We start from the raw sequence: 56796 nt of genomic DNA on the forward strand, positions 1-56796 counted from the left end.
GATCGTTTGGCGGATGCCGTGTGCCATGGATCGCATTGGCCGCAGCCTCAGGAGCAATGACGATGTCTGGCATTTTCATCTCCCCCCGTACTCTAGGTAGTTGAAATCCTTCTACAACATGGAATCTCGACCGCCGGCCAAATTACCCTTCAGAATAGGAGAACTCTCGTCAAGCAGGTTTCAACATGTCACTGGACACGGCCGCATCGGCGGAATTCATCAAAAACGCAGTGCTGGAATCGTACTTCAGTCTTAATCTGACGGAACTTTCATTCACTGAGCGACAGCTTATTTCAGACAAAATCGATCTGGTTGCCTCAAGCATTGCGGGCGTTGATGGTCTTCTGGACGAGATTGTTGATAGGACACGAACGCGCCCGCTTCGGTCGAAGTTGCTTACCTTAATATTAGGTTTCCGCCATAAAGCTATCATTCTGGGTTTGGGAAACATCAACAGAAGGCTTTCAGTGGCGTCGAGAACTCCAGCGCTACCAATTTCCCTAGTTCAGGCAAGGGATGCGGTAATCCGCGCCGATCGGCTCATCCAGGACATTATCTCCCAATCAAAATTATCTTTTCATTGATACCCTGCTGCTAAATCAACTGTCGGACACCCGGCGGTGGGGCGCAGTTTTGCAGGATTACGAAGCTTTCTTTGAGACGTATGAAGGGGAAAATACTCAAGAGGCGCGCGATGCCTACGGGTTTTTCCGTTTCAGAGCTGAAGCGGGTCTTGACGTCATTAGTGAACTCGGACCGCACGACACTGAACTCGCCCTCGCAAATGCCGCTCGTGAGTTAGTTTGCGCCGAGATAATTGGTTACAGGTTACAGGCGCTTCAGCGATATCCGATTTTGGAGGATGCGATCTTCATCATGGATGTCGATCACGCGGAACCAAATCTCACTCCTGGTGGGTCAGTTTCATCTCGTAGGGACTGGATGGATCGCGAAGACACGCTCGTCCGCGCTTTTTTAGCTGATCGTTATCGACCGCTGGCACAACTTATCGACGACGTCGAAGTTTGATCTTGCACCAGATGAAAGAACCTAGTTGATGAGGTTCACCGCAGCGGTCCGGATAGCATCAATCAGCCTCCTGAATGAAGCGTCATCCCCTGCACCCTTCCAACGGTTCGCGAAGCGACACACAACCTGCAAGTTGCCCTGTTCGTAGTGCCCGTCACTATTGATCCGATCAAGCGAGCAGAATAATTCGGGATCGCCGCCATTCTCCGGGTAATCCAGTTTCAGCCCCGTCAATGCACAATAGCCTTCCTGTATCGCGATCAGATCGGAGATATAGTTGGAAAGGGCCATACGATCAAGAAAGCGAACCTCTTTGTTCTTGAGGGTACGCTCGACTTTTTGTCCGTTCGACGTCTGTGCCGTCTTGAATGCAGTGTCGGCCATACGCTTTTCGGGCATGAGCTCTAAAGCGAGCTCGTATGCTGCCCTTTCCTGACCGACAATATAAGTTACCTCAGCTTGCTTTGTTTTCGCAGCGTCGAATTTACGTTTCCATTCTTCTTGTGCATGCCATAGCTCCAGAGGATCTCCCGCGATTAGAGCGAGAGCATACGCTGCATTGTCTGCGCTCAGCGGTCGAAGTGTTGACTGTGTAGTAAGGAAGTCCTTGGCCTTCGGATGCAGGGTGTGCCACAGCAATGGCTGTCCGTTTCGACTGACATTTTTCCACGGGTCACATGGCTTATGGCAGACTACCACGTGGCGGCGCGCTCCGACGGGTTCTACAACGTCACGGATGAAGTATGCAGGGCTTGCCCGAGATGTGGTCCACCATATCCGGTCACCATCCTTGTGTATCCAGACGTCACCGCTAGTCTCGCTGACCGTTGTCATCAGTCCGTACCATGTGCTGGCAACCGTGCGTGTTGCAAGAACACCCCGCACGGTCTTGTTCTTCATGCCATCTTGGATGTACCCCTCTTTATCGCCAGCTTCCCAAAGCCGCTGAGCTTCCACCCGATTTAATGTCGCGACAGTCGCGTGCTCCCTACAATACGGCCAAAGAAAATTCTCCTCTCCGAATACGGCAGCAATAACTTTCACGACAGATCAATCCCCCTGGCTTTTAACAGGGGTTTACCCACTGCAAGTTGCTAACAAGTGAATGGAGATAGAGGGCATTCATATTAAAACTGCTTTCATTCGTCCAGCGCAACGGACATTGACTGCCACCGGAGGCTGCGGCAGCCTGACGTAAAATCCTGAAGGTAATTCGACCATACGATGATCCGTCGTCCAGGCGCAGCCAGCTGTGGACAATCAGAACAGAGGGAGAACCCAAATGGCTTCCAGTTCTCTTTTCGGGCACAATGATACAAACCTTGTCCGCACCCTTGGGCAAGCCGCCCGCAGAACCTCATGAGCGCCTAACCGTTCTTCCGAGGGCGTCCGCCCTTGGCACCGTTGGCACGGCTTGCCTCCACCTTTGCCGGTGAACGGGATTGACCGCCTCGGCGCTGCACATCCATGAACTTTGCCGTACCGAATATGCCGTTCATCAACCCGGCGATGGTAAAATCCACGTCCAGGCTTTCCCAATGCAGACCGGTCTGGCCGAGAAGCTCCACCTCGGCCAACTGCGCAACGGTTGCATTCTCCAGTCCCTGCATCGATCGGGCAGGCACCATGAACGCAGCGCCGTTGGTAAAATCCACGACAATGCGGCCGGATGCCTCATCGAAACGGGCCGATGCTGGGATGGGTGCGCGGACGCGTTCTGCCTCTCCCCTCGCGGTAGCTTCTCGGTAGTGACGATCTTCAAAGACAACTTCACCCATGGATGCTCTCCCATTTTTCGATGAACAGGCGCTTGTTCGCCTGAACAATGGCAAGGGCCGCGCTCAAATCCCGCTTCCTCAATCCCCGGTTTGATATCACCGTAAGATCGATGATATTGATACGGGCTTCCCCATCTCCATAGACGTGGGTGTGCGCCGGTTCGTGGTCATCCGTGAAAATGACAAATCGCATTCCTGCTTCGCGGAGAACGGTGACCATGCTCTATAATAACCTAACAACTTGGGTTTTTAAAGAGCCGTGAGGCGTTCGACTGAAGCTTTCGAGCGCGAAAGGCACCGACGCATTTGAGTAAGTGGCATCTCTTATAACGCCGGTTATCTGAGATATCGCCTATACTGGAGATTTTTTCGGCAGGCCCAAGGAGACCGATTGCTTTTCCCTTTTGAGAGAGCAAATGGCACCTTTGCAAGAAGCCGTGTAACCCCAATTTTCCTGTCGCTGCGGATGTGGAAGATCAATGCAATAGATCGACGACCAACCAACAAGCGCTGTGCCAGGTGATGCCCGCGTCGAAGGACGCCTCGCGGTATTTTGTGAGTTTTGTGTCATCTGCAGGAAGCTTGAGGGTTACCCCTCGCTTTGATAGCTTCATCACCATGAGTGATCATACAGTGAAAAGCTAGGCGATCTGGCAAGCGTTGACTACCGTGAACGCTCCGCTACCGATCCACGTCGATGCTGACACCTTGCTGGCGTGCCTGAATCTTTCAACGACCGACCGTCGTTGGTGGCCACACGTATGAGCCTTCTTCAGAGAAGTCGGCGTCGAAGTCATCATGGACATGGTTGTAGCAGGCTCGACTACATTCGATAGTCTATCAAAGGCGATTTCATTCTGGACCTCGAAGAGGACTACGAAAATGCGCGATGGATACGCGAGATGGTTGCGATCCCATAAGCTAGCTGTCGACAGGCCCACCTCTTGCCAGGAATTGGCCCGCAGGTTCCTTGTCTTCATGAGAGATAAATCGAATCTCGAAAAAACCGTCGTTGTCACGGATTTTCTGCAGCTTACCGGACTTAGCTTCATCCAAGACTTCACGGATGCGCCTTTCGGCATCCGCCCTGTTCCATTCCTGCAGATGCCCAGTCAACATTCGGCTCCTCCAATGGGCCTAAACTATACCCCGGCATTCCGACCCTGGAAAGCACGATCCTAGTAGAATTAAGGACCCTGCAATCAGAACAGATACACAACATGTGTTGTACATATCAAGAATATCGGTCTGCACCCAATTGAAAGCGAGCAGCACTGCGGGTACCGCCTTTCACTGGTAGTCTTGCGGCAGCAACCTCTCAAACTGTCGCGCCAAGAACTTCCTGTGCTGTTGGAGATGACGCTCGACCCCGATTTTGGATCTGCCTTGTGGTCAAACTCTGGAAACCGTCTGGAAAACAGCGGTTACGGGAGCACCGAAAGAGCAAAACGTCGGCTATGGTTAACGAAATCCAGTACCGGCATAAGTTGTAGCACACCCATCCGCGTCGATGCCTATAACTTGTCGCGAACGAAAGACGCTGCGGTATCGAGTTCTTGAATATTGAGCGCGGGAAATTTTCGCAGATTTCTTTGGTGGCAAGGAAAATTCGATGTGAAAGAATTTACGACGGCGCGACTAGCGACGCTCGCGCCACCTGGGAAAAATCGTAAATCCGAAACGCCTATATAGATAACTCTTGCTCTCCCCGCGCGACCAAAACCGGGATAGGAAGCCCGGCGTTCCGGCGCTCGAACGAATACAAGCCGAGTGTGCTGTACCGACCCTTATCAAGGGCTCCCAGCCACCCTCTAAACGGGTACCGCGGGATGCGAACCACGAGCTTCGCGAACATTTCCTAATGTCATCTAGCAAAGAAGACCACTCATGAACGACAAGAAAATTCACAGCGAGTTCTTGAATTTTTCAAGGAAATCAACGAATAAACGAGTTCTTGAATTTTCCTACGACCTCAAGCAAGTCAAGCAGCGCGACGAAATTCAGACCATCGTCCCTGGGTTGTATTCTTCGCATGACGCCATGTTCCAATAGATCGTCTCGGGGTCTTTGAAAGCTTGAACAAAGGCCGACGAACGTCTTATATGAGACCTACCGGTGCCAATTGATTGGTGCCGAAAATCAAAACGGGCCGCTCCGCAAAAGCGACCCGTTTTTAGATGTCGCAACTCAATCGCATTTGGTTGCGGCTTATGGTTTTCAACTAAGGAGAAAAAAACCATGCAATATATGTAGCCGCACACCCACCAAAAATCAAACGGGAAACCGGTTGCCATCTCCGTATGACGCGTAAATCGTTAACGGCAGGTCGCGATCCTGTGTCTCACGCTCGCCGGATGTAGATCTCCGAGACAACCACATGTCCTGGAGATCGGCAGGACCAAAGACTAACGCGCTGGTATAGCATGAGGGAGGATTGGCCTTCCTGTGTCGAACCACGCCTGCCAGTCGGGTCTGCACCAAACGGCGCTCAGTTTTTGTTTTTCACCCAATAAGCCGCCGCCTTCGCGCGCGGCAACGGAGAAGTGTGCCATGCCCAAGCCTAAAGAAGCCATATCCGCGTTCCTCACCGATCTACTCGACATTGAGCGTCTCCCCTTCTCCGAACTTGAGGTCGTTCCCGTAGAAGAGGAGATCGCGAGAATGCTCTGCAAGGTTTCCGACCGACCCGGCCCATGCGGTCTGTAAAGCTCGAATTTGAGTATGTCGCCTTCGCGGAGACCCAGTTCCCGCGATTGGCGCAACTATGGGAGCATCATCATGCAATTCAGGTTGGAAAAGCGATATGGGGAAGGCCAACTCGCACACCGATATCCGAGCTGCGCCGGAAGGAAACAGCCCATCGGTTCGCTTCATCGAAAATTAACCTTTGCCAGCGACGCTTTTGTTCAAGTTGGTCCTCTTTTCGGCCAACGCACGGAGAGAAGCAATGTTGGCGATACGAATAACGGCCCAAGCAGCTTCGACTTTGAACTAGGCGTTAGCTTGTTCCGGTCGATGTCTGCGATGCTGAACGACGCAGATTGCACGAAGACCGGTATGGCAGTTGATCACAATTGTGATCATACGCCGGAAGTCCGCTCAACAACAACACGCCGCGGCTACGCGAGCAATTGCTTGCTCGGAAATGTCGTCGTCGACATGCGCGTTGCATCCGTGTTCTCCAAGCGTCTTCCCGTCGAATTCCGATAGCAGCTCCGACCAAGTTACCTGGTCGGTTTCCCATCATAGCCGCCCCACGCACTGCGTGAGACGGCGGATTCTTGAACTTCGTGGGCCTAGCCTTCGCGAGTGGCGAGAGCTTGTACCTTGAGGAAGCGAACAATGAAAAAATCCCGCAAATCGAATCTCCGCAAATACGCGGATATGCGCCTCAACAATGAACCCGGAGAGGTGATCTCAAACGATCGGCTACATCGCCATATCAACTGGCTTGCCCAAGACGAACGAAACTTTGGTCCTGCCACAGCATTGGAGATGTTCGGGCAAGTCTTCCCGTCCTCATCTTCGGTGCCGCTATGGCTCCGTCCCGGAACGCCTAAACAGTGCTTTGTAAACGCGACAGCCATCGCACTTTCTCGCGACGATGCCGTGTACGCCGAGGGATACGCGCTGTGCGAGGACGTTCCGGTACCGCTTCACCACGCCTGGGTCATCAATCGGAGGGGGGCGGTCATCGAGACCACCTGGGAGCTCGGTCCATCGCATTGTTACCTGGGAATTCCATTCAAAACTGATTTCGTTGCCCAGGTTCTGCTGGAAGATGGGCAATGTGGTCTTCTGGATCCTCCGCTGATGCGTCGCCGAGCCAGCTCTCCCGATCAATTCAGACAAATCGTCGAGTTCGGGTTCGGAACTAAAATCGAACCGCTTCCCGCATCGGCGATCGGGAGGACGCTGCGATGATTATCAGCAACGCGACACATCGTTCCGACTACGGAGCCGGCATCAATTTGGTCGGCGATATGGCCTGCAGCACACCCAAAGCATGGGGTCGCCGATGGGTTTTCGGACGCAGCAAACCACGTCACTCGCTGCATTTCACCGCAGCGTTCTGCCACCGTCCTTTCAAGATACCCGGCAATCTAAGGTCATTGAGAAGCAAGAAGGGCTTAACTACCCCGCGCCCGCGTAACTCCACATGCCAGAGGGCTCAGATGCCTGGAATTGATCCGTCATTCATCATCGCCGCCATGCTCCAGCGCCGCAATGGGATCGATATGATCTCGAAGGCCTACGAGCAAACAACGGTTTATGCCAAGCCGGACCGCCTCACTCGGAAACAGCCATCATTTTCAAACGACAATGCCGGTCAGAATTTGCTCAGTGGTGAACCGGATATCGACTGGGACTCAGCATATCCAGAGACTGGTGCGGCGGCCCGCAAGATTGCCTTGCGCAACAAACCAGGCACCAAACCAGTAGAACATCGCAAGAGCATTGTTACAAACCGCGTTCAGGCGATTGATCCGAACACCAATACCCGTCTTCGCCTGGAGAGCAGTCTTGAGCACGATGCGATGATCATGTTCATGGCCGACCCAAAAGTCGTGGCGATTCAGGCTCAATTCGGTCCCGTATGGTTTAAGCGCGAAGACGTCTGGCACAAGCACTACTTCGACCTTTGTGTGGATTACGCCTCAGGCTGCCGTGGCCTTTTTGCCGTCCGCCATCAAAAAAAAGCAGCCGAAGTCGAGCACGATCTTGAACTCATCCGTAGCCACGACTTGCGCAACCACGCTCACTTCGCACGTGTTCTGACCGAGAAGATCATCACCAGGCCGGCCGTTTACAGTGCCTCCCAGATTCTCCGTGCCAGGCGGTTAAACAACGAAGAGAACAATCGGCTGGTGATGAACGCGTTGAAGGAAGCCGGCGGTGTCGCACGAGTAGCCGACGTGCTGTCTGGCATCCCCGATCTGACCGTTAGCTGCGCATGGGATGCTCTTTGGGCGTTGATCGGGCGCGGTCAAGTGGCCCACCACCATATCCGCGCCCATCAGGTCAACCTGGAATTTCACTCGTTAATCCGTCTTACAGAAGGAGTCGATCATGAACATTGCTAACCGTCCCTCAAGTTCAGCATTTACGAAGTTCGCCATCGAACCGGACGATCTAGTTACTGTCTACGGACATCCGATGCGTCTCGTCGGCCAATCGGGGGAAAATGTCATCCTGCAATCGATCACCGGCAATCTGAAGGCAAAGCCCAGATCGTACAGCTGGCAACTGATCTCCAAGTTTCTTGGCATGGGCAAACTCGAGATTGAAAAAGGCCATTTCGGCGTGCCTGCCGAAATCAAGCGGTCGCAGAGGGAAGCGTGCCCCGGGCTTGAACCGGAGACAGTTTTGCGGGCGCGCATGGTTTCCGAGTTTCTCGCCCAGGAATATGGGGAGGACAACATCAATGAAATTGCTCATCGTTCCAGAAACGACATCGAAAGATTTATGGCCGTCTTCAAACTGGAAAACGCGGCACTGATTCAAGAAGCACGACACAGCATTGAAAAGAAGGGCAAAGGTAAGCTCTTCGTGAGCCCGCGTCAGTTTCTGCGTCTCGTAAAAAAGTTCGAAGATGGACATCTGCAGCCGGAATCACTGGCAGATCGCCGAGCAGGACGCTCTGGCTCCGGCAGCACATTCACTCGCGACGAGCTGACCTTTCAGCTTCGTTTCGCCGATGAGTATCGCACGCCTGATAAAAAGACCATCAAGCAATGCTGGCTCGATATGCACTTGGCCAACCGCACGCTCATTAAGCAGGGACAGCCCAGCTATAGACTTCCATCGCTCTCGACCTTCCGGAGGTTGGTAAAGGAGGGCAACGACTTTCTTAATGAAGCAGGTCAATCAACGAACGTGGAGAGAATTAAGCGGAAGTACGATTTTAAACAGCGAGGTCTCCAGCCGGATCGCCCTTTGCAGATCGTGGAGATGGACGAACACGAATTCGATCTCATGGTGTTATGCACCAAGAATGGCATCTGGAATTACCTACATCCAGAGGTAAGAGCACGGATCGAGAAGATTCGCAGGGCGTGGATTTGCGTGGCATTGGACGCATTCACGCGCTCTGTATGCGGGATGAAAATTCTGAGAGGCAGCCCGGATGCTAGCTCGGCCGTGGCTACCCTTGCGATGGTCGCACGAACCAAAGACAAAATCGCCGCTTCGGTTGGCGCACTGACAGAATGGCCGCAGTGCGGCACGCCGGAGGCGATCCACACAGATGCGGGAGCGGGCTTCGTCTCGGCGAAGTTCGAGTTAGCGTGCATGATGTTCACAGGCACCCATCGTATCCCACCATCGAAGCATCCCCACCTGAGAGCAAGGGTCGAGCGATTTTTCAAAACTCTCAATCAGAGATACATTCATTTCTTTCAAGGTCGTACGTTCTCCAACCCACTCTTGAAAGATCAGTACGATTCAACAAAGCACGCCACGATCACCGATGAGGAATTGTCTGATCTTCTGGTACGCCTCATCGTCGATTGCTACCACAACACCAAGCATCGCTCTCTCGGTATGACGCCACTTGAGGCCTGGTACCGTGGGTCACAACTTGCGAAAGGCGCAGTTGCTCCGCCACCGAGCGCGCGGGAGTACCGCGAAGCATTTGGAGCTACGCTAACCGTCAAAATTGGTACTGCCGGGATCGAAATTCTTGGAAATATCTATTCCAGCCCGAAGCTGCTCGAGATCCGGAAAAAATGGTTCGACTCCACGTTAATCGTTCGCATGAGCGACGAGGATATCTCCACGATTTCTGTCAAACACAAGTTCCTGCACAAATGGATCGACGTGCCCGCGGTTTTCACCGGTCTCAAGGGAACTACACTCGAGGAGTGGGGAGAAACCGTTCGTTATCTCAAAGAAACCTTTCCCGGTGGGCACGAGCATAGTCAGCAAACTGTGATGCAGGCCATGGCGGCCGTGAAGGAGGTCATCCGCAAGTCTAAGTCGCGCCCTGGTGTCATTTTGCATACGCCGCTCGAGGAAAAGATCGCTCGGTATCAGGAAACGGCCAACTCCTTCCACTACAACCAGCGGCAGGAATACGACTACGGACAGTACATTGGGACTGTGGAGACGAGCGACGACAAGCTTGAGGAATTCTTCGACGACGGTTTCGAGGCGGCGGTCTTCAATGAAGACAGCGAGAATCCCCTGCTGGGTACCGATGTTAGTAGAATGTTCGAGAAGGCCGACCCATTCGCCCCCGAAGACGGAAGCTTCGATAGATCCGCCTTTGTTTCCGACGCCAAGCGCCTGCTTCCTCCCGACCAGCGGGCCGATGACGAAAATAGTACGACTCGTCGCAGCAAAAGGAAGACGGCTCCGCGGGCCGCCAAGGCGTCCACATTGAGATCGGATAATCCGCCGCCTACTCCTGAAAATGAACCTGTCAGGAGCGAAACCGAACAGACGCAACCAAAGAGCTTCGGGTTCGAGCGCCGCCCGAGGAGGGAAAAATAATGTCCGAACAAAGCCGTAACTATCTCTCTCGGGAACTACTGCGTAAGCGGGTAACGGCAAAAATTATCGATCGGGCAGCGCTGCTCCAGGATCTGAGTGAGGTTTACGTCACTACCGATCGAGACAGGGAGATGACGATGGAGTTGGAAGTGATGATTGCCCATATGTTGAACCCGAATACCCGGGCTGGCTATGCTGTAGCCGTTACCGGACCGTCCGGAGCCGGGAAAAGTACTCTGGTCAACCAGAGGCTCGATGCGACGACCGAGTTCGAGACATTCGATGATGGGTATGGCAACGATGTGGAATTTTGTCTCCGTGTGCAGACACCCTCGTCTTGCACAGCCCTCACCCTCGGTACAGCGATCCTTACCGCCTCCGGGTATCCCCTACAGAAGATGAGAGACGAAGACGAGGTCTGGAGGACAGTGCGGAATAGGCTGCAGCGGAAGATGCACAAAGTCATCTTTCTCGATGAATTCCAGCACGTCCTGAAGGGGTCACAGGCCAAGGGAGCTGCCCATCTAACCAACCAGATCAAGTTGCTTATGCAGGATCCCGACTGGCCTGTATGGCTAATTATCGCTGGTATTCCGGACATCATGGAGTTCGTCAATCGCGACGTCTGGCAACAGGCGGATCGCCGGATCGGCGAAATCTCTATTGATGGGCTCACCGATACAGAGGGCGATATCGAGCAGACTCGAGAGATGATCAAGGTGTTTGCCGAGACCTGCAAGCTCAAACTTGCGCTCCCCCTGCTCGATGATTTCATTCGCCAGTTAATGCATGGCGCTTTGTGGCGCTTCGGTATCTCTATCCAACTCACCAAACGGTCGATTGAATCGGCCCTTTGGGACGAGAAGGGAAATTCATCGCTCAGCCATGCCCATTTCGTCGATGGTTACCGCCGCCTCTCGCGATGTACCAGGGTCAGCAACGTCTTTATGTCTCCCGACTGGCGGCGTATTCAGCGTGAAATAGGAAGGAATGGCAAACTCACGTCTAGTTTCAAACTTCTCGACCGGGAGCTCGAAAGGCTGTGAGCGGCTTGTTGCGCGTCCCCTTTTTCGACGATGAGACGTTGCTCAGCTATTTGGCACGGATGGGGCGTGCCAACGGCCGCAACAGTCTCCGAGGCTTTCTCAACGACATCGGATTTGAGCCGCTAAGCATTTATCGTGGAAACGAGGCCGAGGTTGCGCGGCTTGCCGAACTCTTCGGGGTGCACCATGGCCGAATGCTAGATGCACGGATTGTCGCAAACAGCGACAACACGGTGGGTTTTGCGGGCGGGAGGTTCAACAGGTTTGGTCTCTGGCGAACGAGATTTCGGGTTTGCTCCGAATGTTTGGCGGAGGATGAAATGAATCCGTCCAGAATGCCAGGTACCCGCCGATACGCTCGTGCGATTTGGATGCTTTCGAGCGTGAAAACTTGCGTCAAGCACGGGCGAGCGCTTGTCGCGCTCCATGGAAGCAATTCAATGTGTCCCGACTTTCTTCGGACACTCGATGGAGCTAGCGAGTTCCTCTCGACAGCCTTGGCACCAACGTCTGAGCTGGAACCAACTGGCTTTGAGAAATTTGTATCCGAACGTTTGGGAGGAAAGCGGGAGCATGGCACTATCCTTAATGCGGCCTCCATCTCGACTGCAATCGACATGTGCCAGTTGCTTGGAATGGCGCATAGATTTGGAAGGACGTTCCGCTTTCGCAAGACACCCGAAAATGACCTCCGCGCAGCATACGATTGCGGGTACCGTGCACTACTTGGAGAAACTAAGGGAGTTAATTCAGTCTTGGACGCAATTATTGCGACCACGACGAAGAGCAATAAGCGCGCGGGGAATGTTCTCTACGGCAGGCTTTACCGGGCGCTGCGCAAACAGGAAAGCAGCCACGAATATGATTCCATCAGGGATATGATCCGGCAACACGCCATCGACAGAATGCATGTACTCGACAATTCAGAATTCTTTGGATCAGTTGCGGATACCGAGTGGACCAGCATCAGAACGGTGGCTGTTAAAGCCGGACTTGCGGATGAGACAGTTCGTACCTTCCTGTCATCACAGAATCTAATCCAAGGCGATGCGTCGGCCGGTGAACAGATCTTCGTCGGTGCGGAGGTGGCGCGGATGGCAGTTGAAACTCTCAGCGATTCCATCGAGCTTCCTGAAGCGAGCAGGACTCTTGGCTGGAGTATCTTTGAGTGCCGCCGTCTCGTAACAGAGGGCATCATTGTGCCAATTGTTTCGCGTGCCAAGAAGGGCGTTGGCACCCGCACACGATACTCCCGAGCCGCAATCATCCAGTTGAAAGCCGAGTTGATTGCACCGGGCGGCGAGCAGATTCCCGATCTCATCTCGTTGCGAAGCGCGCTCCGCCATTTCCAGGACTCTTCTGGCAAGGTGCTCCGCACGGTCTTTGGTCAGAAACTATCACGTCTGGCGTATGCGGAACGCGGGTCGCTGCTCGACGGACTAAAGGTAGACCTCTTGGAGCTCAAATCGGTACTGGAACCAGTTCACGGACTCGATGCGAATGCCGTCTGCAAGCGACTGTCGATCTCTCGCCGGAGTTTGCCTTGGTTGGTGGCCAACGGCGTACTCAGAAGCATGAGCAACACGGGCTATGCGATTACCCTCGAATCGATTGAGCGCTTTGAACGAGACTATGTCACCGGAATCGGGCTGGCCAACCAAGGTACATTGCATCCAGCGACCATTGGCGCGCGAACGCGGCATCGAAACATCGTACCTGCATTCCCGCCAGAAGATGTTTGTAGTCTAGTCTTCCATCGAACGGATGCGCCCTACTTGCTGGCTGACGATCAGGTCGTCGTAAAAGGACGTGCGCGCAAGGGCAAGAGCTCGAAATCCCGGAGGCAGCGTTCACCCAGGTAAGAAGTGATGATCCTGCAATAGCGCCTGCTCTTGGCGATAAGAAGCCGAGCCCCTTGATGCGTACGGTGGCGGCCCATACCAATTTCCGCCTACTGACCTAAAAGCTCAGGCGTGGCCATGCTGCCGCAAGGTATGGGAGAAGTGGAGCCGTCAGCAATTGCTACAGGTCAACTATCTCGGCGACGGTCGTTCGAGGTGCAAGTGGCGGCGCGGATCTTGCGTCCGCACTCTGGCTAGGAAAGCGGCCAATAATCAGGACATAATACCCAATTAATTTTTTCTTACTTACGGTTATATATGGAGAAATCATGATCTCCAATATGGCCAAAGAAGCGGCCAAGAAGTTGGTCAAACATGACGGCGCGCGATGACGGCGAAAGCATTGGTCTTTTCGAACCCCTTCTCGTTTCCGAAGGGGCAAAGTCCCGCGCCAAGTTGAACGATCTCGCGCTTTCGTTGGCCGAGAAATCAGCGGCATTCTCATCGTCTCTACCCCCGGCGATCGCTGCTTCCCTCGCCAATCTCGTCAGGGCTGTGAACTGCTACTACAGCAACCTGATCGAAAGTCACAACACGCACCTGATCGATATCGAGCGGGCAATGCATGATGACTATAGCGATGGCGCAAGGAAGCGCGATCTCCAACTGGAGGCGCGCGCGCACATCGCTGTTCAGAAATGGATCGACGATGACGTGATTGATGCCGCACCTTTTTCTACAGAGGTAATTTGCGAAATTCACAGGCGGTTCTGCGAGCTCCTTCCACCAGAACTCCTTCTGGTGGAGACCAGCAAAGGCGATGAGAAAGTAACGGTAGAGCCAGGCGCTATCAGGACGAGAGACGTTAAGGTCGGTCGGCACGTGGCAGTCAGCCCTGGATCAGTGCCACGGTTTCTCGCCCGTATGGAGCAGGGCTACAAGTCGGTTGGTAGGATCGATAGGATTCTCATTGCCGCCTACGGCCATCATCGCCTCCTTTGGGTCCACCCTTTCCTGGACGGCAACGGCCATGTCGCAAGACTTGTGTCCTATGCAGCGCTAAGGTCCACTATCGATATGAGAGGCCTGTGGTCGGTGGCGCGTGGCCTCGCGCAGCGAGAAAAGGAATATATGTCGCGCCTTCAGTCATGCGACGAGCCGCGTCATAGGAACCTCGACGGAGCAGGAACACTCAGCGAAGACGCGCTCGCCAGCTTCGCGGAATTCTTTCTGGAAACCTGCATCGACTAGGTGGATTTCATGAGCAGTCTGATGCAACCGGACAAACTGCGAGACCAGGTGCTGACATGGGCTAGGGAGGAGATGCGCGCGGGGACACTCCCACCAAGGTCTGAAGCGGTGCTGACAGCCATTCTTTATCGAGGAGAGCTGGAGCGTGCCGACGTCGTGACCTTGACGGGAGCAAGCGACAGGTCAGCCCGGCGATTGACAGCAACCCTGATCAAATCCGGGGTCGTCCAGTCTGAAACGTCCCGTACTCCTCTCCGGCTGGCGTTTCCGCTCGCGCTAGCGGTGAGACTCCTACCCGGACTTCTCCCAGAAGACTGATTGCGAAGCTTTCTGAATTAGGTAGGAAATGCACAAGGTTTGGCGATCGTGAATTCTCTCATAGCCGATCTTCGGATGATAATTTTTACGGTCGGCATCTTGTGGCATTCGCTACCTAATTCCGCACTTTTCGCGATCCTGTCTCATTTCTCGATACCAGATTCTACTTACATGTCTCGTTAGCTAACGCGCTGTGAGAGCGGTTGAATGCAGATTAAGAAATCTTGGCATCTAAAATTACCTTTTCTTGTTAGTGTAAAAGAACGTCCGTGCCATCTCGGTGAGCCTCAGATGGCTATCCGGAACAATCCACCGGCGAGCCAGTCGCTGTAGTATCGGAAGCGGTTCGGCACGCTCTCGTCGTCACAACGAAGATGAAGTTCGATGTTGTTGTATTAAGCCTTGCTGTCTGCCGATAACGACATACCCTTGAACGACTGCGGACGTTCGCGCATGGAGCGGGTCTGACTGTAGAAAGTTGCCGTTCGGCAAAATCGGTTGTTTGGACCATCTTCAAAACTCCCATCTAAAACGAGAGTGTTCCAAGTGTGCGTCGGCGGCAAGTGGGATAGGTGCGTCTCACAGCCCAATAGTGCTTGATTCTCCCTAAGACGTGCCGGAGAGTTCGATGACGGATTCGCTCGCGCAAAAACCATACAATATCAATGCCTTAGGGTTTTGGGACATCTCAGTGTGAATTTCGGGACATATTTGAATAAATTCCTACCTCTAACTCATTGATATTATTGAATCCTTTGGGTCATCATTTTTGAATTTCTACACTTGGCGTCTCCTGCGCGCAACGAGAAGACGCCAGCCAATTCACGAACTATACGACTCGGTGGGATTCCCGATCGCCGCTCAGCCTCAGCTTTACCTGCAAGTCTCTATTCGCTTCAGGGCGGCGGTAATCCCTGACAGCGAGTAGGAATAACTCGTCTCGGTGCCACGCTTGGACGTCGCTTGCAGCTGCAGTTGTGCCCCACCTTTCATGGCGTTGACCATGGTCGGCTCCTGCGCCTCGTTCCTTACCCATCCATGCCGGTCTTTTGTAAACATCGGGAATGTCTTGTCGCCAACCGTCGCCGTCATCTGCGCGCCGTCTTTCAGGTCATAGCCCATTGCGGCCTCCGGAACCAATTTGTCATCGGGAGACAGGCGCGAGACTATGAAGAAATTATTGCCGTGGTCGACACTGGCGGGCTGCTGCGCAACCGGCCTCGATAAAACATAGCAACTGACGCTATCGCCGGACTTATAAGAATACGCGCCCCAATGATCGAATTGATCGATACGAACGGGCACTTCCGCATGCGCTATACCGGCGCCGAATGCGACGAAGACCAGAACGGGGGCGAAATTTCTTGCAAACATGGTTTCCTGCCATTTCTTGTTTCAAGGACATTGAAAGCGAGAGATGCACTCACACGCGCGGCAGTTTCGGTGCGGTGCGTTATCCGATTGTTAACGTCTTCGTTAAAATTTGTTCATGTTAGGAAACACGCAAGAAACTATATATGGGTAGAACACAACCACGTCGGCATTGACGATCAGTTCACAAATTGCGCTGTTCCATCCGCTTTATCCATGCACATATAGCTGCTTGAACCTACGGCTTTTGCGAGCCATTCCATGAAGACGCAAGCAAGCGGCGCCTTGAACGCGCCATGCGTCTGCATGAAGATGTCTCATGCGCAACCGGCTGTGCTACTCGGATTGTAATAGGATGGCATCATGAAAAAGATTGGTTTCCTTTCGTTCGGCCACTGGACGCCCTCGCCCCAATCGCAAACCCGGTCCGCAGCCGATACGCTGCTGCAATCGATCGACCTTGCTGTCGCGGCAGAACAGCTGGGTGCGGACGGCGCTTATTTTCGCGTGCATCATTTCGCACGTCAGCTTGCTTCACCCTTCCCTTTGTTGGCGGCCGTCGGCGCCAAGACCAGCCGCATCGAAACAGGCACTGCCGTCATCGACATGCGCTATGAAAACCCATTCTATATGGCCGAGGATGCGGGCGCTGCCGATCTTATCGCCGGTGGCCGTCTGCAGCTCGGCATCAGCCGCGGCTCGCCGGAGCAGGTGATCGACGGGTGGCGCCACTTCGGTTATACGCCGATGGAGGGCGAGAGCGACGCCGACATGGGGCGCAGGCATACGGAAGTGCTGCTCGATCTGCTGCGCGGCGAAGGCTTCGCAAAGCCCAATCCCCGACCCATGTTTCCCAACCCGCCCGGCCTTCTGCGCCTGGAACCCTATTCCGAGGGCCTGCGCGAGCGGATCTGGTGGGGTGCGGGCTCCAATGCCACGGCCGTATGGGCCGCAAAGCTCGGCATGAACCTGCAGAGCTCGACCCTCAAGGACGACGAAACCGGCCAGCCCTTTCATGTCCAGCAGGCCTATCAGATCAGGCTCTATCGCGAGGCATGGAAAGAAGCCGGACACAAGCGCGAGCCGCGGGTCTCGGTCAGCCGCAGCATCTTCGCGTTGGTGAACGATCTCGACCGCGCTTATTTCGGCCAGAGCGGCAAGGATGCAGACAAGATCGGCTTCATCGATGAAAAGACACGCGCCATTTTCGGCCGCAGCTACGCCGCAGAGCCGGATGTGCTGATCGAGGAGTTGGCAAAGGATGAAGCAATTGCCGCGGCCGATACGCTGCTGCTGACGGTGCCCAACCAGCTTGGGGTCGACTATAATGCCCATGTCATCGAGTCCATCCTGACCCATGTCGCGCCGGCACTGGGGTGGCGCTAACAGGATCCTGAAGCAGCAAGAAACAAAACCGACCGCCCGCGAAGGTGTCCTTCGCGGGCGGTCGTTTCTGATTTTACCCCGAGAGAGACACAAGCTTGGCGAATCAAGCCAAGACGTTGTGATGCCGCAGCTTATGAAGTGCTGCTAATACCAGCAGCGCCATGACGATGGGGAAGGCCACAAGCGGCCATGCGCTGGCGCCATCCAGCGCGGTGACCGCCAGTGTACCGACAACGCTCACGATCAAACTCTGAATGCAGAAGTAAAACGCCACGGCCGATCCGGCGATATCGCCGAACTCGGCCAGCGCTCCATTCGCGGTCACGGATCCTGCAACCACGATGCCGACCGCCATGATCCACATCGGCAGCACGAAGCTTGAAAAGGACGGGGAACTATAGAGTTGGCCGAGAGCAAGGGCACCAGCACCGATGAGAAGCAACCCCATGCCTCGTCTAACGCAGCCTGCGATACCCCATCTTTCGACAAACCATCCTGCGAAACGTGCCGTCGCGATCATGACGGCGGCAACCGTTGCAAAGGTGATGCTGAAACCTAGCTCGGAGTAGCCGGCCCTGCCGATCAGCACGCGAGGAGCGATCGAGAAGAACACGAAGAATGTGCCCATCCCGGCACTGAAGGCAAGCGTATAGGTCCAGAACGATCGGCTTTTGAAGATCGGCAAGATGGGCCGGCACGGCCCGGTCGAGCCCTGAGGCCTTGTTTCATGCCACCTTGCCATGGCGTGGAAAGTTGCAGCCAATGCCAGAAGCGCAAGCAATATAAAGATGGCACGCCAGCCGAACCGCTCGGCAATCATGGCACCGGCTATCGGACCGAGCGCCGGCACGAAGGACAGGATCGAGCCGAATGTGGCATAGATAATGGCCTGTTCCGGACGATTGCCGTAGACATCCCGCACGGTCGCGAAAGTCGCGACCAAGGCGGCCGACGCGCCTATGGCCTGCAGCAGGCGGCATAGCACGAAGACAGGTGCACCCCATGACAGGGCTGCTCCGAGAGAAGCGGCGGCAAACAGAGCCGCGCCGAAAAGCAGGACCGGGCGGCGGCCGATACGATCCGAAAGAGGGCCGAAAACGATCTGTCCGAGACCCAGCATGATCATATAGAGGCTCAGCGTCAGCTGGATCACCGCAGATGTCGTGTTGAGAATGCCGGGCATCGACGGCACGACGGGAAGATAGATATCCATGGCCAGCGAGGCGAGAATATCAAAAGGCGCCATCAGCAGCAGTGCCGCCGGCAGCGAGTAGGCCCAGGACGGGCGTATGTCAGACATAACAAATTCCGCTCGAAAGAGAGTTCGGGCGGCGCCTGCCACTGGCATCAATGGGAATGAATTCGACAGCACGCCGCAACAACAAAAAGCTGTTGCGGCTTATCTATCTGCTGACTTGGAGTTCCCCATGCCGATTTCTCCGTGGCGATATACGTGGTGTCCACCTGCCTGTAGCAGATGCAGGGAAGACGAGCAATCGCGTTGCAACGCGCCGGCCGTCACAACATGATTCTACAGAACTGCGACAATCAGACCGCCAAAAAGACCTGCGCTTCTAATGGTTTTTTAACCATGCGCATGTCCTAACTGCTTGTAATTTCTTTATCGGAGCTGACTATGCGCGCATCGAAAATGGACGAGTTGAATGATCGGCTCGACTTTGTTGGATTGGGACAGGATGCCAGGCAGGCTCTTTCGGAGTTGCAGCCGACTATCGAATCGGCCGTCAAAGACTCTCTCGACACCTTTTATGAGAAGATCACCAAACATCCGGCGATGTCGAAATTCTTTTCGTCGCAGCAGCATGTGCACCACGCCAAATCCAAGCAGCAGGACCATTGGAAGACGATCGCGTCAGGCAAATACGGACCCGATTATGTCGAAGCGGTCTCGGCGGTCGGCAGGACCCATGCCCGCCTCGGTCTCGAGCCGCGTTGGTATATTGGCGGCTACGCCTTGATCCTCGAAGGGATCGTGCGAGCGATCGTTGCGCAGCAGCTCAATGGCTTCATGCAGCGCAAGCATGAACAAGCCCTGTCTCGGCGGCTGTCGGCGATCGTCAAGGCTGCCCTCGTCGACATGGATTACGGCATTTCCGTTTACCTGCAGGTGCTCGCCGATGAGCGCGACCGCGCGGAATCCGCGCGGGCTGCTGCCCAGCGCGAGCAGGAACGCGCGCTTAGTGCACTTGGTGTAGCGCTGAACGCCTTAGCGAACGGCGACCTAACGGCTGATATCACAGAAGCCCTTTCGACAGAGTTCGATGTCCTGAAGAGCAACTACAACGGGTCGCTTGCATCCCTCGGCACTGCAATGCAGCACATCGAAGATTCGGTAACCCGCGTTCGCGACGAAGCCGGTTCGATCTCGTCTGCCGCCGGCAACATGGCGAGGCGCACTGAGCAACAGGCATCTGCACTCGAAGAAAGTGCTGCTGCGATCGACCAGATCACCACGATTTCCGAGCAGACGGCGGAGCGGACACGCGAGGTTCAGGCGATCGTCAAAGAATCCGCCTCGGAGGCGGAACGCTCGCGCGAGGTCGTGCAGCAGGCCGTATCCGCCATGGGCGATATCGAAACTTCGTCGCGCAAGATGACCGATATCATCTCCGTCATCGACGACATTGCCTTTCAGACGAACCTTCTCGCGCTGAATGCCGGCGTCGAGGCGGCGAGAGCGGGCGAACAGGGCAAGGGTTTCGCGGTCGTCGCGCAGGAAGTCCGCGAACTGGCTCAACGTTCGGCGACTGCGGCAAAAGAAATCAAGGATCTGATCGACAGGTCGTCAAATGACGTGCGCCGCGGCGTCGAACTCGTCAACCGAACCGGCGAGGCACTGGCGCTGATCGGCAATCAGGTCGCGTCTATCGACCGGAACGTCGGCGCCATCGCCCGCTCGACGCAGGAACAGGCCGTCGGCATCAGCGAGATCAACTCCGCGGTCCGTAACATGGATCAGATGACCCAGCAGAATGTCGCACTCATGGAAGAGACGAATGCCTCCACGCGGCACCTCGCCGATATCAGCAACGAACTCGCCGGTTTGGTCGGACGCTTCAAGACGGTGCGTTCGGGAACGCGGACAGGCGCTGTCAGGCTGAAACTCGCAAGCTGAAGCGGCCGACAACATCGTTTGCACTTTCAATGAGATGGCTTCGGACAATAGTTCGAGCCGCTTTTACCTGCGCAGCTTATCCCGGCATGTCCTCTAACTCCGCCAGCAACCATTGGCGGAACATCTTCATGGATGCCGTTTCCGCCCGCGATTTCAGTCGCGTCAGCCAGTAGCTACCGGTCATCGCGGTAATCTGGAACGGCTGCATGATTCTGCCAGCCTCGATGTCATGGGAAAACATCGCCACGGGCACGAGCGCGACGCCTACGCCTCGCGCAGCCGCCTCCACGAGCGTCAGCGACGAATCGAACATCCAGCCGCGAAGATGGGGAGGCTGCAAGCCTGCTGCCCTGAACCAGAGCGACCATTCGTCGAGCCGATAGGATCGCAACAGCTCGGCATCGGCAAGATCGGAAGGCGCACGCAATCGTTTGCCGATATCGGGCGTGCAAACCGGCGAGAGTGGCGCATCCATGAGATGGATCGCCTCAGTTCCATGCCAAGCGCCGTCACCGAAGCGCAGGAAGAAATCCAGTCCGTCGAGCACCATATCGGCGCGGTTGTTGTTGGTTTTCAAGCGCAGATCGACATGCGGGTACTGTGCCTTGAAGCTCGCGAGGCGCGGCAAAAGCCAGCCGATGGCAAAAGTGCCAACGACGCCGACTGTGAGGATTTCGGCAAAATTCCCCTCCTCAAGTTGGCTGAGCGTGGCGCTCATGCGACGAAAGGCGTCCGTCAGCACCGGTAGCAGCGCATGCCCCTCATCGGTCAGCGCCAGGCCGCGAGGCAGGCGCTTAAAAAGAGTTACTCCCAGCACGTCTTCCAGCGCCTTGACCTGGTGGCTGATCGCCGTCTGCGTGACTCGAAGTTCCAGGCCAGCCCGTGTGAAGCTGCAATGTCGCGCCGAGGCCTCAAAAACGCGCAGCGCGTTCAGCGGCAGCTGGGAGATGTCCATTTGTGTCCTAAGGCCAAGTTTTTCTCATGTCTAAGCTCAGAATTGATCGTTTGTCTAGGGTAGAAAGCAGAGCCATAGTCTGCCTCGCAAGGTGATTTGTAGGGTCCCAATGACGTCCACGAGACCCGAGACGCACCTCTTTGCTCAACATCGATCGAAGTGGAAACGTGATGACGATCTTATTGTCGCGCCGGCAAAGCCTTGCCGGCAGCTTGCTTGCGCTGCCTGTTCTGGCGGGGCTTAGCACGGTTGGACGTACTGCAGACGACAATACGGGAGAGGCGCAGCTCGCTGCGCTCGAAAGTAGGCATCCGGGCCGGATTTGCGTCAGCATTCTCGACACGGCAAGCGGCAAGCGCATCGAGCACCGCGCCGGCGAGCGCATCCTGATGTGCAGCACTTTCAAGACGCTGGCAGCAGCTCTTGTGCTTGCCCGCGTCGACAAGGGTGAAGAAAAACTCGACCGGCGCATTCACTACAGGAAGAGCGATCTCATCGACTATTCTCCAGCGACCGAACCCAATGCCGGAGACAATGGCATGACCGTTGGCGAACTTTGCGCGGCGGCAGTGACGCTCAGCGACAATACAGCGGCCAATCTGCTGCTCGCAAGCTTTGGCGGCCCAGAGGCGGTGACGGCTTTCTGCCGTTGCCTCGGCGACGATCTCACGCGCCTTGACCGCACAGAACCTACATTGAACTACCACGACACTCCGGACGATCAACGCGATACGACGACGGCTTCGGCCATGCTGGAAAATTTGCGGCGGCTTCTGTTCACCGATGCACTGACAGCCGCCTCGCGATCGCAACTGGCCGCCTGGCTGATCACCAACAAGACGGGTGATGCGCGCCTGCGCGCCGGCCTTCCGAAGGACTGGCTGGTTGGGGACAAAACTGGGACAAACGGCGACAAAGCCGGCAATGCAAATGATATCGCGGTGCTGTGGCCAACAAACCGAGCGCCCATCATGGTGACGGCCTATTGCGAGATCCCCGCCATAGCAGCCGACCAACGCAACGCCATCATTGCCGAAATCGGCCGCATCGCTGCAGCGATCTGAGGTCATACGCGCTGGATAACAGCCGCCACCAGTCATCACCTCCTTTTCGACCATGCGATCCTGCACAGTCGATCATCACAATGAGGATATCATCTTGAATATACGTGCCAATTCTTTGCATAAGCTCGGTATCGTCGCAGGCTGCCTTTTCTATGGGATCGGTGCCCACGCCGCCGAAATCAATGACCGGGAGCAGCTGGAGCGAGCTGTCAACGAAATCATTCGTCCGCTCATGAAGGATAACGACGTACCGGGCATGGCGATCGCGCTTACCGTCAAGGGCAAGCGCTACATCTTCAACTACGGCGTCGCCTCGAAGGAGAGCGGCCAGAAAGTGACGAACGACACGATCTTCGAGCTCGGCTCCATCAGCAAGACCTTTACAGCAGCCCTTGGCTCCTACGGCCAGATCAGCGGAAAGCTCTCCTTCTCCGACAAGGCAACGAAATATATGCCGGAACTTAACGGTACCGCCTTCGACAAGATCAGCCTCCTCGATCTCGGCACATATTCAGCCGGCGGTCTGCCTCTGCAGTTTCCCAACGGCGTGACGGATCAGGACAAGATGGTTGCTTATTATCGCAACTGGCATCCTTCCTTTGCTCCCGGCACGTATCGACAATATTCCAATCCCAGCATCGGCCTGTTCGGTTATCTGGCGGCACAAGCCATGGGCGAGTCATTCGACACGCTGATGCGGGACAAAATTCTTTCCGGTCTCGGCCTCACCCACACCTATATCCGCGTTCCACCGGCTGAGATAAGCAACTATGCCTATGGATATTCCAAGCAGGGCAAGCCGATCCGCGTCAATGGCGGCGTTTTTGATACGCAGGCCTATGGCATCAAGACGACCAGCGCCGACATGCTTGCCTTTCTCGAAGCGAATATGGGCGAAGCAAAGCTCGACGGCACACTGCAGCGTGCAATCGATGCGACGCATGTGGGTTATTACCGCGTCGGCAACACGACGCAGGCGCTCGGTTGGGAGATCTATACCTATCCGACGACGCTTGCCCGGCTGCTTGCCGGCAATTCTTCCGACATGGCGCTTGAGCCCCACAAGGTTACCCGGCTCGACCCGCCTCAACAGCCGCGCAGGGATGTCCTTCTCAATAAGACAGGCTCAACGAATGGCTTTGGCGCATACGCAGCCTTGATACCGGCCAGGCAGGTCGGCATCGCTCTGCTGGCCAACAGGAACTTTCCAATCGCTGCGCGAGTCTCGGCGGCCTACAAAATCCTGACCGCTGTCGAGAGCCTGCAGGGATCGGGCGCAGCGCAGTAAAGAGCGATTGTGAGGATTTAGTCTGCTTCAGCAAAAGGCCGGCCTTCTTAATCGTGGAGGCCGGCCACTGTCATTTATCGATTGCCGGAAGACCGCCGCATGGAAACATCAGCTTGGGAGGCTTCCGTTCCGTTGAAGAATTCCTGCAGAAGGCGGGTAATGCGCTCTGGCGGTGTACCCTTTGCATATTCTTCCTGCATCCGGCGTCTAACCAATATTTCTAAGACTGACATGTCTTTCACCTCATATATCCGGCGCAAGGAAAATGTCGCTCTCAATGGCGCTGGAGGCAAGTTACAGTTTTTTCATGATCTTAGCGGCTCGACGGAAGAAACTCTGAGCTTGCCGGGATCGCATTCGGCCCGAAGCGGAGTTGACCGAAGCGTGACCAATCTGCCACTTGCCAAATCCCGGCTCATCGTAGAATTGAAAGCGGCCAATCGGTCGGTTGTTTGCGCTTCCTTAACTTCCGTGCTTTAGCGGGCCACACCCCGACCATTGGATGATGTCGCCTGCAAGGAATGAATAATGCCCATAAAAAAAAGCTCTGCCTCTGACGTTTTCCAGCGCAAGATATCGGATTTTTGCGATTTGCGGCTCAAGCCGCTGCTTCAGCCGCGTAGCTTCGAAAATATCAAAGGCTTCATGATTGGCCTTATCGTTTTCCAGTCGCGCCCTCCTCTCCGGGCAGGACGTGTGGATTTCCAGGAAATAGCCTCTCTTTGCGGCATGGATGAGGAAATGAGCCCCGAGTTCAAGCGGGCTGCCCAACCCGGCTTCGATGCGATTCTTCGCTGGCTTGGAGCTGCGAAAACCAATACGCAACGCATGCCTCTCGTTGCTGCCAAACGACCTTTGCGCGTTCACGGCAAAGCGATGCCGGCAAAGACCCAGCGACGCGCTCTGGCCTCCTGATCCGAACTGCATATCGCTCCCCGCAAAGGGAGCGATATGCCTCTTACTACACCTGCAAAAGGTTTGTGCAGGTACGCACGGGCAAGGCCCCCGTCCGATACCCAGCTGTCGGAGTTGCCGCAATGGTCCGATGATGGGTAAGCCTACCGGCCATCAAGCAATAAAAGCCAGGAATATCGATCCTTTTCAACGACCGCATCGTTTCAGGCAGCGATTGACCATTAATTCTATAGAGAAAGGAATGAAGAAGCGACCACATCCCCAAAAATGAAATGCCTTTTCTCGAAGCCAGGCTTTGAATGCGGCATCGTGGCGCCAAATGAAATCGGAGCCCCGCATATGAACGCGCAACTGCACCATATCAACGCCACGCATCCTGAGGCCACCTTGCTGGAGACCGAACAGCAGGCGCTGGCCGTTGCGCAGGAACTGGCCGAGCGTTTTGCCGCCACAGCCTCGGAGCGCGACAGCGAAAGGCTGCTTCCCTTTGCCGAGATGGACGCGCTGGCACAATCCGGGCTTCTGGCAATTACGGTTCCCGAGGAGTATGGCGGCCTGGATGTCTCCAACGCAACCCTGGCGGAGATCACGGCGACGCTCGCACAGGCCGATGGCTCGATCGGGCAGATCCCACAGAACCACTTCTATATCCTCGAAGCCTTGCGCGTCGATGGCTCGGAAGATCAGAAGCGCTATTTCTTCGGGCGCGCATTGGCGGGCGACCGCTTCGGCAACGCTCTTTCCGAGCGCGGCACGAAGACGGTCGGGCATTATGATACGCGCATCACCCGCGATGGTCCGGGCTATCGCATCAACGGTCGCAAGTACTATTCGACCGGCGTCCTCTTTGCCGATTGGGTCACGGTCTTTGCGCTCGACGAAGCCGACAAGCTGGTCATGGCATTCGTTCCAAAAGGAACGGAAGGCATTGAGATCATCGATGACTGGGATGGCTTCGGGCAGCGCACGACTGGCAGCGGCACCACGGTGCTCAACAATGTTTATGTAAATGCCGACCATGTCGTCCTGCATCACAAAGGCTTCGAACGGCCAACGACGATCGGCTCCGTCGGCCAGATTATTCATGCCGGCGTCGATCTCGGCATCGCCCGGGCAGCCTTTGCCGAGACGCTTGATTTCGTGAAGACCCGATCGCGCCCCTGGATGGATAGTGGCGTCGAGCGGGCGAGCGATGATCCGCTGACGATCGCCAAGGTCGGTCAGATCGCCATTCGGCTGGAGGCCGCGACCGCGACCATCGAGCGCGCTGGCCGCAAGGTCGATGCCGCACAGGTGGAGACGACGGAGAAGAGGGTGATCGAGGCTACGCTCGCGGTTGCTGCCGCCAAGGTATTGACAACGGAAATCGCCATTGAGGCAACGAACACCTTGTTCGAGCTTGCCGGCACGGCCTCGGTCAAGCTCGATCTCAATCTCGACCGCCACTGGCGCAATGCCCGCACGCATACGCTGCATGACCCCGTTCGCTGGAAATATCACGTCGTCGGCAATTATCACCTGAACGACGTCATCCCGCCGAAGAACGGCGCGCTTTAGCAGATAGACGAAAGCCCCGCCGTGAACGCCGGGGCTTTCATATTATTAAAGGCACGGATCCGCAGCTCCACGCTGAAGTCAGCTAGTGCCGATCCATTACGATTTCCGCAGACTGACCAGCTGACGGCGCGAGACTTTCCAGACCGGTTGCAACGACCGATACTCTGAACACCCCGTCGAGAGTCTTGTCAAAGATCGCGCCGACGACGATATCGGCATCGGCAAAGACTTCGTCGCGAATGCGGCTGGCGGCCTCATCGACCTCGAACAGCGTCATGTCCGTTCCGCCGGAAATGGAGATCAGCACGCCCCGCGCGCCCTTCATGCTCATATCGTCCAGGAGCGGATTGGAGACGGCGGCATCTGCCGCCTTCAGCGCTCGACCCGGCCCTGAGGCCTCGCCCGTTCCCATCATCGCACGTCCCATTCCTCGCATCACGGATTTGACATCGGCGAAGTCGAGATTGATGAGACCTTCCTTGATGATCAGGTCCGTAATGCAGCTGACGCCCGCATAAAGGACCCGGTCCGCAGTCACAAAGGCATTTGCGAAGGTGGTCGTGGCATCCGCAATGCGAAACAGGTTCTGATTGGGAATGACGATAACGGTGTCTGCACTTTCGCGGAGTCGCTCGATGCCTTCATCGGCTGTGCGCATGCGCCTATTGCCCTCGAATGTGAAGGGCTTGGTCACGACTCCGACCGTGAGGATGCCCGCCTGCCGCGCTGCCTGAGCGATAATCGGGGCGGCGCCCGTGCCAGTGCCGCCGCCCATTCCGGCCGTCACGAAGCACATGTGCGTGCCGTGGAGATGGTCCATGATCTCATCGATGGATTCTTCGGCGGCGGCTCGTCCGATGTCCGGCAGGGAGCCCGCACCGAGACCTTCCGTCACCTGTGCGCCAAGTTGAATGCGCCTAGTTGCCTTGGACGTTGCAAGCGCCTGCGCATCCGTGTTTGCCGCGATGAATTCAACGCCTTGGAGTTCTTGCGCGATCATATTGTTGATCGCGTTGCCGCCGCCACCGCCGACACCGACGACGGAAATCTTCGGTATCACCCCGGAAAGCGGTGCGCGCATGTCTGCCATGAAGGACTCCATTGGATCAATTTCATTCTCAATCGCGATCGCCTGACCTTTGGAAACGGACGTCGAAAGCGATTCGTGAGTGAAGAGATCCTAGTGAGGAACATGTGCGCATTGCGGCGCGGGGCAGCAGCCCTCCACAGAATAGTGAGTTGATCACAGGATTTGTAAGGCGGGTATCAGAGCATCAATTGTCCAGCATTCCGGGAGGCCACAATCGTGCGAGCCCAATTGAAGGTGTGGCGTGTTCCAACACTGGTCCACCCCACACCAGATACCAATGCCGTCGACCGATCTTGGCTGCGGGCGAAGTCACCATCAGCTCGGATTACGAGCCGATCCACTTTTTAGACTTCGCCACGTCCTCACCTGACATTTAGCTGTAGAGACTGACCTCGGGAATCCGATCATTCAGCACGAATTCGCCGACTTCCTTAGCTTTGTAGAAAACCGGATCGTGCAACGTGTGCGTCCGCACGTTGCGCCAGAAACGATCGAAACGGTATTTCTCCGCCGTCGAGCGCGCGCCGGTGAGCTCGAAAACGCGTGAGGTGATGTCGAGCGAAACATGGGTCGCATGCACTTTTGCCGCATAAGCTTCGGCTGCCGCCTCGCCGCGCTCGCGCGCCGTTGCCCTGGTCCCTTTCGCAAGCGCTTCCTGTACCGCCGCCGCGGCGCTGTCGGCCAGTGCGGCGGAAGCCTTCAGGGCAGCAGTGAACTCTCCCACACGTTCGAGAATATAGGGGTCGTCAGATGCCCGCTCGACGCCTGAGGTGACCCACGGCCGCGTCGTCGTTCGGACATAATCCACTGCCTCTCGCAACGCCCCTTCGGCCGTGCCGAGATAAAAGTTCACGAACACGAGCTGAATGAGAGGCGTGTTGAAGGTTGCGAGCACCGGCGCCTCGCCGCCGGTCGATGCAACTCGGTCCAGATCCTCTTCATAGACGGGGAAATCGTGGAATTCGACGCTGCCGCTGTCCGACAGTCGCTGGCCGAAATTGTCCCAATCGTCATTGGCTTTGTAACCGGCCCGGTTGGTCGGGACGGCAAAGCCGACGATCTTGTCATCGAGCGCGGCATTGGCATTGATGTAATCGGACACGTGAGCAGCCGTGGAGAAGGATTTGCGGCCATTCAGGACATAGCCATTGCCGCGGCGCGTTAACACGAGGCCGGGATCGCGCGGATTGACCGCCGCCCCCCAGTAAAGGCTATTTGCCACCGTCTTGTTACCGAGTTCCTGAGCACGCGCTTCGTCGAAAGCCCAATAGACATATTGGCTGTTGACGTAGTGATAGCCGAGAAGCTGGCCGATGGAGCTTTCGCCGCGCGCGAGAATGCGCACCAGCCGCAAGCCATCCAGCCAATCGAGGCCACCGCCGCCGACCTGGGCTGTATGCAGAGCGTTCAGCAAGCCTGCATTCTTCAACTTGACGATTTCGCCCAGCGGTGGACGGCCTTCGCGATCAAGGTCTGGAGCGCGCTTTGAAAGATCGGCTGCAATCTCTTCCGCTCTGGCAAAAAGGTCTTCCCGCGTGGCGTTTCGGCTGCTCGCAAAGACGACGTTGGACTGACTCATCATATGAACTCCGGTTCATGGACGTAGGCCGGCGAGATTAAGACATTCTCGCCGGCAGATCGGGGACAGCTACTTAGAAAAGCTTGTCCGGTATCCAGCTGGCGGTTACCGCATCGCTTGCGTTGAAGGCCGGAACTTTCTTGGCCAGCTCCTCGATCGTCTGAACATTAGCGGCGCGTAGACCTTCCTGCGTCAACAGCGTCGGCTTGACGGTGATCTGATGCGGAACGTCTTGGCCCGCCACCTGCAAAGCAGCGGCTCGGATGGAAACGGCACCCACGACAGCTGGATTGGTCGCCACGGTCGCAACCCACGGGCTACCCGGTTCAGTGATTTCCTGAATGTCGGCCGTCGAGACATCAGCCGAATAGATCTTCAGCTTACCCGTGATGCCGAGATCGATCGCGGCGAGCTTCACACCACGCGCGAATTCGTCATAGGGAGCGAAGACAACGGTGATATCGGGATTGGCCGTCAGCGCCGCCTTTGCCTGATCAGCTGTCGAGGTCGCCGTCGTGTCGCTGACATTCCCGAAGCGAGCCTTTTCGACCACACCGGCATTCTGCTTCTTGAAGGCGTCCCAGACCTCGTTGCGACGATCAAGCGGCGCAAAGCCGGCGACATAGACATAGCCTGCCTTGAAACTATTGCCGTTCTCCTTGACGACCTGCTTCAGGGCGAGGTCGGCAAGCTCATGATCGCTCTGCTCGACCTGTGGGATCTTCGGATTGTTGAGATTGACGTCGAAAGCAACGACCTTGATGCCCTTGTCGAGTGCCTGCTGGACGACATCGCCAAGAGATTCCGGCAGGCCGTGATCGATGACAATGGCGGAGACGCCAAGATTGATCGCCTGGAGAATCTGTTCGCGTTGGGCTGCGGCATCCTGACGACCGGGGAAGACGCGCAGATCGATGTCGAGCGCTTTTGCCTGAGCTTCTGCGCCGGCCTGATAGGCCTGGAAGAAGTCGCCGGCGGATATGTAGCTTACCAAGGCGATCTTTACCCCGCCCTTATCAAAGGGCGCGGGAGCGCCACTCACACCGCCAGCCAGCGCAGCCTGCGTAAGAAGAAGAGGAGCAACGGCCGTCAAGGCAAGCCGTGTGAGAAATTTCATTGTCGCGATCCTCACGATCAATCGGAAGCGTCGTCTGACGGAATGGTTACCCTGCGACGCGTGCAATTATTTAGATAGAAACTCTATGTTTTTAGTAGATTAAATCATCCGATTTTGCCCGCCTTCGGAGATTCTTTGTTCGCGACGAGAGGGCTTGGCGGCAAGGGCTTGCCTACCAGATCGCGCAATCTCGCGAACAGTCAGCTCGGGTGATAGCTGCTTGCGCGAGAGGCCGGCATCCGAAAACGCTTAGGTTGACCTGCACGAGCCACGGAAACCCGATCCGTACATTAGAAGGCTGGATGACGGAAATTTCCCCTGCCGCTCCAGTTTTGGAAAAACGTTCCTCCCGCAAATCGTTTAAATCTACCAATTTTATATTCTATTGGCATTTATGGATTGCTGGAGAGGATGCTTTCATGACCAAGGGACAGACGACCGGCCTCGGACGCCGGGATATTCTTAAACTGACGGCGGTTGCCGGAACGGCGCTCGCGGCCTCGAGCATTCTGTCGAAGACCGCCGCCGCTGCCGACGACGCATTGTCGTTGAAAGGCAAGCGGATCGCCATCAGCGCGACGGGAACCGACCACTATTTCGATCTGCAGGCCTACAACGCGCAAATCGACGAAGTGAAGCGCCTGGGCGGCACGCCGATCGCCGTCGATGCCGGCCGCAATGATGGCAAGCTGGTATCGCAGCTGCAGACGCTGATCGCTCAGAAGCCGGACGCGATCGTCCAGATCCTTGGCACGCTGAGTGTCATCGACCCCTGGCTAAAGAAGGCCCGCGACGCCGGAATTCCCGTTTTGACCGTCGATGTCGGCTCGACCAATTCGATCAACAACACCACCTCGGACAATTGGGGCATTGGCAAGGACCTGGCGCTGCAGCTCGTCTCCGACATCGGCGGCGAAGGCAATGTCATCGTCTTCAACGGCTTCTACGGCGTGACGCCCTGCGCGATCCGCTACGACCAGCTCGTCAACGTCGTCAAATACTTCCCGAAGGTGAAGATCATTCAACCCGAGCTTCGGGATGTCATTCCCAACACGGTTCAGGACGCCTTCACACAGATCACCGCGATCCTCAACAAATATCCGGAGAAGGGCTCGATCAAGGCGATCTGGTCGGCCTGGGACATTCCCCAGCTCGGCGCCACACAGGCTCTTGCCGCCGCCGGCCGCACCGAGATCCGCACTTATGGCGTCGACGGCAGCCCGGAAGTCCTGCAGCTCGTCGCCGATCCCAATTCACCGGCGGGCGCAGATGCTGCCCAACAACCAGCGGAAATCGGCCGCACCGCCATCCGGAATGTCGCCAAGCTGCTTTCGGGGCAGACCTTGCCGCGCGAAACCTATGTCCCTGCCTTGCTGGCAAACAAAAGCAATGTCGCCGACGTGATCAAGAAGCTCGGCATCGGCTGACCTGCAAACCGGCGATGCGGGAGATCCGCATCGCCCCTCCAAAGCCGAAGGGCCTCTTTCATGACCGCAGCCGAGCATGCCACCACAGCAGGTAACGCATCGCACATCCTGCGCTTCGATAGCATCGTCAAGCGCTTCGGCGGCGCGCAGGCGCTGGCCGGAGCGTCGCTTGCCATCGGGCGCGGCACCGTCCACGGGCTTGTCGGCCAGAACGGAGCGGGCAAATCCACTTTGATCAAGCTCCTGGCCGGTCTGCATACACCGGACGAGGGACGAATCGAGATCGAGGGCCGGGTCTATGACCGCCTGACGCCGCATCTGTGCGAAGAGCTCGGCATCCACTTCATCCACCAGGATCGGCTGCTGGTCCCGACCTTCACCGTCGGAGAATCGCTTTTTCTCGGGCGAGAGACCCGCTTCGGTAAGACGCCTTTCCTCGACCGCGGCGCCATGCAGCGGCGGGCCGCGGAACTTCTTGCCAATTATTTCGGCGTCGATCTGCCGAAGAACGCTTTGATCGGCGAGCTCTCGACGGCCGAACGTCAGATCGTTCAAATCACCCGCGCGCTGCTGCACAAGCCGAAGATTCTCGTCTTCGACGAGCCGACCGCTGCGCTGGTGCGCCAGGAAGCCGAGATTCTGTTCCGCCTCATCCGCCGTCTGCGCAATGAAGGCGTGACCATTGTCTATGTCTCGCATTACCTCAATGAAATCGAAGCCTTATGCGACGATGTTACGGTTCTGCGCAATGGGGTCGATGTTGCTTCTTTGACGAGAAGCGAAATCTCGGCGGGCAAGATTGCAAGCCTGATGGTCGAGCGCGATATCGCCGACATGTTTCCCAAGCGGCAGGTCGAACTCGGCAAGGAAATCCTCAAGGTCAGGAATCTGTCAGCAGCGGGCCGTTTTCACGATGTCAGCTTCTCACTGCATCGCGGCGAGATCCTCGGCATAACCGGCCTGCTTGGCTCGGGGGCAAAGGATCTGGTTCGCACCTTGTTCGGCTTGCAGGCCGCAACAGGCGGGACAATCGATGTCGATGCGCGTGGCCTGAAGCCGCGCAACCCGGTCGAAGCCGTCGATCACCAGATTGCCTTGGTGCCGGAGGACCGGCGTGGCCATGGCGTGGGTCTGGAGCTCAGCGTCCGTGAAAACAACACCCTGTCGAGCCTGGGTCGCTATACGCGTTTCGGCTTTCTCAACAAAAAGCGCGAAAGCGCCGACACCGACGATCTGATCAAACGGCTGCAGATCAAGACGGCTGGACGCGAGGCACTGGTGCGAACGCTCTCGGGCGGCAATCAACAAAAGGTGGCGATCGCCAAATGGCTCAGCCGCCGGTCGGATATCTACCTGCTCGATGAGCCGACCGTCGGTGTCGACATCGGCTCGAAGGTCGAAATCTATTCACTGATCGGCGAACTTGCCGCCCGCGGTGCCGGCGTGATCGTGCTGTCTTCGGATCTTCAGGAGCTTGTCGGCATCACGGATAGGATCCTTGTGCTGTTTCGCGGCCGCGTGACGCGTGAACTGATCTCCTCTCAGACCACAACGGACGAAGTTCTGTCGGCATCCACCGGTGCCTTGGAAGGATTGCGCCATGTCGGCTGACGTTCAATTTGCCTCCCTTCCCGAGACTTCGACGATAAAGACGTCGCCGGCCAGCGGTAGGCTTGCCGCTGCCGCCCTGCGGTTCGGTTCATTGCTTGCCTTTGCAGCCATTCTGGTGATTTTCGCGCTGACGGCACCCTATTTTCTGTCGGTCGGCAATATTGGCAACGTACTCGGACAATCGGCCATTTCAGGCGTCCTCGCCATCGGCCTCACGATCGTCCTGATCGCCGGCGGCTCCAATGTTGTCACCGGCGGTATCGACCTCTCGCTTGCCGCCAATATGGGGCTGAGCGCCGCTGTTTACGCGAGCCTCATCCAGCTCGGCTTCAGCGACTTGGCCGCCGCGGCGGGTGCCTTGGCGACCGGCCTGGCGATCGGCACCGTCAATGCGCTGGCGATCGTTTTTGCGGGCATCGTACCATTGCTGGCTACCCTTGCCGTGATGAATGTGGTTGCAGGGCTGGAGTTGGTACTGACGCAGAATACCGTGCTCCCGGCCTCGACCGACCTTCTCACCGCACTTTCATCGGCTGACGGGTTCGGCATTCCGATCCTCGCCTACGTGCTGATCGGCTTTGCCATCATTGTCACGGCGATCGTGCAATTCGCCCCGCTCGGCCTCAGGCTCTATGCCGTCGGCGAGTTTCCGGAGGCGGCACGCGCCGCCGGGTTGCCATTAAGGAGCCTGGTTGCGGGCGCTTTCGTCGCCAGCGGGTTCTGCGGCGGCATCGCCGGTATCCTGTCGGTCGCCTATCTCAGCGGTAGCACGACCGGCTCGGGCGAAATGCTGCTTCCCGTCGTCGTGACGGCCTTGCTCGGCTCGGTCTTCTCGCGCCGGCTCGTCCCGACCATCGGCGGCACGCTCATATCGACGCTGTTCGTCGGCTTTCTCATCAATGGCTTTCAGTTGCTCAACCTGCCAAGCACGCTGGTCAGCGGCGTTCAAGGTCTTCTGATCCTCATCGTGGTTTCTGCCACCACCTTGCTGCGCAAAAGGGAGATCTGAGCCATGACCGCTGCCGTCGCTCCGACACGATCATTCGCCGGTCTTGCCCGCTACGGGCTCATCTTCGCCCTTGTCGTCGTCTTTTGCCTGTTTTCGACCGTGGCGCCGACCTTCCTCAGCATCGGCAATCTGCAGAGCATTCTTGTAAACAATTTCACGCTGCTGGCCATTGTCTCAATCGCCATGACCTTTGCGGTTGCCGCCGGCGGCATTGATCTCTCCGTCGGAACAGCGGTCGATTTCGCAAGCTTCGCTTTCGTCTCCGGTATTCTTGCAGGCCTGCCCGTACCGCTGGCCGCCCTGGCGGGCCTAGGCGCCGGAGCCCTGGTCGGTGGCGTCAATGCGGTGCTGATTTCGGCGATCGGCGTGTCGCCATTCCTGGCAACGCTCGGAACACTGTTCATCGGCCGCAGCGTTCAGCAATTGCTCACGGATGGCGGCAATCCGGTCTATCTGCCGCCCTCCGGCGTCCCCGCGGCGTTCCGCTTTATCGGTCATGGCTCGCTTGCCGGCCTGCCGGTCCCGCTTCTGATCGCCGCAGTCATCATCGCGGGTGCGGCACTGCTGTTCGCACGCATGCGCTTCGGCAGAGTCGTGCTTGCGATCGGCATCCAGCCGCGCACGGTACGCTATTCGGGGATCGGACTGGCAAAGCACGTCGCCGTAACCTTCATTCTTGCGAGCACGATTGCCGCCTTTGCGGGGCTGATCCTGACGGCGACGGTCACCGTCTATATCCCCTCCTCCGGCAACGGCTTCATGCTGAACGCCATCGGCGCCACCTTCATCGGAACGACCTTTTCGCCACTCGGTCGGCCGAATGTCGTCGGCACGGTGCTTGGCGTTCTGCTGTTGAGCATCGTTGCCAACGGCCTGCTGCTGACGGGCCTGAACTTCTATTGGCAGCAGGTCGGCACCGGCCTTTTGATCTTCGCCGTGCTCGCCTTCAGCTTCGTCAACAAGAAAGCCGTCGGCGCCTGATCGCCGGCTCAACGATACAATCGCAGGAATAGCAAGATGACACGCGAAATCAGGCTCAATGCCTTCGACATGAACTGCGTCGGACACCAGTCACCAGGCCTGTGGCGCCATCCGCGCGACAAATCCTGGACCTACAAGGATCTCGATTATTGGGTCCATCTGGCGAAGACGCTGGAGCGCGGCAAATTCGACGGCCTGTTCATCGCCGACGTGCTTGGGGTCTATGACGTGTTGAACGGCAATGTCGATGCGGCCTTGCGGCATTCGGCGCAGGTGCCCGTCAACGATCCGCTGCAGCTCATCCCGACCATGGCCTATGAAACGGAGCATCTCGGCTTCGGTCTGACGGCTTCGCTCTCTTTCGAGCATCCCTATACCTTCGCGCGACGCATCTCGACGCTCGATCATCTGACGAAGGGACGCGTCGGCTGGAACATCGTCACATCCTATTTGAACAGCGGCGCGCTCAACATCGGTCAATCGGCCCAGACACAGCATGACGACCGCTACGCACTGGCCGAGGAATATCTCGAAGTCTGCTACAAGCTCTGGGAAGGTAGTTGGGAAGATGACGCCGTCATCCGCGATCGCGAGAGCGGCATTTTTACGAGACCGGAAAAGGTGCATCCCATCCGTCATTCCGGCAAGCATTTCAACGTGCCCGGCATTCATCTGAGCGAGCCGTCGCCGCAGCGTACCCCCGTGCTTTATCAGGCAGGCGCCTCCAGCCGCGGCAAGGATTTCGCCGGCGCGCATGCAGAATGCATTTTCGTCGCTGCACCTTCGAAGGCAGTCCTGAAGCGCTATGTCGCCAATGTTCGCGAAGCAGCCGAGCGTATCGGCCGCAATCCGCGTGAAATCCTCTCCTTCAATCTTCAGACGGTGATCCTTGGCGAGACCGATGCCGAGGCGCAGCGCAAGTTCAACGAATACCGGCACTATGTTTCGCTGGAAGGGGCGCAGGCGCTGATCTCCGGCTGGACCGGCATCGATTTCGGCCAATTCTCGCCCGACGAGGTGCTGCGGCATCGCTATACGAATGCGGTGCAATCGGCTGTCGAGACCTTCACCACTATCGATCCTGGCAAGGAATGGACGGTGCGCGAAATGGCGGATTGGGTCGGCATCGGCGGCTTCGGCCCCGTCTTTGTAGGCTCGCCGCAGACCGTCGCGGACCTCATGCAGGAGTGGATCGAGGATACAGATGTCGATGGCTTCAATCTGGCCTATGCCGTCACACCCGAGAGCTTCGAGGATGCCGTAGATCTTCTGATACCGGAACTACAGAAGCGCGGCGTCTACAAGACCGAGTATCGTACGGGAACATTGCGCGAGAAGCTTGGGGGCAGCGGACCTCGGCTTGCAGCCCCGCATCCGGCGACCGGCTATCGCAATCTGGGCGAAGCCAACGCTCTTTCCAGACGCGCAGGATAGACTCAGATAAAGATGTGTGCCTTTGGCTGGGACAAGAAAATTTCCCGTCTTAGCCACCCCATGTCTGTTCGAGGACCCGAAGCCAGTTTTGATGCGCGATCTTGGCGAGCGCCTGGTCATCAAAACCATGCGCGCGCAGGGCGTCGATGAGCTTCGGCAGGCCGCTCGCGTCGCCGAGTGCGGCCGGAATGGTCGTGCCGTCGAAATCGGAACCGAGCGCGACATGCTCGATGCCGATGCGCTCGGCAATGTAAGCAACGTGACGAACGAGGACTTCGAGAGGCGTATCGGTATTCCTGACGCCATCGTCGCGCAGGAAGAGCACGCCGAAATTGATACCGACCAAGCCGCCGGTATCGCGGATCGCGTCAAGCTGCTTATCGGTCAGGTTGCGGCTGTGCGGGCTGATGGCGTGCGCATTGGAATGGGAGGCGACCAGCGGCGCTCTCGACAGCTTGGCGATATCCCAGAATCCCTGCTCGTTCATATGCGAGAGATCGATCATGATCCTGAGCTCGTTGCAGGCGCGGATCAGATCCTTGCCGGCCTCGGTCAGACCTGGGCCGATATCGGGCGCCGAGGGAAACCGGAAAGGTACACCGTAGGCAAAGACATTGGGGCGGCTCCAGACAGGCCCGAGCGTGCGCAGGCCGGCCTGATGCAACATGTAGAGAGCATCGAGATCGGCCGCGACCGCTTCCGCACCTTCAATGTGAAATACGGCGGCAAACTGGCCCTCGGCAATGGAGCGCCTGATATCAGCTGCCGTTCGGCAAACTTTCACGGCTCCCTGCGACCGAGCTTCGATCACCAGAAGAAGCCGGGCCATGGCCAGGGTTTCATTGAGCGCATCGGGCTGGGCAGGCGTGGCAAAGTCGCCGCTTGCAGGCTTCGGCTGCTCCGGCGAAGGGATGAATATGGCGCAGAGCCCGCCGGCAAGACCGCCACGGCGCGCGCGAGGCAGATCGATATGTCCGGCAGCTTCGCCATTCAGGAAAGCGTCGACGGAATTCAAGCCACCGCGGCGCAGCCGGAGTAATACGTCATTATGACCATCAAAGACGGGAATTATCGAGGATTCGGTCATGTCTCATTCCAAACACCGCAGTTGACATCTGCCTAAGCAAGCCGGGCGGAATGGGCAACTGCAAATTACGCATGGCTCTGCAAAAAACGAAAACAGTCGCTCACAAGACACCTGGCTAAAAACTCCTGCAAAAGTAAGATAAGTGGGAGCCATGTCAGGCCGAGTGCGGCACAGATCGGCGCGAACTGTTGCCATGTGTTAAGACAAGTGAAACGGGAATATCCGTTCGCCGACCCGCAGGACTTGCCTTTTCGAGAATGCGCAGCAAATGAAAACCTTATTGGGATAAAAAAGCCAGGGATAAGGTCGGGATCGCGACATATCGGCTCGCGGAAGGGGGCAACTCATAGCAAGTTTCGGACTTACCCGATCAAAGCAGGCAACGGGAGCCTGCCCGGCACGGCGGATGGAGAGTTGACGGCGGTGGCTTATGTTCTACCCGATGGCATTCGGAGAGACCTGATTGTCTGATTTGCGGCGCGAGGACCGATCCCAATCTGCAACAGACGAGGCGCAAGGCCAGTCATGGCGCGGCGACCGAAAATCCATGCAGGCCGAACGGCGGCGCTTTCCGCGGCCGGAGAAGGCAGCGACGGAAGAAGCCCTGCTGCCGCCCGCCTTGCAGCCATTGAAATTTTCGACACGCGGCATGGAACCAGGCGATCAATTTGCCGCTTGGCAGACCTATGTCGCTCCCTTGGCCGACGTCCGGCTGCCAGATAATGTCTCTCCCACGGCCGGCTTTCCAGCAGACCATATAGCGTGGAATCTTGGCGGCATGCTCATCGTCCAGCAGGATGCGCCGCCCCATAGTTACATGCGTTCTCAGGCAAAAGTGAAAGCCAATCATATCGATCACTGGCATATTTCGGTGTTGAGCAGCGGCCGCACCTGGACGGAAGTCGATGGCCATGTGCTGGATGGCGAGCCTGGCAAGGTGGAATTACGGTCGCTGGGGCGCCCTTTTCGTGGGCGCTCGACCGAGGCGAAGGGCCTCTCGCTCTTTCTGCCGAGGGCATTGCTGTTCGACGTTCCCACACCGGTGGAGATCGAGAATAATATTGCTCTTTCCGGCGTCTTCACCAACATGCTGATCGAGTTTCTCGATAGCGTCGAAGACAATCTCACGCGTCTCGCAGCCACTGATCTACCTCATGTCGTCCAGACGGTGCGCAACATGATCGTGGCTGCCGTTTCGACCTCGGCTGCTCAATCGACCGGCACAGAACAGCACAGCGCCCTCGCCCTGACGGAACGGGTGCGGCGGTTCGTCGAAGCCAACCTGATTTCAGGCGATCTGACCGCCGAACGCATATGCCGCGAGCTTGGCGTATCACGCACGAGACTCTATCAGATTTTTGAACAGTATGGCGGGGTGCATCACTATATCCAGCGCCGCCGCCTTCTGTCGGCACATGCGGCGCTCAGCGATCCTGCCAATCGCGAGCAGATCGTCGACATCGCCTTTGCCGTCGGCTTCTCTTCGGCGGCGCATTTCAGCCGCGCATTCGGCAAGGAATTCGGCTATAGCCCACGCGAGGCCAGAAACCTTACCATCCCACGTTATATCGGGCAGATCGTCTCGCCGGCGCCATCCGACAACGGCCACTCTTTCGAGGAGTGGTTGAAAACTCTCGGCTATTATCATTAGATAATTGCAGATAGCGCACCTCAAGATCTTCTGAAAGATGCAACCAAAACGCTCTATTGCGCGAGGTTGTGTCATGCGCTCATCCATGACAAGCGGAAACACCGCACTTCAGCAATTGCGAAAATGGACGCTGCTGCAAGTTTCTGGATGCATGGCTAACGACACGCGGCAGGTAACCCATTAAAACGAAAGGGAATAGTCGCTCAGACACCGAAGCCCCAATGTTTGGTGAATGTACCCTGCGTCCATGGGGCAAGCCTTAGGGAAAACAGCAATGGTATCTACTCGCCAAACAATAGAGATCAGCAAGCCGCAGCATCCCGTCACCGACCCATACCGTGCAGTCGAGCGCGAAGAAGTACTTGAATTGGCTTTTCGCGATTTCGTTCAAACGGTGGTCGCCGCCGGTTGGAACGAGCCTGAGGTTGCCTTGACCTTGGCCGATATTGCCGACGACTATGTGATGGCTCTCGCCGGTAGAGTTGCGGAGAAATAGTGTTGCGGCGTCCGTCGGCGCTCCGCAGGGGTGAGCGCGAACGGCTATAAGCAACTCTTCAGCATGCCGCCGGTGGCACCGCTCATAAGAAGCGGGTCATCGGTGGCATGATTTTTATTCAGCGAACGGCAGGCATAGCTCCTTCATGCCGATCGCCATCCAGGATTTGATGAGAGCAACACGATGAAGGTCAGGCAGCATCTTTGGTTTCGCCGGGATATGGAAAAAGCGATAGAAGTCTATACGGCGCTTATCCCTGGCTCGGACGCTGGATGGGTTTCAAACATATTGACCGACCAACCGAATGGACCGGCTGGCAGCGTAAAATTTGCGGGTTTCAAGCTCGGAAACCGTTCCTACATGGGATTCGAGGCAGGGCCATTCGATTCCCTGGAGCATAATTCTTCCATCACCGTAGAGTGCGCGACGGAAGGGGAGGCGGACCGTTTGCGTGATGCACTCGGGAAGGGTCGCCCGGATGATCGCGGCGGAGTGAGAGATCCCTGGGGCATATATTGGCAATTCCAGGTCAACTCGCACGATGCCTCCATCAGAACACCTGCCAAATCTCAATCTGAACATCGCAGCAATGTCGCTGCCGCAAAATCGAGAGTTGCCGCAGCCTGAAAGGTGACCGCATATGATCATCATAAAGATGATTAATGCGTGCGGCATGGGTATTCCTTGCGTCCAGGCGAGAGCTTACCCTGCGGCCAAGTAAGCGGAGGCCGATCCAAATTCGGCTTCGCTCACATGTCGACTTGAGCGTCAGTCGATAACCGGGCAACCACGGCGATTGGCGAAGACCATGCGGTCGGGGCCGCCGTCATTCCAGCCACGAACGACAATTCGGCGCCCGTTGCTATCGATCGAATCGATGCGACGGAAGCCTTCCGCCCTGGCAGCGCGCATCAGGTCACGCCTGTCACAACCCCGATCGCGTTCCCAGCCTCTGCCACGGTCCCAGCCTCTGTCACGATCCCCACGATCGCGTGGCGGCCCTCTCCAGTCGCGACCGTCATCGCGCTGCCAGGGCGGCGGTGCATAACCGTCGTCGCCACCGTAATACTGAGCGGCGGCTGCAGAGGTCATCAGCTGCAATGCGGCCAATCCGACCACGGCAACACGCGATATCCGTACCAAACCTTCGAGCATTTCTCTTACCCCCAACTTCCTGTCTTCGGATGAAAATAGAGATACGCCGATTCGCATGAACTCTGCCTGAACATGGCCAGAACCAGATCGCGCGCTGTCACAGGCTCGCGCAAGCTTCGGATCGCCGCCGACCCGGCATCGGCTGAACAACATTTATTGTGACTTGGAACCTTTGGGTGGGAAAGAGGAAGATGTACCATTGCGACGGCAACGCGAAGACCCTTGCGAAAGCCGCGCATCCCCATGCCAATCGGTGATTGCGGAATGAACGGATTGGGAAAGAAGCATCGCCCCTGCCAGACAATAGAGCACCACAATGATGGCTGTCTCGACAATCAGCGGCAGAAAGGCGAATTGGGCACTAGGGTTCTCATCCTCTTCGGGAAGCAGATCTGGCAAGCCGAGCATCATCGCCGTCAACGGCGAAGCCAGGACTGCAAGGAAAGCGGCGCTATGAACCCAGAGGCGGAACTGAGGCAATTTTCCCGCCAACCAAAAGGCCAGAAGCGGAGCGCCGATATTGCATAACAAGCCAAGCGAAACGGCGAGCTCTATCGGTAGGATCGAATCATCATGCATGAATTGCCAACCCTTCAATGCGGCACAGCTTAGTGTCGCGCATCCGAAATGACAACTTTCTCTTGCGCTGCTCCTATCCCTACATCCTCCAATGACGAGGCAATCTTGGCTTAAATCCTAACTGTCAATTCCCACGATCGCCGGCTCGAACGCTATGGTTTTTTGCAGACTACCCCGGTTCGTCCCAACGGCTTGGCGCACCAATTGCGCCGCAGCCTCACCGATAGCACGCCGGGGCGAACAGGAGGTTGCGATCGGCGCAGGCAAGGAATTGACCAGATCCAGCCCGTTGAAGCCGGCAATCAGGATTTTACCGGGCACCACAACCCCCAGTTCCATGCAGGCAAATAAGCCGCCGCTCGCCATATCGTCATTGGAATAATAGATGCAATCGAGATCCGGCACCGCTGCCAGCAGCGATGTTGTGAGCCTCTTGCCGAGCGCGATCGAGGAAAAGGCATCATCGATCCGCTGCTCCGCAAACCCAAGGCTGTGCGCATGCAGGACGCGTTCGAAGCCGGCCTTGCGCTTGGCCGCACGCAGATCCTTTGCCAGAGCACTGCCAACATAACCGAACCGTCTTCGCCCGGCCGCAATCAGCGCTTCGGCCATACCTTCGCCCGCCGCGCCATGAGACAATCCGACATTGAAGTCGATCGCCGTGCCGTCGAGATCCATGAGCTGGATGACGGGGATATTGGCGTGGCGAAGCAATTCCACCGTCTCCTCCGGCTGATCGAGACCGGTGACGACGATGGCGCAAGGCTGCCAGGAGAGCATGTCCCGGATGATCTCGCGCTCCTTGGCGGCATCATAATCGGATATGCCGAAGACGGCCTGCATGCCGGAACCGTCAAGCCCGGCGGAAATGCCGGCAAGCACTTCAGGGAAGACAATGTTCGACATGCTGGGAACGACGACGGCGACCAGGTTGGTGCGCTGCGAGGATAGCGAGAGCGCCAGCCTATTGCCGACATAGTTCATCCGCGTCGCCGCTTCGATCACTCTGTCACGCGTCTCGCTGGAAACGTCGGCAACACCGCGAAGCGCACGCGATGCCGTCATCTTGCTGACGCCCGCTTCGATCGCGACTTCTTCCAAAGTGGGTTTGCGCATCCCCAAGCAACCCTCGATGTTCCATGGCGGCTGGCCCGATGCCGCTTCTCTTCATAGAATGTTTCCATGAAAAGGCAAACATCAGCCTATTGACAATTGCTGTGAGAATATCGCTATGTTACCGATACCGGTATCGGTAACATAGGTTAAAAATCACAGAGGTAACACCGTGCAGAACACGAGGAAGGCCGCCGTCATCGGCCTGGGATCCATGGGCTGGGGCGCGGCTCTCTCCCTTCTGAAAGCGGGCTTTGCCGTGCGCGGCTGCGATGTCCGCGACGAGGTCCTCGCCCGTTTTGCCGAGAACGGCGGTTCGCCCTGTACGACGCCGGCATCTGCGGCTGAGGATGCCGACGTGATCCTAGTCTATGTCGTCAACAGCAAACAGGTCGAAGACGTGCTTTTCGGGCAGGACGGAGCGCTGAAAAACGCACGGCCGTCGACCGTATTCCTGCTCTGCACCACCATGGCCCCGAGCGCGACGATCTCCATTGCCGAAAGACTGGAGGAAGCAGGCATGCTCGTCGTCGATGCCCCCGTTTCCGGTGGTCACGTGCGCGCGCTTGCGGGCGAAATCACCGTCATGGCATCTGGCACCCCCGAAGCTTTCGAACGAGCCTCCGCAGTGCTCGAAGCCATCTCGGCCAAGGTGTTTCGACTGGGAGATCGCCCCGGCGCCGGCTCGCAGGTTAAGATGATCAACCAGTTGCTGGCAGGCGTGCACATTGCCGCAACAGCCGAGGCGATGACGTTTGCCGCCAAGGCGGGCATCGATCTGAAAACGCTCTATGACGTGATCCGCGTATCCGCCGGCTCATCCTGGATGTTCGAGAATCGCGGCGAGCACATCGTATCCGGCGATTATACGCCGCGTTCGGCGATCAATATCTTCGTCAAGGACCTCGGCATCGTGACATCTGAAGCCGACAAAGCCGGTGCTGTCACTCCGCTCGCCACCACGGCGCTCAACCTCTTCGTGGAAGCATCGGAGGCGGGTCTGGGCCTGGAAGATGACGCCGCGGTTGCGAAGATCCTGGCCGCCAGAAGCGGCGCCAGCCTGCCGGGTGTAAAGGACTAGGCCATGACGCTCCTGCTTGGCTGCATTGCCGATGATTTTACCGGAGCGACCGATCTTGCCGCGCTGCTCGCGCGCAGCGGACTGCCCGTTTCGCTGCGGATCGGCATCCCGCAAGACAGACGCCACCCGAGCGAGATGGCGGCGTTCGAAGTCATCGCCCTGAAATGCCGAACGTCGCCGGTCGATATCGCCTTGGAACAAGCCCGGCAAGCATTCGGCTGGCTGAAGGACGCCGGGGTCGGTCGCTTTTTCTGGAAATATTGCTCGACATTCGACAGCACGGCCGACGGCAATATCGGTCCTGTCGCCGAGATGCTAATGGCCGAGACCGGCGCGACCCAGACGATCTATTGCCCCGCCTTTCCGGAAAACGGACGCAGCGTCTTCATGGGTCATCTGTTCGTTGGTGAGCAGCTTCTGTCGGAAAGTCCGATGAGGGATCATCCGCTGACGCCGATGCGCGATTCAAGCCTTGTACGGCTTCTAGCGCCGCAGGTGGCGAGTTCGGTCGGCCTCGCGAACCGCAACGTTGTCGCGAAAGGAGCGGCAGCGCTGAAAGCCAGACTGCAGCAGCTGATCGGCGAAGGTATCCGGCATGTCGTCGTCGACGCGGTTTGCGACGATGATCTCCTTGCGATCGCCGCAGCATCCTTCGACATGCCGCTGCTGACCGGCGGCAGCGCGATTGCCGGCCAGCTTCCGCGATTTTATATAGAAAAGGGCCTCGTCAGCTCCCTCGAACATCGACAGGCACTGCCAAAGGTCACCGGCGGCTCGATCGTTCTATCCGGCAGCTGCTCTGCCATGACGCGTCGGCAGGTTACAAACTATGCCGGCAAGGTCGCCAGCCTGCGCCTCGATCCGATCGCGCTCGCGCAGGACGGCGCCGCCGCTGCGCTGGAATGGCTGCGTCAACAATCCCCCGATGCGCCGAAGCTCATCTATGCCACCGCCGAACCCGACGAGGTGCGGCAGGCGCAAGAGCGATTGGGTCGAGACAAGGCAGGCCAGGTGGTCGAGAACGCGCTTTCCGAAATCGCCCGCGCCGCTTTTGATTACGGCACGCGCCGCTTCGTCGTTGCCGGCGGAGAGACCTCCGGCGCGATCACGCAGGCGCTCGGCGCGGCGCATCTGACTATCGGACCGGAAATCGCACCCGGCGTACCTTGGACTTTCACGACCCTTGGGGATGAAACAGTCGCCTTAGCTCTAAAATCTGGCAATTTCGGCGAGGAAACCTTCTTTACGGACGCTTTCGACAGATTGGGGCCGACATGAGCGAAGAAGCCGCATTGCGCGAACAGATCTGTACGATGGCCAAGTCGCTCTACGACCGCGGCCTGACCGCCGGCTCCTCCGGCAATATTTCCGCGCGCCTCGGTGATGGGCGACTGCTGGTGACGCCGACGGGCAGTTCCTTCGGACGCCTCGATCCGGCTCGCCTCTCGCTCTTCGATGACAAAGGACGTCTGATCGGCGGGGACAAGCCGACCAAGGAAATGCCGCTGCATGCCGCCTTCTATGAGACACGGCCGAAGAAGACCGGCGCCGTCGTCCATCTTCATTCCAGCCACTCGGTTGCACTCTCGATCCTGCCTGGCGTCGATGCCGACAATATGCTGCCGCCGTTGACGGCCTATTCGATCATGAAGCTCGGCAAAGTAAAACTCCTGCCCTATTTCATGCCGGGCGATCCTGCCATGGGCGATGCCATCCGCGGCCTAGCCGGCAAGCGCAGCGCAGTGATGCTGGCGGCACATGGTCCTGTCGTTTCGGCGAAGGATCTGGAAGCGGCTGTCTATGCGATCGAAGAACTGGAAGAGACGGCAAAGCTTGCCATACTGACGCGAGGGGCCAATCCTTCGCTGCTGACAGATGAGCAGATCGCCGATCTCGTCCGAATCTATGATGTGGAATGGGACTGAAGATGACGCGCTTTTCGGCCAATCTGGGATTCCTGTGGCAGGAGCTTTCCCTTCCCGACGCCATCCGCGTCGCCAAGGCTGCCGGCTTCGATGCCGTGGAATGCCACTATCCCTATGACACGCCCGCTGAAGCCGTGCGTCAGGCGTTGGAGGAGACTGGTCTTTCAATGCTCGGCCTCAATACCGCCCGCGGCAACGTCGCGGCCGGTGACAATGGACTTGCCGCCATTCCGGGACGCGAGGAAGAAGCCCGCCTGCTCATCGGTCAGGCGCTCGACTATGCAGACGCCATCGGAGCGCGAAACGTGCATGTGATGGCAGGCAAGGCGGCCGGCGATGACGCACGGGCCACCTTCATTTCCAATCTGCGCTATGCCTGCGAACGCGCCAGCAAGGTGGGAGCGATCATCCTCATCGAGCCGCTCAACCATCGCGATGCGCCAGGCTACTTCCTTCAGACGGCGGATCAGGCACTCGACATCATAGCCGCGGTCGGTGCCGAGAACCTCAAGCTGATGTTCGACTGCTATCACCTCCAGATCATGCAGGGCGACCTGACCCGCAGGCTACAGGATCATATGGCGGCAATCGGCCATATTCAGATCGCTGCCGTGCCGGATCGGCACGAACCGGACCACGGAGAGATTGATTATCGTCATATTCTGCAGTTTCTGGAAAAGCTTGGCTATGACAGGCCGATCGGTGCGGAATATCGGCCGGCAACCACGACGGATGCCGGGCTTGTCTGGCTGCGAGCATACAAATGACGGAGCGTCCGGCATCCAAGATGGCTAGCGGCCTTTAGAGAGATTTAGTCGGGAAGTCTCCCGAACATTAATGTCAGCCTATTGGGAGGAAAATCCGATATGCATGTTTTGATCCTGGGTGCTGCGGGCATGGTCGGCCGCAAGCTTGTCAACCGCATCGCCGCCGAGCCGAAGATTCTCGGCAAGGCTATCGATCGCCTGACGCTGGTCGACGCTTTCCAGCCGCCGGTGCCGGAGGCGCTTCAATCCGTGTCCAAGGCTTTGACGATGGACCTTGCGACAGCGGGTGTTGCGGAAAAACTCATCGAAGACCGTCCGGATATGATCTTCCATCTCGCCGCCATCGTCTCCGGCGAGGCCGAGGCCGACTTCGACAAGGGGTACTCCGTCAATCTCGATGGCACGCGAGCTCTCTTCGAAGCCATCCGTCAGCAGGGACTGAAATCCGTCTACACCCCGCGCGTCATCTTCGCCTCCTCCATTGCCGTGTTCGGCACCCCCTTCCCCGAGGTCATCGGTGACGAATTCCTGACCGCGCCGCTGACAAGCTACGGCACCCAGAAGGCGATTGCCGAACTCTTGCTCGCCGACTACTCGCGTCGCGGTATTTTCGATGGCATCGGCATCCGGCTGCCGACCATCTGCGTTCGACCCGGCGCCCCGAACAAGGCTGCCTCGGGCTTCTTTTCCAACATCCTGCGTGAGCCGCTGGTCGGCAAAGAGGCTGTTCTGCCCGTCAGCGATACGGTGCGCCACTGGTTTGCAAGCCCGCGAGCGGCGGTCGGCTTCTTCGTGCATGCGGCAACGCTCGATACGGCGAAGGTGGGGCCGCGGCGCAATCTCACCATGCCGGGGCTTTCGGCGCTCGTTTCCGATGAGATCGATGCGCTGCGCCGTGTCGGCGGCGACAAAGCGACTGCGCTGATCCGCCGCGAGCCCGATCCGGTGATCGAGCGCATCGTTTCCGGCTGGGCGACGCAGTTCGACGCTAAGCGCGCGAACGATCTCGGTTTCAAGGCAGAACAGAGCTTCGACGAGATCCTGCGAGCGCATATCGAAGACGAACTGGACGGGAGGGTCGCATGACGGAGGCGTCATCGAACGCACAAAACGCAATCGCGCTGGTGACCGGCGGTGGGACGGGCATCGGCCGAGCCATCGCCAAGGCGCTCGGTTCGGCAGGCTTCAAGGTCGTCATCTCAGGGCGCCGTGCGGACGTTCTCGAAAAAGCTGCCCGTGAGCTTTCGGAGGAGACCGGGGCGGAGTTTCTTGCGATTGCAGCCGATGTCAGCGACCCTTCATCGGTCCGCAGCCTTTTCGATGTGATCGCCGACCGCTATGACCGCCTCGACCTTCTGGTCAACAATGCGGGCATGGGGCTGCCGGCCGTGCCAATGGAGGAATTGAGTTTCGAGCAATGGAATGCCATTGTCGGAGCCAACCTGACCGGCGCGTTCCTCTGCACGCAGCAGGCCTTTCGCCTGATGAAAGCGCAGGTGCCGCAAGGCGGCCGCATCATCAACAACGGCTCGATCTCGGCAACGACGCCGCGGCCGCATTCGGCGCCCTATACGGCTACGAAACACGCGATCACCGGCCTCACAAAATCGACGGCGCTCGACGGCCGTCCCTTCGATATCGCCTGTGGCCAGATCGACATCGGCAATGCCGCCACCGACATGACGGCGAGGATGAGCGCCGGCGTCTTGCAGGCAAATGGCGAAACGGCAGCGGAGCCGACGATTTCGGCACAGCATGTCGCCCGCGCCGTCGTCTACATGGCCACGCTGCCGCTCGATGCCAACGTTCTCTCCATGACTGTCATGGCAACGAAGATGCCGCTTGTCGGCAGAGGATAAAGAGAACGGCAGCACCGCGAGTGCGATGCTGCCGTCTTGATGGCTAAGCTATTCGTTAGATAGCAGGTCGTGCCGAAGGCTTGACCTGCCTGCGCTCGATCAGGCCGCCAACGCTGAAGATCAAAACTTCGATCTCGGTGTCGATTTTGTCGCCATCGAGCAGCCGCACGACATCGTCTATGCCGGATACGGCCTGGCCGTCGATAGCAAGCAGGTAGTCCCCCTCCTGCAGTCCGCCCTTTTCGGCCGGACTATCCTTCTCGACACGGCGCAGCCGCACGGCCGTCGAATGCGTGACACCAGCCTCAAGCGCGATACGTCGATGCAGTTCGACCGTGTCGGCCGCAATGCCGATATAGGCGCGCCGGACATGGCCGAAACGCAGGATTTCGGACACCACATGCTTGGCCGTGTTCGAGGCGACCGAGAATGCGATGCTCTGCGCCCCCTGGATGACGGCGGTATTGACGCCGATCACCTCACCCGCCGATGAGACTAGCGGACCGCCGGAATTGCCGGGATTGAGGGCGGCATCCGTCTGGATGATGTCTTCCATCAGCCTTCCGCTCGCCGCGCGCATGGAGCGGCCAAGCGCCGAGACGATGCCGGCCGTGACCGTCCATTCAAAACCAAGGGGATTGCCGATCGCGATCGCGATGTGGCCGCGCTTTAGCGATTTGGAATCGCCAAGTCTCGCCCAATTGCCCGGCCAGTCATTGGCGCGAATGAGAGCGAGGTCGGTATCCGGATCGCGCCCCAGCACCCTTCCCTCGACGGTTGCCCCCTCCGGGGTCTTGATACGCACGGCCTTGGCATCGTCAACGACATGATTATTGGTGACGACCAGGCCATCAGGCGAAATGGCAAAGCCCGAACCATGCCCGGCGCGGCCACCCAAACGCTCGATCCGGCTGACGGCAGGCCCGACGAGATCGACGGCACTCGATACCGATTGCGAATAGGCATCCAGCAGCCCGGCATCGGATGACGGCTGGATGTCACGATCAATGAAGCCCATGAAAACTCCCCCGACGCGGATGCGTCGCATAGAGGAACGGCAGCAACTGTTGAAAAGCAGGAGGCTGTCGGTTCGACAGATTGAAACAGTGGCTACTGAAATGAGGAGAGATCAAGCCAAGTTCAAGAGCCACATATACCCGTGCGCTTCTGAACCGCGTCTTATCTCATGCGCCCTGAAATAGCCTGTTGGCGGTGGTCGCTGCTCGCCGTGCACCATGTATTCCGGCCGTTGGCTTTGGCTCGGTAGAGGGCACGGTCCGCTTCCTGAATCAGAACTTCTCCGTTCTCGCCATTCTCCGGCGCCGCCGACACACCGATGCTGATACCGATATCGACGGTGGCGCCCTCGATGCGAAAGGAGGATTTGAACGCAGCAATGCAACCCTTCGCCACATCGGCGATATCGTCCACTCCCCCGGTCATAAGGATGGCAAACTCATCGCCGCCCAAGCGCGCAACCATGTGGCCTCTGGCCGCACCACGCAGCCGCTCAGCCACCATCTTGAGAACCTCGTCGCCGGCAGCATGTCCGAAAGTGTCGTTGACCGGCTTGAACCCATCGAGATCAAGGCAGAAAACAGCGACGCCACTTCCATTGTTCATCTTCAAGGCTTCATCGAGGGCCTTGTAGAAGCACATCCGGTTCGGCAATCCGGTCAGCATATCGTGCCGTGCCAGACGATTGGCTTCGGCCTCCGCGAGAATGCGATCGCTGACGTCGGCGATGGTCAGCAGGAGGCGGCGTTCTAGGCCTTCATGGAGCAATCGAACGTAAACAAGCACGTGGCGCTCCGTCCCGTCGGCGACTCTTTGTCGCCAGACGGTTCTGGCCTCGCAATCGCCTTCGAGTTCGAGAAGCCCATCTGCAAAGCGATCCGCCTCGCTCTCGACATGCATGTCGCACGCCCTTCGCGAGAGCAGTGTCGCTTTTGAAGAGCCATAGAAGTCGGTGGCTGCCCCGTTGACCTGAAGAATCTCCAGACTGCTTCCATCGCACAGGAGCATCGGCATCGGATTGGCATCGAAAAGCTGGCGCAACCGCTCTTCGCGCTGTTTCAACTCACTGATGTCTATCCGCATGCCGATGGCCCCGCCGTCGGGCGTGCGCCGATCATCATGCCGAAGCCATCGCCCATCCTTGAGCTGCTGCTCCTCCTGTGAAACCGGCTGGCGAAACTTTCGCATGCGCTGCTTTAGCCACATATCCTTGTCTTCGACGACCTCGGGCATGCGGCCGCTGGCAAGGCTGATCTTCAGAATATCTTCGAAAGCGATGCCTGGTTTGAGGTGATCGGCGATATCCGGATAAAGCTCCGCATATTTCTCGTTCCACAGAACGTAGCTATCACTCGCATCGAAGACGCAGACCGCTTCCGGCAGCATCTCGATCACATATCGAAGGCGCAGATTGGCCTCTCTCGCCGCCACCGCGGCATGGCGGTCTTCGCTCGCTGGTTCGATAAGAACCGCCGTCAGCCTTCCTGACCCCGAAGGCCAAGTCATGACGTTAACCCGACAGTCCCGTCGATGGCCGGCGCCTGTCACGAGCAATGGCTGCGAGGCAGCGCCCGGCAGTGGCCATTCCGGTATCAAATCCGAGACGGATAGGTCGTGAGGCCCATCTGAAAGGATAAAGAGCTCCACGGCTCCCGCATTGGCGAAGACGATCGTGCCGACGGCGTCGAGCACAAGTGCCGCCATCGGACAAGCTTCCAGGAATGCGACGATTTCCGCGTCCAGCATCTTCTCCTAGTGAGCCTTCAAATTTATTCCCAAGCTAAATTATAACTTCGGATAGTAAAGAAATGCCCTAGCTCATGACAAGTCGTATCGCGCTCCTAAAATCGGCGCCTCGTCCGCCGGCGATCGAAATCAGCCCTTGTTCTGCTGCAACAGCCGTTCGAGCTCCCGCTCCTGCATTTCGATGGCTTGCGTGACGAAGCGCAAGATTACCTGCTTTTCCGCCTCGGAAAACTGCTGGAGCATCTGCGCGCCCGCCTCTTCGATCGGGCCATAGGCTTCGCGCCCCAGCCTGATCGCCTTCTCGGACGGCGCCACCAGCACACGACGTCGATCGTTCGGATCGGGAACGCGATGGAGAAGGTCGCGCGCCGAAAGGCGATCGATCAAGGCCGTAACCGATGGCGGCGCAAGGCCGATGGCCTTGGCGACGGCGTTTGCCGGCTGCGGCGCGCGCATGATCACGCTGAGGCAGCGCCGCTCGGCGCTGTTAAGCCCATGCAATTTGCCGAAGGTTTCGTCGAAGCTCTCTGTCGCCTCCTGCCAGCGCATGCAGGCAAGGCTGATGGCTTCCACCAGACGATGCTCGTCTTCATTTGACTTTTGTTTGATCATCAAATAATTCATTTATCAAACTATTAGAAGGAAGAACCAATGTGCCCCATTGACGATCCTGCCGCAAGCATGAATCGAGTGACAAACCATGCGGTAACGATCGGCATATGCGGCGCCGGCATTGGCGGGCTTGTGCTTGCGCTCCGGCTGGCAAGGCTCGGCTTTCGTCCGGTGCTGTTCGAAGCCCGCTCAAAGGACGCTGCCTTGTCCGAAGGGGAGTTTCTGACGCTCGCGTCCAACGGCATGAACGGGTTGCGCACAGTGGACTGCTACGAAGACGTATTGCGCCAGGGATTGGAAACTCGCGCCATCGAACTCTGCAACGCGCGCGGCAAAAGGCTCGCACTCGTCGACCAGAGCGATCATTTGGCGACATTCGGCACACCCGCCGTTACCATCAGGCGTGGCGTTCTCACCGGCATCCTGATCGAAAAGTGCCAAGCCGAAGGCATCATCATGCAATTTGGCCGTCGCGTGACCAAGGTCGACAATCATGCACATGCCGTAACGCTCAATTTCTCCGAAGGTACAGGCATTGCGGTCGACCTACTCGTTGCCGCCGACGGACTGCGGTCCTTCGTGCGCACGCAGATATTTCCGAATTATCCCCTGCCGCAATTTACCGGCTTGATCGGCACAGGCGGCGTCGTCGATGCCGACATATCGGATACGGATGGCGTGATGCGCATGACATTCGGCGACAAAGCTTTCTTCGGCTACATCAAGACGGCTTCCCATCCTGTCTACTGGTTCGATTCCTTCCCTGCCGACACGCCGGACGCGGTCCGCGCATTGGAACCGACGGCACTGGCCGCTCACGTTCGCCAGATGCATGCCGACGATCCCGAACGCAACAGATCGATCCTTCAGGCGGTTGATCAGATCGAACGCAGCTATCCCATCTTCGACATGCCGCAGCTTCCGGTCTGGTCGAGCGGCCGGGTCGTATTGCTCGGCGACGCCGCGCATGCCATCGGCCCGCATGCCGGCCAGGGTGCCTCGATGGCGATAGAAGATGCGGTAGTCTTGTCGTCGTGTCTCGCAGCGACACTCGACTACGGCACGGCCTTTGCCCGCTACGAAACCCTGCGGCGCCCGCGCATTGCACGCGTGGTGAAACTCACTCGGCAAAACGCTTCCAGGAAACGAAAAAACAGCCGGCTTAGCCTGTTTATGCGAGATTTGCTTCTACCCGTGCTTATTCCGTTGACCGTCAGGGTTAGCCGTAGATTGTTCGCATATCGGGTGGATCTCGATCCGCTCGAGGCAAATCCCTCGACCGAAAGTGGTCGCAAGGATGCAGCCTGACATCGGTCGTCTGCTGAGGCCGATTTAGGAGGTTGGAAGAATCGGCGAAGCTTCCAAACCGCTTTCGGCAGAAGGGCGCTATTCGCGCGGCCATGCCTGCCTGCTCCAATTCGCAATATAGATCACGAATGCGATGAACATTCCCGATCCAATAAAATCCAGCCGGTGCCGGCCGAAAAGGAAGAGGCCGAGAAGCGCCAAGCCGATCGAGGAGGCGATCAGGAAGAGCGAGGGAATTATGCTGGTGATAGGCACCCCTGCCTCGCCTTCGGCTTCGATGCCGTTGCCGGTCACGTGACTATTGGAGCCCTGGGACCTATTACCGAGCCTGACTGTCACCTTGCCGCGCCTGGTGCGAACCCTGCCCTGCACCTTCTTTCTCGAGGTTAAAAAGACGAGTGCCATCGATATGAGCATGCTGCCGAAGCCCCAGGAGAAAACCGTGCATGCTGCCATAGCGGTCGCGTTTGCGTAGGTCCGATAAAGGTGAAGCGCCAAGGCTCCCATAGCTATGGTGATGGCAAGAAACAGGGAACCGACGATCAGGAATGTGATCCTGCCAGATAATTGCGTTTCGCTTTCCACGTGACCTCCCATCGACGTCAATCCGCTCAGATTGCCCAAATTAGGAGGGTATCGACGATGTTCAAACGCCGGCACGACATTTGTCGAGTTCGGCCGCGTGCCGGAATGACCTTTACGAAATCGCGGGTAGCCATAATTAGCTTCGACATTGGAGGATGGAGGTACCCATGAAGATTGCAGGATCCGCCTTGGCGGTGGTCATCATCGGCCTGTTTGCCGTGAACGCCGAGGCCGCAGGCATCGATTGCGCAAAGCCTGATTCGGCAAGCGATCATATGATTTGTCAGGACAAATCGCTGCTGGCTCGGGATAAGATGGTGAGCGATCTCTATGCTGCCGCACTGAAGCACGACGATGGAGGCAAAATCCGGGAACAGCAACGACATTGGATTACGACGGTGCAGTCCTGCAGCGACGCCGAATGTATCCGGCAAGCCTACGACGACCGCATTGCGTCTCTCTTGAGGACCAAGGGTGGACAAAGCGCATCGGCGAATTTCCAGTCGAACAGCACCGGCAGCAATGAGGGTCATCTCGCGCTCTTCGGGCCGATCGATGGTTTCCTCGCAGTCTCGCTCGCCTCGACTTATGTCGGGCCGGGCGGCGCCGATGCGGGCGATGTCAATGCCGATGGTATCGACAGTGTCGTTCCGCTGACGAAAGAACACGCCCAGCTGAGTAAAGACGCGTGCAAGATCGGCCTTGACCGTCTCAATGCAAGGACCTGGCGTGTGTCACAGGCAGGTATATGCGATTTTGCCGATGGCGTGACCCTTCAGGGTACCTACCACAAGGAATAATATGGCCTGAGCGCAGTTGCCAGGTAAGGCACATAATCGTCGCTAGCAGGGCGCTTTCGTGACCTCGGCCGCCAATAGCGGCCGAAGTCTTTTGAGACATGTCAAAAAATCGGGCGATCAGCCGCCGACGGCGTCAGAGGTGCACTTTTTGACGAAGCTGGTCTTTGCGGCACCGGCAAGCTTCTTCGTTGCCGCCTGGGTATCGCAGGCACTCGCGGCATCCTTCTCGCATTTCTTGGTAAAACTGGTCAAAGCGGCGCCTGCCAGCTTCTTGTCAGCGGCCTGAGCCTTGCATGTCGCATCCGCCGCCATCGCACCACCAGCAATGCAGGTCGAGATAATGGCGATTCCGAGCAGTCTGATCATCGAATTCCTCCGGGGCTTACCGCGGCAAAAGACCGAGGTAACCAGACACTAACGCAATGCCCGCCACAGTAAAGAGATGCGCGGAACATCTATGAAAGAGAAAAGCGCTACGCACTCTCGTTGAAGCGGCACGAACCGGAAGAATTCGATCAGCAGTGCTCGCTCAGTCGAGCGGCTTGTAGGCGACGACGTCCATTTCGACTTTAACATCCACCATCATTGGCGATTGAACGGTCGAGCGGGCTGGCGGATGATCGATGAAATGCTTTTCGAATACGGCGTTGAAGCTCGAGAAATCACGAGCGTCATCCAGCCATACATTCACCTTCACCACGTGCTCGAGCGTGCAATCGGCAAGGGCAAGGACATCCTTGATATTGGCAATGACCTGCTCGGTCTGCGTGACGATATTGCCGGTAACGATTTCACCGTTGATGGTCGGAACCTGGCCCGAGACATAGACGAAATCGCCTGCCCTGACGGCCTTGGCGAAGGGGCGGCGCTGGCCACCGGCCTGGTTGTCGGCGACGTCGAAACGGATCAGCTTGTTCTTGCTCATGATATCCTCAGTCCTACCCTGTTGCTGAAAGCCGTGGTCGCCATCGTTTCATCGTGAATAGGCTCAAGCGCTCGACTCTCCTGGTAGCTTCCTTATCTGTCGCCACGGCGCCACGCCAGATCGTTTTGTCCGTTTACGGGATGTATATGGAACTATGCTTCTGCAACTTCGATCAAAACCTTAACTTCAAAATCAAGAGAAACCCCTTTATTTTCCGCTGATTAGGGACGTTTCCGAAGGCCATTTCGTCCTTTTGTCGCATCCGGCATGATTGCCTTTCTGCCCCGCAGCCTGATAAGACAAGGACATATTTCGTCGTATGATTGATTGACGTTCAGGAGGAGTCGTCATGGCAGAACTCGCGCAATCGCTTGCGTCCATTCGCATTCCCGATCTTGCCGGCAAAAGAGTATTGATAACAGGCGCTTCGACCGGCATCGGCGCCGCCGTCGCGCGCGCCTTCGCCGCACAGGGCGTGAAGGTCGGCTTGCACTTCAATGCAAGCCGCGAACCGGCAGAAAAGCTGGCCGATGAAATCAAGGCTGGCGGTGGGACCGTGCACCTCGTTCAGGGCGATGTCTCGCAAGACGGCGAGACCGAGCGCGTCGTCAAGGGCGCGGTAGACGCGCTGGGTGGCCTCGATGGCCTGATCAACAATGCCGGTGGCATGCTCGGGCGGCTGCCGACCGCCGAAATGACGGATGAGCATTATGAGCGGGTGATGAACCTCAATGCACGCTCCGTCCTTGCGGCGACGCGCGCCGCTCATCCCCACCTGAAAAAACAGGGCGGCTTCATCATCAACACGACCTCGATTGCTGCACGCAACGGCGGCGGCAATGGCGCGATCCTCTATGCTGCCTCCAAGGGTTTCGTTTCGACCATTACCCATGGCCACGCCAAGGAATTCGTCAACGACAAGATCCGCGTCAATGCCGTCGCACCCGGCGTCATCGCAACGCCATTCCATGAGCGCTATACCAACGACGAGCAGATGGAACTGCAGCGCAAGACCATCCCCATGGGATTCGTCGGCACGCCGGAAGATTGCGTCGGCGCCTATCTCTTTCTTGCCTCATCCATCCTGTCCGGCTACATCACCGGCCAGATCATCGAGGTCAATGGCGGCCAGCTCATGCCGTGAGATGCGGCCGGCGGTCGCTTTGTGTGTCGGGCAATGCTACTCTTGCCCGGCGCGGGGCCTTCGCGTCGAGGAAAATGGAGCGCATGCAGATGGCAAAGACGCCCACTCATGACGGCATCAAGACGTCGGTGGAATTGACCCATCCGGAGCGGATCTATTGGCCCGACGACAATATTACCAAACACGATCTTCTCGAATATTATGCCGTGGCGTGGGAGCGCATGTCTCCATTCGTCATCAATCGTCCCCTCGCGCTGTTGCGCTGCCCG

Annotated in this window: 52 protein-coding genes (1 of these 52 only partly in view); 33 read left to right on the forward strand and 19 right to left on the reverse strand. The window is 57.5% G+C overall.

Annotation, left to right across the window (positions count from 1 at the left end; all coding sequences use genetic code 11):
• The first annotated feature begins 185 nt into the window (after positions 1-185).
• Positions 186-584: a hypothetical protein gene (locus ACYJRZ_RS16545; RefSeq protein WP_459460634.1), complete on the forward strand. Its 399-nt coding sequence runs from the start codon at positions 186-188 to the stop codon at positions 582-584.
• A 49-nt stretch (positions 585-633) separates the two neighbouring features.
• A complete protein-coding gene (locus ACYJRZ_RS16550) occupies positions 634-1029 on the forward strand; it encodes a hypothetical protein (protein WP_459460636.1) in 396 nt (131 codons plus the stop codon).
• Positions 1030-1050: 21 nt separating this feature from the next.
• On the opposite strand, the gene ACYJRZ_RS16555 is transcribed toward ACYJRZ_RS16550, so the two are convergent.
• The 3 genes from ACYJRZ_RS16555 to ACYJRZ_RS16565 all read right to left on the reverse strand — a co-directional run bounded on the left by ACYJRZ_RS16555 (position 1051) and on the right by ACYJRZ_RS16565 (position 3027).
• Positions 1051-2073 (reverse strand): hypothetical protein, encoded by a 1023-nt coding sequence (locus ACYJRZ_RS16555; protein WP_459460638.1) that lies wholly within the window; start codon positions 2071-2073, stop codon positions 1051-1053.
• A gap of 323 nt (positions 2074-2396) precedes the next feature.
• Positions 2397-2807, reverse strand: a complete 411-nt coding sequence (locus tag ACYJRZ_RS16560; RefSeq protein WP_459460640.1) for a DUF2442 domain-containing protein — start codon at positions 2805-2807, stop codon at positions 2397-2399.
• Entirely contained in the window at positions 2800-3027 is a 228-nt protein-coding gene (locus ACYJRZ_RS16565; protein ID WP_459460642.1) for a DUF4160 domain-containing protein, read from the reverse strand. The genes ACYJRZ_RS16560 and ACYJRZ_RS16565 overlap by 8 nt, the downstream gene beginning before the upstream one ends.
• A gap of 2330 nt (positions 3028-5357) precedes the next feature.
• Here ACYJRZ_RS16565 and ACYJRZ_RS16570 point away from each other — a divergent pair.
• The 8 genes from ACYJRZ_RS16570 (at position 5358) to ACYJRZ_RS16605 (ending at position 14439) form a co-directional block, all read left to right on the forward strand.
• Positions 5358-5513 (forward strand): hypothetical protein, encoded by a 156-nt coding sequence (locus tag ACYJRZ_RS16570; protein ID WP_158225443.1) that lies wholly within the window; start codon positions 5358-5360, stop codon positions 5511-5513.
• Between the two features lie 72 nt (positions 5514-5585).
• Entirely contained in the window at positions 5586-6017 is a 432-nt protein-coding gene (locus tag ACYJRZ_RS16575; RefSeq protein WP_459460644.1) for a hypothetical protein, read from the forward strand.
• A gap of 132 nt (positions 6018-6149) precedes the next feature.
• The gene (locus ACYJRZ_RS16580) at positions 6150-6731 is read left to right on the forward strand and encodes a hypothetical protein (protein WP_095436750.1); all 582 of its coding nucleotides are present in this window, start codon (positions 6150-6152) and stop codon (positions 6729-6731) included.
• The gene (locus tag ACYJRZ_RS16585) at positions 6728-7891 is read left to right on the forward strand and encodes a hypothetical protein (protein ID WP_459460646.1); all 1164 of its coding nucleotides are present in this window, start codon (positions 6728-6730) and stop codon (positions 7889-7891) included. Before ACYJRZ_RS16580 ends, ACYJRZ_RS16585 begins: the two co-directional genes overlap by 4 nt.
• A complete protein-coding gene (locus ACYJRZ_RS16590; RefSeq protein ID WP_459460648.1) occupies positions 7878-10301 on the forward strand; it encodes a transposase in 2424 nt (807 codons plus the stop codon). Before ACYJRZ_RS16585 ends, ACYJRZ_RS16590 begins: the two co-directional genes overlap by 14 nt.
• Positions 10301-11347: an ATP-binding protein gene (locus ACYJRZ_RS16595; protein WP_095436754.1), complete on the forward strand. Its 1047-nt coding sequence runs from the start codon at positions 10301-10303 to the stop codon at positions 11345-11347. Before ACYJRZ_RS16590 ends, ACYJRZ_RS16595 begins: the two co-directional genes overlap by 1 nt.
• Positions 11344-13209: a TniQ family protein gene (locus ACYJRZ_RS16600; RefSeq protein ID WP_095436755.1), complete on the forward strand. Its 1866-nt coding sequence runs from the start codon at positions 11344-11346 to the stop codon at positions 13207-13209. Before ACYJRZ_RS16595 ends, ACYJRZ_RS16600 begins: the two co-directional genes overlap by 4 nt.
• Before the next feature lie 354 nt (positions 13210-13563).
• The gene (locus ACYJRZ_RS16605; protein ID WP_342212250.1) at positions 13564-14439 is read left to right on the forward strand and encodes a Fic family protein; all 876 of its coding nucleotides are present in this window, start codon (positions 13564-13566) and stop codon (positions 14437-14439) included.
• A 1191-nt stretch (positions 14440-15630) separates the two neighbouring features.
• On the opposite strand, the gene ACYJRZ_RS16610 is transcribed toward ACYJRZ_RS16605, so the two are convergent.
• Positions 15631-16131, reverse strand: coding sequence for an invasion associated locus B family protein (locus tag ACYJRZ_RS16610; protein WP_459460651.1), 501 nt, complete (start codon positions 16129-16131; stop codon positions 15631-15633).
• 360 nt (positions 16132-16491) lie between these two features.
• Here ACYJRZ_RS16610 and ACYJRZ_RS16615 point away from each other — a divergent pair, with 360 nt between their 5' ends.
• Positions 16492-17514: an LLM class flavin-dependent oxidoreductase gene (locus tag ACYJRZ_RS16615; RefSeq protein ID WP_459460653.1), complete on the forward strand. Its 1023-nt coding sequence runs from the start codon at positions 16492-16494 to the stop codon at positions 17512-17514.
• Between the two features lie 103 nt (positions 17515-17617).
• Here ACYJRZ_RS16615 and cml read toward each other — a convergent pair whose 3' ends face one another.
• Positions 17618-18814 carry a CmlA/FloR family chloramphenicol efflux MFS transporter gene (cml, locus tag ACYJRZ_RS16620; protein ID WP_459460655.1) on the reverse strand — a complete coding sequence of 399 codons (1197 nt, stop codon included), beginning with the start codon at positions 18812-18814 and terminating at the stop codon, positions 17618-17620.
• A 336-nt stretch (positions 18815-19150) separates the two neighbouring features.
• Between cml and ACYJRZ_RS16625 the strand changes: the two genes are divergently transcribed.
• The gene (locus ACYJRZ_RS16625) at positions 19151-20650 is read left to right on the forward strand and encodes a methyl-accepting chemotaxis protein (RefSeq protein ID WP_459460657.1); all 1500 of its coding nucleotides are present in this window, start codon (positions 19151-19153) and stop codon (positions 20648-20650) included.
• A 76-nt stretch (positions 20651-20726) separates the two neighbouring features.
• Here ACYJRZ_RS16625 and ACYJRZ_RS16630 read toward each other — a convergent pair whose 3' ends face one another.
• The gene (locus ACYJRZ_RS16630) at positions 20727-21605 is read right to left on the reverse strand and encodes a LysR family transcriptional regulator (protein WP_459460659.1); all 879 of its coding nucleotides are present in this window, start codon (positions 21603-21605) and stop codon (positions 20727-20729) included.
• A 170-nt stretch (positions 21606-21775) separates the two neighbouring features.
• Between ACYJRZ_RS16630 and bla the strand changes: the two genes are divergently transcribed.
• Positions 21776-22669: a class A beta-lactamase gene (gene bla / locus ACYJRZ_RS16635; RefSeq protein ID WP_459460661.1), complete on the forward strand. Its 894-nt coding sequence runs from the start codon at positions 21776-21778 to the stop codon at positions 22667-22669.
• 94 nt (positions 22670-22763) lie between these two features.
• Complete coding sequence (ampC, locus tag ACYJRZ_RS16640; RefSeq protein ID WP_459460663.1) at positions 22764-23957, forward strand: class C beta-lactamase; 1194 nt, start codon at positions 22764-22766, stop codon at positions 23955-23957.
• A gap of 462 nt (positions 23958-24419) precedes the next feature.
• Here ampC and ACYJRZ_RS16645 read toward each other — a convergent pair whose 3' ends face one another.
• Positions 24420-24884, reverse strand: coding sequence for a hypothetical protein (locus ACYJRZ_RS16645; RefSeq protein ID WP_459460665.1), 465 nt, complete (start codon positions 24882-24884; stop codon positions 24420-24422).
• A gap of 327 nt (positions 24885-25211) precedes the next feature.
• Here ACYJRZ_RS16645 and ACYJRZ_RS16650 point away from each other — a divergent pair, with 327 nt between their 5' ends.
• Positions 25212-26429, forward strand: a complete 1218-nt coding sequence (locus ACYJRZ_RS16650) for an SfnB family sulfur acquisition oxidoreductase (RefSeq protein ID WP_459460667.1) — start codon at positions 25212-25214, stop codon at positions 26427-26429.
• A gap of 82 nt (positions 26430-26511) precedes the next feature.
• Here ACYJRZ_RS16650 and ftsZ read toward each other — a convergent pair whose 3' ends face one another.
• From ftsZ to ACYJRZ_RS16665, 3 genes are all read right to left on the reverse strand, one after another.
• A complete protein-coding gene (ftsZ, locus tag ACYJRZ_RS16655) occupies positions 26512-27519 on the reverse strand; it encodes a cell division protein FtsZ (protein WP_459460669.1) in 1008 nt (335 codons plus the stop codon).
• 373 nt (positions 27520-27892) lie between these two features.
• Complete coding sequence (locus ACYJRZ_RS16660) at positions 27893-29098, reverse strand: acyl-CoA dehydrogenase family protein (protein ID WP_459461255.1); 1206 nt, start codon at positions 29096-29098, stop codon at positions 27893-27895.
• A gap of 73 nt (positions 29099-29171) precedes the next feature.
• Positions 29172-30215 (reverse strand): substrate-binding domain-containing protein, encoded by a 1044-nt coding sequence (locus ACYJRZ_RS16665; protein WP_459460671.1) that lies wholly within the window; start codon positions 30213-30215, stop codon positions 29172-29174.
• A gap of 419 nt (positions 30216-30634) precedes the next feature.
• Here ACYJRZ_RS16665 and ACYJRZ_RS16670 point away from each other — a divergent pair, with 419 nt between their 5' ends.
• From ACYJRZ_RS16670 to ACYJRZ_RS16690, 5 genes are read left to right on the forward strand one after another with little or no spacing between them, the layout of a single operon-like run.
• Positions 30635-31642 (forward strand): sugar ABC transporter substrate-binding protein, encoded by a 1008-nt coding sequence (locus tag ACYJRZ_RS16670; RefSeq protein WP_459460673.1) that lies wholly within the window; start codon positions 30635-30637, stop codon positions 31640-31642.
• A gap of 60 nt (positions 31643-31702) precedes the next feature.
• Positions 31703-33253, forward strand: coding sequence for a sugar ABC transporter ATP-binding protein (locus ACYJRZ_RS16675; protein ID WP_459460675.1), 1551 nt, complete (start codon positions 31703-31705; stop codon positions 33251-33253).
• Positions 33243-34262, forward strand: a complete 1020-nt coding sequence (locus ACYJRZ_RS16680) for an ABC transporter permease (RefSeq protein WP_459460677.1) — start codon at positions 33243-33245, stop codon at positions 34260-34262. Before ACYJRZ_RS16675 ends, ACYJRZ_RS16680 begins: the two co-directional genes overlap by 11 nt.
• A gap of 3 nt (positions 34263-34265) precedes the next feature.
• On the forward strand, positions 34266-35243 hold the full coding sequence (locus ACYJRZ_RS16685; RefSeq protein ID WP_459460679.1) for an ABC transporter permease: 978 nt from the start codon (positions 34266-34268) through the stop codon (positions 35241-35243).
• 36 nt (positions 35244-35279) lie between these two features.
• Positions 35280-36677 carry an LLM class flavin-dependent oxidoreductase gene (locus tag ACYJRZ_RS16690; protein ID WP_459460681.1) on the forward strand — a complete coding sequence of 466 codons (1398 nt, stop codon included), beginning with the start codon at positions 35280-35282 and terminating at the stop codon, positions 36675-36677.
• Between the two features lie 49 nt (positions 36678-36726).
• Here the strand turns inward: ACYJRZ_RS16690 and ACYJRZ_RS16695 are convergent, their stop codons facing one another.
• On the reverse strand, positions 36727-37764 hold the full coding sequence (locus ACYJRZ_RS16695) for a dipeptidase (RefSeq protein WP_459460683.1): 1038 nt from the start codon (positions 37762-37764) through the stop codon (positions 36727-36729).
• A 547-nt stretch (positions 37765-38311) separates the two neighbouring features.
• On the opposite strand from ACYJRZ_RS16695, the gene ACYJRZ_RS16700 reads away from it, so the two are divergent.
• From ACYJRZ_RS16700 to ACYJRZ_RS16710, 3 genes are all read left to right on the forward strand, one after another.
• Positions 38312-39415 carry a helix-turn-helix domain-containing protein gene (locus tag ACYJRZ_RS16700; RefSeq protein ID WP_459461257.1) on the forward strand — a complete coding sequence of 368 codons (1104 nt, stop codon included), beginning with the start codon at positions 38312-38314 and terminating at the stop codon, positions 39413-39415.
• A 274-nt stretch (positions 39416-39689) separates the two neighbouring features.
• Positions 39690-39911, forward strand: a complete 222-nt coding sequence (locus ACYJRZ_RS16705) for a hypothetical protein (protein WP_459460685.1) — start codon at positions 39690-39692, stop codon at positions 39909-39911.
• 183 nt (positions 39912-40094) lie between these two features.
• Complete coding sequence (locus tag ACYJRZ_RS16710) at positions 40095-40538, forward strand: VOC family protein (RefSeq protein WP_459460687.1); 444 nt, start codon at positions 40095-40097, stop codon at positions 40536-40538.
• Between the two features lie 141 nt (positions 40539-40679).
• Here ACYJRZ_RS16710 and ACYJRZ_RS16715 read toward each other — a convergent pair whose 3' ends face one another.
• On the reverse strand, positions 40680-41066 hold the full coding sequence (locus ACYJRZ_RS16715; RefSeq protein WP_459460689.1) for a hypothetical protein: 387 nt from the start codon (positions 41064-41066) through the stop codon (positions 40680-40682).
• A gap of 696 nt (positions 41067-41762) precedes the next feature.
• Entirely contained in the window at positions 41763-42761 is a 999-nt protein-coding gene (locus ACYJRZ_RS16720; protein ID WP_459460691.1) for a LacI family DNA-binding transcriptional regulator, read from the reverse strand.
• A gap of 169 nt (positions 42762-42930) precedes the next feature.
• On the opposite strand from ACYJRZ_RS16720, the gene ltnD reads away from it, so the two are divergent.
• From ltnD to ACYJRZ_RS16750, 6 genes are all read left to right on the forward strand, one after another.
• Complete coding sequence (gene ltnD, locus ACYJRZ_RS16725) at positions 42931-43839, forward strand: L-threonate dehydrogenase (protein WP_459460693.1); 909 nt, start codon at positions 42931-42933, stop codon at positions 43837-43839.
• A gap of 3 nt (positions 43840-43842) precedes the next feature.
• Complete coding sequence (gene otnK / locus ACYJRZ_RS16730) at positions 43843-45117, forward strand: 3-oxo-tetronate kinase (protein WP_459460695.1); 1275 nt, start codon at positions 43843-43845, stop codon at positions 45115-45117.
• Entirely contained in the window at positions 45114-45764 is a 651-nt protein-coding gene (otnC, locus tag ACYJRZ_RS16735; protein ID WP_459460697.1) for a 3-oxo-tetronate 4-phosphate decarboxylase, read from the forward strand. The genes otnK and otnC overlap by 4 nt, the downstream gene beginning before the upstream one ends.
• A gap of 2 nt (positions 45765-45766) precedes the next feature.
• Positions 45767-46531 carry a hydroxypyruvate isomerase family protein gene (locus ACYJRZ_RS16740; protein WP_459460699.1) on the forward strand — a complete coding sequence of 255 codons (765 nt, stop codon included), beginning with the start codon at positions 45767-45769 and terminating at the stop codon, positions 46529-46531.
• A 99-nt stretch (positions 46532-46630) separates the two neighbouring features.
• Positions 46631-47617 carry a D-erythronate dehydrogenase gene (gene denD / locus ACYJRZ_RS16745; protein WP_459460701.1) on the forward strand — a complete coding sequence of 329 codons (987 nt, stop codon included), beginning with the start codon at positions 46631-46633 and terminating at the stop codon, positions 47615-47617.
• On the forward strand, positions 47614-48390 hold the full coding sequence (locus ACYJRZ_RS16750) for an SDR family oxidoreductase (protein ID WP_459460703.1): 777 nt from the start codon (positions 47614-47616) through the stop codon (positions 48388-48390). The genes denD and ACYJRZ_RS16750 overlap by 4 nt, the downstream gene beginning before the upstream one ends.
• A 55-nt stretch (positions 48391-48445) precedes the next feature.
• Here ACYJRZ_RS16750 and ACYJRZ_RS16755 read toward each other — a convergent pair whose 3' ends face one another.
• The 3 genes from ACYJRZ_RS16755 to ACYJRZ_RS16765 all read right to left on the reverse strand — a co-directional run bounded on the left by ACYJRZ_RS16755 (position 48446) and on the right by ACYJRZ_RS16765 (position 51765).
• Complete coding sequence (locus ACYJRZ_RS16755) at positions 48446-49408, reverse strand: S1C family serine protease (protein ID WP_459460705.1); 963 nt, start codon at positions 49406-49408, stop codon at positions 48446-48448.
• Positions 49409-49569: 161 nt separating this feature from the next.
• Positions 49570-51153: a diguanylate cyclase domain-containing protein gene (locus ACYJRZ_RS16760; protein ID WP_459460707.1), complete on the reverse strand. Its 1584-nt coding sequence runs from the start codon at positions 51151-51153 to the stop codon at positions 49570-49572.
• Positions 51154-51282: 129 nt separating this feature from the next.
• Entirely contained in the window at positions 51283-51765 is a 483-nt protein-coding gene (locus tag ACYJRZ_RS16765) for a MarR family winged helix-turn-helix transcriptional regulator (RefSeq protein WP_459460709.1), read from the reverse strand.
• Between the two features lie 39 nt (positions 51766-51804).
• Here ACYJRZ_RS16765 and ACYJRZ_RS16770 point away from each other — a divergent pair, with 39 nt between their 5' ends.
• Positions 51805-53073, forward strand: a complete 1269-nt coding sequence (locus ACYJRZ_RS16770) for an FAD-dependent monooxygenase (protein ID WP_459460711.1) — start codon at positions 51805-51807, stop codon at positions 53071-53073.
• A gap of 78 nt (positions 53074-53151) precedes the next feature.
• Here ACYJRZ_RS16770 and ACYJRZ_RS16775 read toward each other — a convergent pair whose 3' ends face one another.
• A complete protein-coding gene (locus tag ACYJRZ_RS16775) occupies positions 53152-53658 on the reverse strand; it encodes a hypothetical protein (RefSeq protein ID WP_459460713.1) in 507 nt (168 codons plus the stop codon).
• A 167-nt stretch (positions 53659-53825) separates the two neighbouring features.
• Here ACYJRZ_RS16775 and ACYJRZ_RS16780 point away from each other — a divergent pair, with 167 nt between their 5' ends.
• Entirely contained in the window at positions 53826-54458 is a 633-nt protein-coding gene (locus tag ACYJRZ_RS16780) for a lysozyme inhibitor LprI family protein (protein ID WP_459460715.1), read from the forward strand.
• A gap of 117 nt (positions 54459-54575) precedes the next feature.
• Here the strand turns inward: ACYJRZ_RS16780 and ACYJRZ_RS16785 are convergent, their stop codons facing one another.
• Positions 54576-54824 (reverse strand): hypothetical protein, encoded by a 249-nt coding sequence (locus tag ACYJRZ_RS16785; RefSeq protein WP_459460717.1) that lies wholly within the window; start codon positions 54822-54824, stop codon positions 54576-54578.
• Between the two features lie 163 nt (positions 54825-54987).
• Positions 54988-55383: a RidA family protein gene (locus ACYJRZ_RS16790; protein ID WP_459460719.1), complete on the reverse strand. Its 396-nt coding sequence runs from the start codon at positions 55381-55383 to the stop codon at positions 54988-54990.
• A 349-nt stretch (positions 55384-55732) separates the two neighbouring features.
• On the opposite strand from ACYJRZ_RS16790, the gene ACYJRZ_RS16795 reads away from it, so the two are divergent.
• Both ACYJRZ_RS16795 and ligD read left to right on the forward strand, forming a co-directional pair.
• Positions 55733-56527: an SDR family NAD(P)-dependent oxidoreductase gene (locus tag ACYJRZ_RS16795; protein ID WP_459460721.1), complete on the forward strand. Its 795-nt coding sequence runs from the start codon at positions 55733-55735 to the stop codon at positions 56525-56527.
• An 89-nt stretch (positions 56528-56616) separates the two neighbouring features.
• Positions 56617-56796, forward strand: partial view of a non-homologous end-joining DNA ligase gene (gene ligD / locus ACYJRZ_RS16800; protein WP_459460723.1) — the beginning only. The gene runs 708 nt beyond the window's last position; 180 of the gene's 888 nt are visible here — the first part of the coding sequence; it begins with the start codon at positions 56617-56619; its stop codon lies beyond the right edge, outside the window.

The sequence above is a fragment of the Rhizobium sp. No.120 genome, assembly GCF_054558365.1.

What these genes read in the sequence shown, in the direction of transcription:
- ACYJRZ_RS16545 (WP_459460634.1), top strand. Translation starts at nt 186, where the DNA reads ATGTCACTGGACACGGCCGCATCGGCGGAATTCATCAAAAACGCAGTG.
- ACYJRZ_RS16560 (WP_459460640.1), bottom strand. Translation starts at nt 2,807, where the DNA reads ATGGGTGAAGTTGTCTTTGAAGATCGTCACTACCGAGAAGCTACCGCG.
- ACYJRZ_RS16565 (WP_459460642.1), bottom strand. Translation starts at nt 3,027, where the DNA reads ATGGTCACCGTTCTCCGCGAAGCAGGAATGCGATTTGTCATTTTCACG.
- ACYJRZ_RS16570 (WP_158225443.1), top strand. Translation starts at nt 5,358, where the DNA reads ATGCCCAAGCCTAAAGAAGCCATATCCGCGTTCCTCACCGATCTACTC.
- ACYJRZ_RS16575 (WP_459460644.1), top strand. Translation starts at nt 5,586, where the DNA reads ATGCAATTCAGGTTGGAAAAGCGATATGGGGAAGGCCAACTCGCACAC.
- ACYJRZ_RS16580 (WP_095436750.1), top strand. Translation starts at nt 6,150, where the DNA reads ATGAAAAAATCCCGCAAATCGAATCTCCGCAAATACGCGGATATGCGC.
- ACYJRZ_RS16585 (WP_459460646.1), top strand. Translation starts at nt 6,728, where the DNA reads ATGATTATCAGCAACGCGACACATCGTTCCGACTACGGAGCCGGCATC.
- ACYJRZ_RS16590 (WP_459460648.1), top strand. Translation starts at nt 7,878, where the DNA reads ATGAACATTGCTAACCGTCCCTCAAGTTCAGCATTTACGAAGTTCGCC.
- ACYJRZ_RS16595 (WP_095436754.1), top strand. Translation starts at nt 10,301, where the DNA reads ATGTCCGAACAAAGCCGTAACTATCTCTCTCGGGAACTACTGCGTAAG.
- ACYJRZ_RS16605 (WP_342212250.1), top strand. Translation starts at nt 13,564, where the DNA reads ATGACGGCGCGCGATGACGGCGAAAGCATTGGTCTTTTCGAACCCCTT.
- ACYJRZ_RS16610 (WP_459460651.1), bottom strand. Translation starts at nt 16,131, where the DNA reads ATGTTTGCAAGAAATTTCGCCCCCGTTCTGGTCTTCGTCGCATTCGGC.
- ACYJRZ_RS16615 (WP_459460653.1), top strand. Translation starts at nt 16,492, where the DNA reads ATGAAAAAGATTGGTTTCCTTTCGTTCGGCCACTGGACGCCCTCGCCC.
- cml (WP_459460655.1), bottom strand. Translation starts at nt 18,814, where the DNA reads ATGTCTGACATACGCCCGTCCTGGGCCTACTCGCTGCCGGCGGCACTG.
- ACYJRZ_RS16625 (WP_459460657.1), top strand. Translation starts at nt 19,151, where the DNA reads ATGCGCGCATCGAAAATGGACGAGTTGAATGATCGGCTCGACTTTGTT.
- ACYJRZ_RS16630 (WP_459460659.1), bottom strand. Translation starts at nt 21,605, where the DNA reads ATGGACATCTCCCAGCTGCCGCTGAACGCGCTGCGCGTTTTTGAGGCC.
- bla (WP_459460661.1), top strand. Translation starts at nt 21,776, where the DNA reads ATGACGATCTTATTGTCGCGCCGGCAAAGCCTTGCCGGCAGCTTGCTT.
- ACYJRZ_RS16645 (WP_459460665.1), bottom strand. Translation starts at nt 24,884, where the DNA reads ATGCAGTTCGGATCAGGAGGCCAGAGCGCGTCGCTGGGTCTTTGCCGG.
- ACYJRZ_RS16650 (WP_459460667.1), top strand. Translation starts at nt 25,212, where the DNA reads ATGAACGCGCAACTGCACCATATCAACGCCACGCATCCTGAGGCCACC.
- ftsZ (WP_459460669.1), bottom strand. Translation starts at nt 27,519, where the DNA reads ATGGCAGACATGCGCGCACCGCTTTCCGGGGTGATACCGAAGATTTCC.
- ACYJRZ_RS16660 (WP_459461255.1), bottom strand. Translation starts at nt 29,098, where the DNA reads ATGAGTCAGTCCAACGTCGTCTTTGCGAGCAGCCGAAACGCCACGCGG.
- ACYJRZ_RS16665 (WP_459460671.1), bottom strand. Translation starts at nt 30,215, where the DNA reads ATGAAATTTCTCACACGGCTTGCCTTGACGGCCGTTGCTCCTCTTCTT.
- ACYJRZ_RS16670 (WP_459460673.1), top strand. Translation starts at nt 30,635, where the DNA reads ATGACCAAGGGACAGACGACCGGCCTCGGACGCCGGGATATTCTTAAA.
- ACYJRZ_RS16675 (WP_459460675.1), top strand. Translation starts at nt 31,703, where the DNA reads ATGACCGCAGCCGAGCATGCCACCACAGCAGGTAACGCATCGCACATC.
- ACYJRZ_RS16680 (WP_459460677.1), top strand. Translation starts at nt 33,243, where the DNA reads ATGTCGGCTGACGTTCAATTTGCCTCCCTTCCCGAGACTTCGACGATA.
- ACYJRZ_RS16685 (WP_459460679.1), top strand. Translation starts at nt 34,266, where the DNA reads ATGACCGCTGCCGTCGCTCCGACACGATCATTCGCCGGTCTTGCCCGC.
- ACYJRZ_RS16690 (WP_459460681.1), top strand. Translation starts at nt 35,280, where the DNA reads ATGACACGCGAAATCAGGCTCAATGCCTTCGACATGAACTGCGTCGGA.
- ACYJRZ_RS16695 (WP_459460683.1), bottom strand. Translation starts at nt 37,764, where the DNA reads ATGACCGAATCCTCGATAATTCCCGTCTTTGATGGTCATAATGACGTA.
- ACYJRZ_RS16700 (WP_459461257.1), top strand. Translation starts at nt 38,312, where the DNA reads ATGCAGGCCGAACGGCGGCGCTTTCCGCGGCCGGAGAAGGCAGCGACG.
- ACYJRZ_RS16705 (WP_459460685.1), top strand. Translation starts at nt 39,690, where the DNA reads ATGGTATCTACTCGCCAAACAATAGAGATCAGCAAGCCGCAGCATCCC.
- ACYJRZ_RS16710 (WP_459460687.1), top strand. Translation starts at nt 40,095, where the DNA reads ATGAAGGTCAGGCAGCATCTTTGGTTTCGCCGGGATATGGAAAAAGCG.
- ACYJRZ_RS16715 (WP_459460689.1), bottom strand. Translation starts at nt 41,066, where the DNA reads ATGCTCGAAGGTTTGGTACGGATATCGCGTGTTGCCGTGGTCGGATTG.
- ACYJRZ_RS16720 (WP_459460691.1), bottom strand. Translation starts at nt 42,761, where the DNA reads ATGCGCAAACCCACTTTGGAAGAAGTCGCGATCGAAGCGGGCGTCAGC.
- otnK (WP_459460695.1), top strand. Translation starts at nt 43,843, where the DNA reads ATGACGCTCCTGCTTGGCTGCATTGCCGATGATTTTACCGGAGCGACC.
- otnC (WP_459460697.1), top strand. Translation starts at nt 45,114, where the DNA reads ATGAGCGAAGAAGCCGCATTGCGCGAACAGATCTGTACGATGGCCAAG.
- ACYJRZ_RS16740 (WP_459460699.1), top strand. Translation starts at nt 45,767, where the DNA reads ATGACGCGCTTTTCGGCCAATCTGGGATTCCTGTGGCAGGAGCTTTCC.
- denD (WP_459460701.1), top strand. Translation starts at nt 46,631, where the DNA reads ATGCATGTTTTGATCCTGGGTGCTGCGGGCATGGTCGGCCGCAAGCTT.
- ACYJRZ_RS16750 (WP_459460703.1), top strand. Translation starts at nt 47,614, where the DNA reads ATGACGGAGGCGTCATCGAACGCACAAAACGCAATCGCGCTGGTGACC.
- ACYJRZ_RS16755 (WP_459460705.1), bottom strand. Translation starts at nt 49,408, where the DNA reads ATGGGCTTCATTGATCGTGACATCCAGCCGTCATCCGATGCCGGGCTG.
- ACYJRZ_RS16760 (WP_459460707.1), bottom strand. Translation starts at nt 51,153, where the DNA reads ATGCTGGACGCGGAAATCGTCGCATTCCTGGAAGCTTGTCCGATGGCG.
- ACYJRZ_RS16765 (WP_459460709.1), bottom strand. Translation starts at nt 51,765, where the DNA reads ATGATCAAACAAAAGTCAAATGAAGACGAGCATCGTCTGGTGGAAGCC.
- ACYJRZ_RS16770 (WP_459460711.1), top strand. Translation starts at nt 51,805, where the DNA reads ATGTGCCCCATTGACGATCCTGCCGCAAGCATGAATCGAGTGACAAAC.
- ACYJRZ_RS16780 (WP_459460715.1), top strand. Translation starts at nt 53,826, where the DNA reads ATGAAGATTGCAGGATCCGCCTTGGCGGTGGTCATCATCGGCCTGTTT.
- ACYJRZ_RS16785 (WP_459460717.1), bottom strand. Translation starts at nt 54,824, where the DNA reads ATGATCAGACTGCTCGGAATCGCCATTATCTCGACCTGCATTGCTGGT.
- ACYJRZ_RS16790 (WP_459460719.1), bottom strand. Translation starts at nt 55,383, where the DNA reads ATGAGCAAGAACAAGCTGATCCGTTTCGACGTCGCCGACAACCAGGCC.
- ACYJRZ_RS16795 (WP_459460721.1), top strand. Translation starts at nt 55,733, where the DNA reads ATGGCAGAACTCGCGCAATCGCTTGCGTCCATTCGCATTCCCGATCTT.